Raw genomic sequence first — 57,671 nt, 5'->3', positions numbered from 1 at the left:
TGATAAACGTATATTCGAACTAGCATTAAATAAGCTAAAAGTACAATCAGAAGATGTACTATTTGTTGGAGATGACTTAGAAAAGGATATTGCTGGTTGTCAAAATGCAAATATAAAGGGCATATGGTTCAATCCTAATATGATTAAGAATAATACCGACACTAAACCATATGCCGAGATTACTTCTTTTGATAATTTATTAAGTTATTGTGGAGAGATAAATTTTCAAAAATAGTAAAAAGATAGATTACCCTTAATTTCATTGACCGTATGAGAAGTTTTAAAACAATATTTATTTACGAGGATATAAAGGATATTGGGCCAGGGGCAAATCATTTATGTGTGTTAATGAAGAGCTACACAGCGTGTTTAATATATACTTTATAAATTATAGAGGGGTGAGACTATGGAAATAAAGAAAGTAGTAATTGGCGGAATAAATATTGCCGTCGTCAGAAACGATACAGTATTAATATCCGACGTTCAATCTGCATTAGATCTCATGGCAACAGTTCAATATGAAGTGGATTGCTATCAATAAATCATTAATAAGTGAAAGCTTCTTTGACTTAAAAACACGGCTTGCGGGTGATATTCTTCAAAAGTTTATAAACTACAGAGTAAAGATTGCTATTATTGGAGATTTCTCTATGTATACGAGTAAAAGCTTAAAGGATTTTATTTATGAATGTAATAAAGGTAAGGATATTTTTTTATTAGCAACTGAGCAACAAGCAATTGAAAAATTAAGCTCATTGAAATAAAGATATAAAATGTAATTCGAAAGAGGCATCCGTGAAGGTGCCTCTTATTTGTATTTTTATATAAATATGTTTTTCAAATTTAAATTTTGTACCGGTACAGTAACTGCAAATGTACATTGTTACTATATCCCTTCAAATTTACAATCAGCATATATTATTTTAATTTATAACTTATTAAGGGGTGCTGAATATGACAAAGTTACAAGATCAACTCTTTACAAGATTAAACCTTGAAAAACGTACTGAAATAAAATTTGAAGAATTAAGTACAATACTCTTTGCATTTGCCCACACAATCCCGTTTGAGAATTTAAATGTAATAGCAAGTAATGCGAATACAATTTCTATGAAAAACTTACAAGAGAAAATTTTAACTAGTTCTCGAGGTGGGCTTTGTTATGAATTAAATACTCTTTTTTACTATTTTTTAAAAGATAGTGGTTATGATGTACAACTCGCACTAGGTACCGTATATAAAAATGATATAAACGATTGGGCACTTGAAGATGGGCATATAACAATTATTTTAAATTACGAAAACGTAAGGTACTTAATTGATGTAGGTATTGCTTCATTAGTACCTCTTGTACCAGTACCGTTTACTGGCGAACTTGTTTCTTCTAAAAACGGTTCGTATCGAGTAAGACAAAAAGATACGAGTAAAGGAAACTATGTTCTAGAAAGAATAGATGTTGATGGAGAATGGAAAGTTTGTCATGCTTTTTATAAACATATTATTGATGAGACAGTAGTAAACGATGTTCAAAGAAGAGTGATAAAAGATGAGAAATCTATTTTCAATAAAGGACCCATTGCAGTAAAATTGACGAACTTTGGCCATGTCTCATTAACGAATACTAGTTTAACTGAAATTATTTATGGAGAAAAAACGAAGCGTAAAATTACAGAAAATAAATATAAAGAGCTTTTATATACTTTATTTGCTATTGAGTTGTGAATATAAAAATAGCCGGTTCTTATTCAGAATCGGCTATTTTTATTATTTTTGGTTTAAATGGTTTTCGTCTAATATGTTTCGGAAACTGCGGTATAGTTAACGTTTTTAACGTTTCCTCAGCTTTTTCATATGTATGAAAGACTGGCTCTTTTCCATTATCTCCTTGCAAAACTAGCCCTTCATCCCGGATTACATACGGCATAAAACCACTCCTTATAGTAAAAAATTATGGTCTATTGAAACAGAATGATACGATTTCAAGTTTAATTTTCTTAATAGATATAATACACTAGAACAGTATAAAGAAGTATATAAAATGAATATTGGATGCAAAGGAAGATTATAATGTCAGTTATTGATAAATTGAAACTAAATAAGTATACAAATATGGTCGTAATTAACGAACCAAGTGAGTATGACATTTTCACAGGTAAAGAAACCTCATTTTCAAAAGAACATGATGCTATTTTTATTTTTGTTGAAACACTTGATGAAATGGTGAAACAAACGAATTTTATTATTAGTAATGAAGAATTACTAATTGAAAAAGGTTACGTGTTTTTCGCATATCCGAAAAAAGGCAATGCTCGTTACAGTACGTTTATTCACCGTGATGAGATGTTTCCGGCATTAAACGTTGGAGATGATGGATATGTGGGGGAAAGCGAAATTAAATTTGCGCGAATGGTAAGTATGGATGATGTCTTTACAGTTGTAGGTTTAAAACGTGAAAAGAAAAAAGCGAAGAAAACACCTGCAGTGAGTCAATGTGTTGCTGATTATGCAGACCGTATTCAAGATGTTGAAGCATTATTGGCTAATCATCCAGCTGAACTTAAGTTTTATCAAAGTTTAACTCCTGGTTATCAAAAAGATTGGGCACGTAATTTATTTTCTGTGAAACAAGAAAAAACACGCGATAAACGTCTTGAGAAAATGATTGAAATCCTTTCACAAGGCTATAAAACAATTGAATTATTCCGTAAGAAGAAAAAATAATGATTAGGAACGTCACAATGATGCAACAATTAATTACGTTGAGCACATTGAAAAAAGGATTCCTTTCAGTATACTAAAGTATGTTCTTATATTTAAATAATTAGCAAAAGAGAAAAGGTGTTTGAAATGAAATCGTATATTGTAGTTGGATCTGGAATTTTAGGGGCATCTACTGCCTATCATCTTGCTAAGGCTGGTGCGAAGGTTACTATTGTAGATCGTCAAGATTTAGGTCAAGCAACTGATGCAGCAGCAGGTATTGTCTGTCCGTGGCTGTCGCAACGTCGTAATAAAGCATGGTATAAAATCGTTAAAGGCGGTGCACGTTACTATTCTTCGTTAATTCAGCAATTAGAAGAAGACGGTGAAACGGATACAGGTTACAACCGTGTAGGTGCAATTAGTTTACATACTGATGAGAAAAAACTAGATCAAATGGAAGAGCGAGCGTATAAACGCCGTGAAGATGCACCGGAGATTGGTGAAATCACTCGCTTATCAGCTGAAGAAACGAAAAAGTTATTCCCAGCATTATCGGAAGAATATAGTTCTGTTCATATTAGTGGCGCTGCACGAGTAAATGGAAGATTATTACGCAACGCATTAATAAGCGCTGCGAAAAAACATGGTGCAACTTTCATTAAAGGTGATGCAGTATTAGTCCGTGAAGGGAATCATATTACGGGAGTTAAAGTAAATGACGAAACAATTGTAGCGGAAAAGGTAATGGTAACTGCAGGCGCATGGGCGAACGAAATCTTGAATCCATTAGGAATTAATTTCTTAGTTACGTTCCAAAAAGGACAAATTGTTCATTTGCAAATGGAAAATACAGCAACAGAAAATATGCCAGTTGTTATGCCGCCGAACGATCAATATATTTTAACATTTGACAATGGCCATGTTGTAATTGGTGCAACGCATGAGAATGATACTGGTTTCGATCACCGTGTAACAGCTGGTGGTTTACATGAAGTATTCCATAAAGCGTTAACAGTAGCGCCTGGTTTAGAAGATGGTACAATGCTTGAAACTAGAGTTGGCTTCAGGCCATTTACGCCAGGATTCTTACCTGTTATTGGCCCACTCCCTAATTTTGAAGGCATACTCATTGCAAACGGATTAGGTGCTTCAGGATTAACAGCAGGGCCATACTTAGGATCAGAACTTGCGAAACTTGCGTTAGGGCAACCGATTGAATTAGATTTAAATGATTATGATGTTGCTGGGGCAATGGAATAGTAATAAACAAAAAGATTAGGAGTGATTTCCTAATCTTTTTGTTATGTTATTTGGGCGTAACTAAGTATTTTGAGAGGTAGGAGTTCTTTTAAACAAGCGGGATCACCACATCGCTATCAAGCTAAGAAAATAGATAACCTACAAAACGAAAATTTTTTGCCCTTTATAGCAACGAAGTGCATTTTTATCGTTTGAGGTATTAGAGAAGAAAGATTGATTCGTTCAATATAGAGGCGAAAATACATATCAGAAATATAAACAATAGCCCCAAAAACTGGAGGCTATTCAATTTCACAATCTATTATGAGTACAATAGGTAAGCTCTTTAAAGTCTGTCCCATCGCTGCATTCGTAAAATGATGAATAACATCAAAACCCTCAACTTGATGGATATTAGCGAACCGTTCCACAAATGAAATTAAAGCGATAGACGGGATCCCAATTAAAGTTTTTTAAACCTAATTGGACTTACCATTAAGAGAGCGAGGATTAATGTAATCCATGCATTGCTATATGAAAACAATCCCATACCGGCCAATGGTAATCCAGCAGCTGGAATAGGTAATCCCTTAAAATATCCAATGGTTGGTTTTACACTAAATTTAGCTAATCTTAAAGCACCCATCGTTGGGAAAAGGATAAATGCCAAAGAAGTTAAAATAGATGGTGTTGCTATCGAATGAAATAAAAGTGCAGGAGCAACTCCGAAACTAACAATATCAGCTAAAGAATCCAATTGTACACCAAACTCACTGTTCACTTTTAATTTTCTCGCAATTCTTCCATCAAGGAGATCTAAAACAGCTGAAAAGAAAATAAAAATGGAGGCTACTTCCAAATAGTCACTCATATTCATGGTAATTGAAAAAACACCGCACAATAAATTTCCAATCGTAAATAAATTGGGTACAGCTTTTACTATTTGATTGAACAAAGTTGTCCCCCCTAAGTTGATCAAACTTCACGTTTATGTAGCATTTTCTATATATTCTTCCGTTATTCTTGAAAAAATATGACCACTGTATGCTAAGTAAATTTCGACAAGAGAAAAGTCAATTTCCTGTACGTTATGTTGGTTTATAAACATGTTTGATCAAAGATAAGTCTATTACTGCTAATTTACCTAATATAAAAACCCCGTTTTTGAAAAAAAGAGTTATCAAAATAGGCTTTAAACATATTTTATAGAATCACTTTTTATAAAATATGTTTGATTATTTTCGGTGCATCATATCTTCATATAGTCATAAAATTAATCTGTAGTCGAAAATACGTAAAGAGCTGCTAGAATGAATTACTGAGAATACGAAGAATAAAGGAGAGAAGCAGGGTAAAAACTAAAAAAATTAGACAAAGAAAATGGAGAGATGAACTAAATGTTAAAGATCATCAAACATTTAAAACCATTTATTGCTTCTATCATTGCAGTTGTATGTCTTTTAACTGTACAGGCAGTATGCGATCTATCACTGCCAGACTACATGTCTAACATTGTCAATGTAGGGATTCAACAAAAAGGTGTAGAAAATGCAGTACCTGAGGTTATTCGTAAAAGTGAAATGGATAAACTTACGCTCTTTATGAATGAAAATGAGAAGAAAAAAGTTGCTGACAACTATGTGCTTTTAGATAAGAACAACCTCTCTCAAAGTGAACTAAAAAATGACTTAAAAGATTATCCGCAGCTTGATAAAGAGCCACTTTATAAGTTACATACAGAAGATAAAAAAATAATTAACGAACTTAACGATATCTTTGGGAAACCAATGTTAATTACACAAGGAATTGAAAAAGGTGGCTCATCTGCTTTCTCTCCTGCTGCGACAGGTGACAACAACACACCAGCGAAACTTCCGCCAAATTCAGATCCTTTTGCAATCATTGCGAAACTTCCTCAAGATCAAATCAATGCAATGAAAGAAAAGGCAGATGAAAAGTTTAAGAATATGCCAGGCAGCATGGTAACACAATCAGCTGTTTCATACATTGAGAATGAGTATAAGAAAATCGGTATCAATACTGATAAACTTCAATCTAATTTTATTCTTACTTCCGGCGGGAAAATGCTACTTTTATCCTTAGTAAGTATGGCAGCTACCGTTATCGTGAGTTTACTTGCTGCAAAAGTAGCTGCAGGACTCGGCAGAGACCTTAGAAAGAAAGTATTCCGGAAAGTTACAAACTTCTCGAATGCGGAGTTTGATAAGTTTTCCACTGCATCTCTAATCACAAGAAGTACAAATGATATCCAGCAAGTTCAAACACTTATGGTTATGATGCTTCGCATTGTATTCTATGCACCAATTTTAGGTATCGGCGGCATTATTAAAGTACTTACTACAGACCTTTCAATGGGATGGATTATCGCAGTTGCGGTAATTGCGATTTTAAGCCTAGTCATTGGTTTATTTAGCATCGCGATTCCTAAGTTTAAGCGTATCCAAAAGTTAGTAGATAAAATTAACTTAATCACTCGTGAATCTTTAACCGGTATGCTCGTTATTCGTGCTTTTAATACTCAAAAACATGAAGAAAAGAAATTTGAAAAAGGAAATCAAGATTTAACAAAAACAAATTTATTTGTAAGCCGTTTAATGTCATTTATGATGCCAATGATGATGTTTATCATGAATGCCGTTACTGTACTTATTATTTGGGTTGGATCACACCAAGTGGATATGGGACATATGCAAGTTGGTGATTTGATGGCATTTATGCAATATACAATGCAAATCATCATGGCCTTCTTAATGATTTCAATGGTATCTATTATGGTTCCACGTGCTTCAGTTTCCGCACAACGTATCGCAGAAGTTTTAGATACTGACATTACCATTAGTGATGTAAAAGAGCCGAAAACATTTGCTTCAGACAAGAAAGGTTACGTTGAATTTAAAAATGTTGGCTTTAGATACCCAGGTGCAGAAGAAGATGTGCTTTCCAATATCGCCTTTACTGCAAAACCTGGTGAAACGACAGCTTTCATCGGAAGTACAGGTAGTGGTAAATCAACATTAATCAACTTAATTCCACGCTTTTACGATGTCACAAGCGGCCAAATATTAATAGATGGCACGGATATTAGAGAAGTATCTCAGAAGGAATTAAGAGAGAAAATTGGTTATGTACCGCAAAAAGGAGTTCTCTTCTCAGGTACAATCGAGAGTAATTTGAAATACGGTAAAAAAGAAGCAACTGAAGAAGAACTCGAAAAAGCGGCGGAAATCGCGCAAGCTATGGAGTTTATTAACGCGAAGCCTGAAAGCTTCCGCACAGAAATATCACAAGGTGGTATGAACGTTTCCGGTGGTCAAAAACAAAGACTTTCTATTGCGCGTGCTCTTACGAAAAAATCGGAAATCTTCATATTCGATGATAGTTTCTCAGCTCTTGACTTTAAGACAGACGCAGCATTGCGCAGAGCTTTAAACAATGAGATTACAGGAAGTACTATTTTACTTATTGCCCAAAGAATCAGTACAATCATGAATGCCGATAAGATTATTGTACTTGACGAAGGAAAAATAATTGGAACTGGTACTCATGAAGAGCTTATGGAAAACTGTGAAGTTTATAAGCAAATTGCTTTATCACAACTTTCAAGAGAGGAGTTGTCATCATGAGTGATAGAAAAATAGAAAATAGAAAACAAAGCGGCCCTGGTCCTGGCGGTGGCGGTCCTATGGGCGGCGGCATGAGAAAGATTGAGAAAGCAAAAAACTTCAAAGGAACGATGAATAAACTCCTTCAATACTTGAAGCCCTATAAATTATCAATCTTAATCGTTATCCTTTTCGCAATCGGCAGTGCAGCCTTTACAATCGTTGGTCCAAAAATTTTAGGAAACGCGACAACAAAACTTTTCGAAGGACTCGTAAGCAAAGTATCAGGAGCACCCGGTGCGGCCATTGACTTTACCTATATCGGAAACATTGTCATTTTACTCCTTGGATTATATATACTGAGCACTGTGTTTGGTATTATCCAGGGGTACATTATTTCTGGAGTAGCTCAAAAAGTATCTTATAATTTCAGAAAAGAAATCGATGAAAAAATTAACCGTATGCCGCTGAAATACTTTGATAAAACAACGCACGGCGAAGTATTATCGAGAATTACAAATGACGTAGATACGGTGAGCCAAACTTTAAACCAAAGTATGTCGCAAATCATCACATCCGTTATTACAATCATCGGTGTACTTATCATGATGTTATCAATCAGCTGGCAAATGACATTAGTGGCGCTTTTAATATTGCCAGTATCGATGATTCTCATCATGGCAGTCGTAAAACGATCACAAAAATACTTCAAATCCCAGCAAGAATATTTAGGACACGTAAACGGTCAGGTCGAAGAAATTTATAGTGGTCACAATATCGTAAAAGCCTTCAACAAAGAAGAAGAAGAAGTGAAAAAATTCGAAAAGGTAAATGATACCCTTTACCATTCCGCATGGAAATCTCAATTTTTATCTGGAATGATGATGCCGATTATGACATTTATCGGTAATATCGGTTACGTCGCTGTATCTATTTTAGGTGGATGGCTTGCGGTAAAGAGAACCATCGCAGTTGGAGACATTTTAGCCTTTGTGCAATATGTTAGAAGCTTTACGCAACCAATCGCTCAAGTAGCACAAATCGCGAACGTACTTCAATCTACTGCAGCTGCTGCAGAAAGAGTCTTCGAATTTTTAGAAGAAGAAGAGGAAGTGCCAGAAGCAGAAAATCCAGTGAAGCTGCAAAAAGTTCAAGGAGAAGTTACCTTCCAAGATGTTCAATTTGGATACAATCCAGATAAGATCATCATCAATGATTTCTCATCTAACATTAAACCTGGACAAAAGGTAGCAATCGTCGGACCAACCGGAGCTGGTAAAACAACGATTGTAAAACTGTTAATGCGTTTCTATGACATAAACAGCGGTGCAATATGTATCGACGGTCACGATATAAAAGACTTCACGCGAGAAGACCTGCGCAACATGTTTGGTATGGTACTTCAAGACACTTGGCTATTTAACGGCTCCATCATGGAAAATATACGTTACGGTAGACTCGATGCTACAGACGAAGAAGTAATTGAAGCAGCGAAAGCAGCTCACGTTCACAACTTCGTAAAAACATTACCAAATAAATATCAAATGGAACTAAACGAAGAAGCAAGCAACGTATCCCAAGGACAAAAGCAACTACTAACAATTGCACGTGCCCTTATAGCGGATCCGAAAATATTAATACTCGATGAAGCAACAAGCTCCATTGACACTCGTACAGAAGTACTGATTCAAAAAGCGATGGAAAACCTTATGGAAGGTAGAACAAGCTTCATTATCGCTCATAGATTATCAACAATACGTGATGCAGATTTAATCCTTGTCATGAAAGACGGAGATATTGTAGAACAAGGTAATCATGAAGAGTTATTGAAAGCTGATGGTTTCTATGCTTCGCTTTATAATAGTCAGTTTGAAGGTGCGGATGCTTCTTGAGTTAGTAGGTGAAAGTCCATTTAAATAACTAAACCCACGAAGAAAATGCATTTTCTTCGTGGGTTTTTATTATTTTTAAGGTTCTGTTACAAAGTTTTTAAAAGTAAGCTAGACTTTTGCAAAACAGAGTGAGGAGCATGATAAATGGGATGTTTTAAAGGGAAACAATTTAAAAAGAACATTAGAAGATTAATTAATACATTCTTGTAATGTTTTAGTGTTTCTCCTCCTTCTCTTGTTTTATGAATATCTCCAAAGATAAGGAGCATTTCTTCCCGATTAATTGTTGCACAACGGATAACCGGTTTAATTAAAGGGAATTATCAAAAAGGGTACTATAAAATAGAACAAGCCAAAGAAATAGATAAGGAGTGAGCAAGCGATGGACAACATGATTAATACGGGCAGCTTTGGTTTACAAAGGGGACCTGATCCAAAAACGGTTGGCCAGTATTTGTTCGATTGCCTGAAACTCGAGGGCATTACCGAAATTTTTGGTGTCGCAGGGGACTATAATTTTACACTTCTTGATACTTTGGAGTGTTATAACGGCATCCGTTTTATAGAAGGACGAAATGAACTAAACTCGGGCTACGCTGCAGATGGCTATGCAAGAATCAAAGGAATATCGGCTCTTATTACGACATTTGGGGTCGGGGAGCTCAGTGCATGCAATGCGATAGCGGGAGCCAACAGCGAGCATGTGCCAATTATACACATTGTGGGTGCGCCTCCTGAGAAGGATCAAAAAGAGCATAAGCTTATGCATCACACCTTAATGGATGGGAATTTTGACGTTTTCCGCAAGGTGTATGAGCAGATTACGGCATATACCGCGGTGCTTACGCCGGAAAATGCCAAGATTGAAATTCAGACTGCGATTCGCATTGCTAAGGAAAAGAAAAAGCCGGTATACCTGGTTGTGGCTAATGATTTAGTGACCAAGCCGATTAAAGTCTGGGTAGAACCGGTACCACCACGTCCAACATCCAATCCGAATACCCTTCAGGCTGCAGTGAATCATGTCCGTCCGCTTTTGGAACGTTCCCACCGACCAGTTATCTTGGTGGATGTGAAAACGATGCGATTCGGCCTTCAGACAGCGACTCGGCAGCTAGCCGATGCAATGAATGTGCCTGTTGTAACGATGATGTACGGGAAGGGAGGATTCGACGAGAACCATCCAAATTATATCGGAATGTATCAAGGCTCTTTCGGGAGGACTGAAGTCCAAAGTACGGTAGAGAATGCAGATTGTATCATTGCGATTGGCATGGTATGGGCGGACACAAACACCGCAAGTTTTACCGCAAAGCTGAATCCGCTGATAACTGTCAATATTCAACCGGATATAGTTAAAATCGCTGAGGCGGAATATCCGAATGTTCTTGCAGCCGACATGCTACTTGCCGTTCAGAAGGTGAATTATAAGGGCAAAGGTTTGACAAAAAAATTGTCATTCCCTTATGAGCAATTCACAACTACTGCCGACGGACCTCTAATGGCTGACGGCTATTATCCGCGTTTTCAGCGCATGCTGAAAGAGGAGGATATTGTAATCGCCGAGACCGGAACGCTTTATTACGGAATGGGAGAGATAAGACTGCCGGGCAATGTAACATATATTGGACAAGGTGGATGGCAGTCCATCGGTTACGCAATCCCTTCGGCGTTTGGTGCTATTATGGCCGCGCCGGAACGCCGAGTATTGGTGTTTACAGGTGACGGTGCCCTGCAGCTAACGGTACAGGAAATCAGTTCTATGCTCTATTACGGCTGCAAGCCCATAATCTTTGTCTTGAACAACGATGGTTATACAATTGAGAAATATTTAAATGTCAAAACAGAGGATCAAAAGTACAACCAAATCCCTCGATGGTCTTACACCAAGCTGGCCGAAGTTTTTGGAGGTAACGCGTTTACCGTTACGGTCCGGACCTATGGAGAGCTTGATCAGGCTATAATCCATGCTGAAAAGGAAAGCGCCGAAAGACTCTGTATAATTGAAATGATCGCAGGGAATCGAATGGACGCACCTGAATATATGCGACGGATGCGTAGTTATATGGAGAAGCAGGAAAAGCAGCGCAGTCAGAAATAGTATCCAATTCTCTAGTCCCTAATTGGATACTAATTGAACAGTTCTAATCATATTCTTTTAATAAAGCGCAATTAAAGGGGTGTAAAGTGAGTTGACAAAAGTTAAGGTTAGTTTACGGCCCATTGCAAGTAAGTTCAATTTACCTACTGTTTTGAAAACAACTATACTACCAGGTGACTCAATTGAAAGGTTATTTATTGCAACCCAGGTAGGAGAAATCTTTTACATAGGAGACGGAGTTATAAGGACTTTTTTAGATATTCGCCCGCGAATTATCAAATTAGGCACGTTTGAAGAAGGTGTCTCTAGTAGCGGTTATGATGAACGCGGATTGCTAGGACTAGCGTTTCATCCACAATTTTATCAAAACGGTTTATTTTACCTTCATTATTCAGTAGCTGGCACTCAAGGTCCGGGTGCCCTTTCTGAACCTTTTAAACCTAATCCGTGTGATCCGAAAACTTTAAACTTAAAGTGGGTAAATAGAGATACTCAATATGATCATATTGATACGGTTGAGGAATGGATTTTACAATCACATAGTCAACCTCAAAAACGACGGACATTACTTAACATAAGAAGGCCCTTTTTTAATCATAACGGAGTCAATAGTTTAAACTTTTCACCTGAGAGTGGAAAACTTGTTTTTACAAATGGAGATGGTGGATCGGGTTATGATCCATTTAATTTAAGCCAGGATGATTTAGAAATAGCGGGTAAAATAATTGAAATTGATGTAAGTAAAAATACATTCATAAATAACCCTCCAGTAGTTACACGCTTTAATGAGTTTCCTTTATCTATACAAGAAACACTTACAGTAATTGCGAAAGGAGTTCGGAATATAACAGGTATTTCATTTCAAAGGTTTTATAATCAGTATATCAAATATGCTGGAAATGTCGGGCAGGATATTGTAGAGTCTGTTTTTTCGTTTGTTCATTATAAACCCATACCGGTTACCGAACTTGTTCAAACGCATTTAATGAGATCCACTCCCAATCAAGATGGATTTATTAATTTTGGTTGGCGAGGATGGGAAGGAGAATTTCCTACTTCTTTTATAAGGCACTGTTCTGAGAACCCTACTTTGGATGAGAGAACAATGGCTTATTATAATGAAACAATAGAAACATCAGTGAGGCGCATACAGCCCCTAATTAGTTATTTTCATAAAGATTCCAGAGCAGATAAGTTTGGAGGAACCTCACTTACAGGAGTACAACCATATATGGGAACTACAATTCCTAGTTTAACTGGTAGTATCGTGTTTACTGATCTTGCTAAGAAAGAAGAATTTCAATCTCCAGTAAAGGGAGTGTTAGCTTTTACTAGAACAGCTCTAGACGGGAAATGTAATGATTTTCATGTTATTGAAACCAATTATGATTTTGGTTCTCAAGCAGCTTATTATATGAGCTTGGGAACAAACGGGGATCAAACTAGATTATATTTAGGGGTTTATGGATCTATGAAAGTAACGGATTTTAACAAAGGTACTATTTTTGAAATTGTTCCATGATACGGTATAAACTCTCAGTCTAAAAATATATCGAATTCATACTTTTTCAAACGCACGACTTAGCGCCTCTTAAAAAACCTTCTATGGATAAACATCTATTGTATAGTGATTCCTAACAAGCAGAAAGTAAAACATAACCAATAAGTATTTGAATAAAAATAGAAAGTGGTGAATTAAGTCTCTTTAGGGGGGGATTTGATGAATCGCTTTAGAAGCTATTGGTATCAATGGATGATAGAGCAGGATGCGAATTTTGTTCATAAAAGAAAGGTGACGCCTGCAAGTAGGTTAGTCATTACAGCATTACTCGGTTCATTTGCTGCTATTTTTCAATCTGCGGGGAACTTAATCCCTGGAATTGGGTTATTTATTAGTCCTTTCGCGACGCTACCGATTTTTCTGGCTATTTGTTATTCTATTCGTGAGGGAGTACTTTCTTATATTCTTACTATTTTCCTACTATTCATTATTGAGCCAAGTGAACTAATTGTCTTTCCCTTTACTACAGGCTTATTAGGTATAGCGTTAGGAGTATCCTTGTTACAATTCAAGAGGAGGATTTGGGTAATTTCCTTTTCAGCGATATGTCTACTTATAGGAATTATGATCATTCTCGATATATTCCGTTTTCCTGTACTTGGTCCTAGTATTCATACGACTATGGATATAAAAGTTATTACATTAATATTTATACTGAGTTTTTTATACTGCTGGATCTATGCAGAGTTGTGTAGAATAATAATGAATAGAGTATATAAAGTATGGTCTTAGCAATTGCATAAAATCTTTTTGAACAAATACACTTTCTCATATATTTTTAAAAATTGGAGATGTAAGCCATGTATAACATTGAAATTAGAAGGCCGAATTCGAATGATTTAGATGAATTACATTTGTTTTTTCGTCTTGTTATTACTAATACATTTAAAAACGAAGGGTTATCACATCTATTAGATGACATAGAAAATGAAATTAACTCGAAAAAGAAATATTTAAAAAATGATTTTGATAGTAATGGAGAAAATCGTTACTTTTTATTAGCGATAGATACAAGTAACGATAAAATCATTGGAACGATTGAAATCGGTCCAGCAAGTGCATTGATTAATAGTTGTACAGACGGTGTACTTAAGGATTTGTATGAAATAGGAACTGTATTTATACTTCCGGAGTATCAAAGAAAAGGTATAGGGAGTTTACTACTAAATACAATGTATCTTACATTACTTAGCAGAGGAATAACCGAATGCTGTTTAGATAGTGGATACAAAAAAGCACAAAGTATATGGACAAAAAAGTTTGGAAAACCTAGTTATGTGCTGAAGGATTATTGGGGCGAATCAAACGATCATATGATTTGGAAAAAAAGTTTACATGATATACCTATAATATTTGAATTATAAAATGAAATATCTCTCTTAACATAGCTTTTCTTACATACTTATGCTATTATTTATCTTTATAATAAAAGAGGACGTGAATGAACTTGATTAAAATTAATATTCCTGAAGCTGATGTTTCCATTACTGAACGTAACCAAGTTATTAAAGGAGACGAGCCATTAATTACTCCAATTAACGGTTTTATCGATTTCCACTTGTTCCCTAGAGATAAAGGCGGCATTTTTATGTTTTACAATATTAATGACGAACTTCTTTTCGTAGGTAAAGCTCGTAAAATTAGACAACGTATTAAAAAGCATTTTGAAGATAATGTTTCACCAATCAAAAATAATCGTGATGAAGTATACCGTATCGATGCATGTATCGTAGAAGATCCAACTGAAAGAGAAATTTACGAAACATACATCATTAATAAGTACAAAGCGAAATATAACGTTGATAAAGTGTTTTATAAATAAACAACATTAGCGAAATGAAACAATCCTAGTACATACACTAGGATTGTTTTTATTTATATAGCTTTGTAATTTTTGTCCGTAATGATTTTCCTCGCATTTGTTCCTCCTTATAAGGGAATAGATTATTTAATCGGCAGAATTTTTTCGTATTTTAAAGTAATGAGCGGCAATTAAACAAAGTACCCCTATAAATAACATAATAATTCCAAAAGTTTTATGCTTTCCTTCGAAGAAAGGTATGTCTGTAATTACATTTGTCATACATAAGCCTAAGAACACAAGAATTGGTCCAATCCAAAGTAATATGTTGCCTAATTTTGTATGTTTCTCCATGTAAACCCTCCTTTTTTACATATATATCCATCTTTATCGCAATCCATAACTTCTAAATAAAGGTTAAAGTAAATCCCCAAGAGAAATATATTTTCTTTCATAACAAAAATTAAAGCATCATATATTGGTACAAGCAAATGAGAAAGGAGATCATCATGAATTGGCTAGAAGCTTTTATTTTAGGAATTATTCAAGGGCTGACAGAGTTTTTACCTATAAGCAGTACAGGTCACCTATATTTAGGGCGACATATTTTTCAGTTAGATGAGGCAGGTTTGTTTTTAGATACGATGCTGCATATAGGGACGTTACTTGCGGTGTTTATTTATTATAGAAAAGAATTTATTTATTTAATAAAAAATCCATTTTCAAAGCTTATGCTATTACTTATTGTCGGGACGATACCTGCGGTTGTAATCGGCTTATTATTTAAAGACTTTTTTGAAGATATTTCAAAAACAGGTATAACAATAGGTTGGGAGTTTTTAGTGACGGGTTTATTTCTTTATATGGCCGATAAACAAAAGAACGGTCGTAAAAAAATGAATGATATTACATATAAAGATGCATTCATAATTGGTTCATTTCAAGCAGTAGCTATATTTCCAGCAATTTCCCGTTCTGGAATGACAATTGTCGCTGCATTATGGAGAAAGTTAGACCGTGAAACAGCGGCGTACTTTTCCTTTTTATTATCAACACCAGCTATTGTCGGAGCTATCATCTTGCAATTTGCAGATGTTTTTCAAGGGAAAGCTGAATCTATTTCTAGTACATCATTAATTGTCGGAACATTATCAGCAGCGTTCTTTGGTTACATAGCAGTTTCATGGATGATCCAATATTTAAAACGTCATTCTTTAAAAGTATTCGCGTATTACGTATGGGGATTAGGTATTTTAATTTTAATGTTGCAATTCACACAGGTGTTTTAAATATAATTATCAAGGAATTATTAGTTAAGATCCTGTTTCATTCATACACGACAGGATCTCTTTTCATTAAGGGGGAAAAAATGTTTACTAAGGCTATTGTTATTGGTGGAAGTATCGCAGGAAAACTCGCCGCAAAGGCTTTATCAAATACGTTTGAAGAAGTAATCATTGTAGAAGCTGGTGAAGAATGGGATGGAAAAGGCCCGCGAAAAAGAGTTCCGCAAAGTAATCATCCGCATGTGTTATTAAAAGGCGGCGAAGAAGCACTTGAGGAGTTGTTTCCTAACATTACTAATGAATTAATTGAAGCAGGTAGCATCGTAAATAATTTTACTCGCGATTTAAAATGGCATCAGTTCGGCCTATGGAAGCAGCCTTTCAAAGGCGAAATAAATATGATTCAACAAAGTCGTCTTCTGTTAGAATCGCATATTCAAAAACGAATTGAACAAGTTTCAAATGTTACTTCGAAGTATGAAATGTTGGTTGAAGGATTACTAGTAGATAACAAGCTTAATAAAGTCTATGGAATAAGAGCTAAATGTTTGAAAACAGGAATGAAAGAAGAATTTCATGCAGATCTTGTTGTTGATGCGAGTGGATTTGGTTCGAAAAGTATAGATTGGTTACAAGAATACAATTTCGAAGTACAAGAAGAGAAAGTAAGAATTGATTTGTTTTACGCAACTAGAATGTTTAGGCTCAAAGAAAAAGAGAAATTAGACTGCTGTAATATGCTTATGTCTCCAAGTTTTCCTGAGAATCCTTATGGTGTTCTAATTCAAACGATTGAAGATGATCGTTATTTTGTTACTTTTAGTGGATATGCAAATGAAAAAGCACCGCAAACAGATGATGAATTTTATGATTTTGCTGAAAACCTATCAATCACTAATGTTACAGAGTTTCTAAACAAATCTGAGGCGATTACCGATATAAAAACGTACAAAATTCCATATCAAGTACGCAGGCGATTTGATCTAGTTAATAATTTGCCTGAAGGATTGTTAGTAGTTGGAGATGCGCATTGTCGTTTTGATCCAGTTTTCGGACAAGGTGTTTCAGTTGCAGCTATGGAAGCTCACCAATTACAACTAATTCTTCAAGGGAGAAAAAGGCTTGATAAAATATTAACTCGAGAGTTTTATAGGAAGACTGCTATAATTATCAAAACACCTTGGGAAATGACCACAACGGAGATAGCACGTCATCCTAAGTTACAGAAAGAATTAACTACGAAACAAAAATTTCAGCAATGGTATACGAAACAAATATATCAACTTTCTGCAAGTGATTCTGATATTTATATTCGGTTAGTCAGAGTTATGAACTTAATTCGTAGTCCATTTCATCTTTTTCATCCTAGAGTATTACTTACTGTATTACTCAGACGAAAGAAATAGCAGGAAAATTATCGTTTAAAAAAGAATGTATAACAGTTAGTAAATCAAGAAGGGGTAAACGGGATGGAAATATACATAGAACAATTAAAGAATCAAGACGCTGAAGATTTATTTAATTTTGAACTCACGAACAAATCATTTTTTGAAACAATGGTACCAAGTCGTGGCTCTAATTATTACGTGTATGAATACTTTCAAAAGCAACTTGCCGAACTATTAAAAGAACAAACTGAGGGGATTTCTTATTTTCATCTCATACGTAATACAGAAAAAGAAATTGTAGGACGTATCAATTTAGTTGATGTAGATAAGGAAAAACGAATTGGGTCGTTAGGCTACCGAGTTGGAGAGGGTTTTACAAAAAAAGGAGTTGCAGCAGCATCTGTAAAATTGATTTTGGCTCAAGCGAGAGTCTATGAAATTAATGAAATACGTGCTATGACAACAACAAATAACATAGCTTCACAAATTGTATTAGAAAAGAACGGATTTTCTCGTGAAAAGGAAGCGGAGACAACTACTGTAGATTTAAACGGGGAAAACGTAAATTTCGTACATTATATTTGGAGGACTACTAAGGGTTAAAAATAATAGGGAGGGACATGTACATGAAGGATTTACGTTATCCAATAGGTCAATTTACTTACGTAGGAACTATTACAGAAGAAATAATTGATAAATGGATTCAAGAAATAGAGGATTTACCTAATGAACTAGCAAGAGCGATAAAAGATTTAGATCAGAAGCAGTTAGATACACCGTATCGCGTCGGTGGATGGACTGTTCGCCAAGTTGTTCATCATGTTGTTGATAGTCATATGAATAGCTACATACGCTTTAAATTAGCAATGACAGAAAAGAATCCAACTATTAAACCGTACAAAGAAGAAAAATGGGCAGAGCTACCTGACTCGAAATTACCAGTAGATGTTTCACTTGTAATGCTAGATTCATTACATAAAAGATGGGTTAACTTATTATATTCTTTAGAACCGGCAGATTTAGAAAAGACATTTAATCATCCTGAATCAGGAGAAACAAAACTTGCTGCTGCAATTGGACTATATGCATGGCACGGTCGTCATCATACAGCTCATATTACTTCTTTAAGAGAGCGTTTAAATTGGTAACATTAGAGAAGGCGACAGAAATTGATGCAGCAGTTTTATTTCAAATGCAAATAGACTCATTTAGTCCTTTATTAAATAAATATAAAGACTATGAAACAAATCCAGCAAATGAATCTATTGAAAAAACTATTTTAAGAATAAATAATCCGAGCAACAACTTTTATAAGATGATAATAGATTCGAACCTTGTTGGAGCGATATGTATATCCCAAAAAGAAAGACCTTATAAATTTTGGATCAGTCCAATGTTCATTCATCCAATCTATCAAGGGAAAGGAATCGCTAAGAAGGTACTTATTTTAATTGAAGAGATGTTTCCAGAAGCACGGAGTTTTGAACTTGCTACGATTTTAGAAGAAGAAAGAAATTGTTTTCTATACGAAAAAATGGGATATAAAAGAACAGAAGTAATAAAGAAATTAAATGATAAAACTACACTTATTTATTACAAAAAAGAAAGGTAAAGCATTTGAAATACGCTTTACCTTTTTATGTTTTTTGGATTAAATATACAAAAATAACGCATATTCTTCCAAAATACTCGGGTTAGTAATTTCGATAATGAATAAATATACGGAAAGGCGTTATTTCGTCGTATATGTTACTAACGCTTTTTGAATGCTTAAAATACTATCGTCACCTTTAAATTCTTTCGTAATTGGATCATCCATACTAGATACCCAAATTTTAAGCTCTGCATCTAAATCAAAATGCCCAGCTGTTTCAATGCTAAATTGTGTAATACTTTTATAAGGAATAGAATGATACTCTGTTTTTTTACCTGATATCCCTTGTTTATCAACTAAAATAAGACGACGATTTGTAAATACGATTAAATCACGAATTAATTTATAAGCATGCTCAACTTTTTCATCATCTAGCATAATCTTTTCTAAATCACGTTCAACGCTTTCTGTACTCGCACTTGATGCATTTCCTAAAATACCACTAAATAAACCCATATGAAATTCCTCCTTTATAATATGTGGAATGAGTTTCTTATATTGTACCATGCGAATGACTAATAGATTATGACATTGCTTCAATAGTTTTTTGTTATTATTGCAACTAATTTATATAACCTCATCCTAAAATCTTATGCTAACATGTAATTAAGAAAACAGAAGCAGAGGGACTGAGCATGAAGAATATCGGTTTAGTATTAGAAGGCGGCGGAATGAAAGGATTATATACTGCAGGAGTACTCGAATATTTTATGGAAAGGGACTTATTCTTTCCGTATGTAGTCGGTGTATCCGCTGGAGCATGTATGGGAGCGACCTATTTATCACGTCAAAAAGGAAGAAATAAGAAAGTGAATACAGAGCTAGTAGGAGATCACAGGTATATATCTTATCGAAACTTAATTAGCAAACGTGAATTATTTGGAATGGATTTTTTATTTGATGAAGTACCAAACAAAATTGTACCGTTTGATTTTCAAACATTCCTAAATTCAAATGAACAGTTTGTAATCGGAACGACTGATTGTGAATCAGGACAGGCAGTTTATTATAATAAAACAGAACATGGAAATGATATTTTAAAAATTATTCGTGCATCAAGCTCTGTGCCGTTTATAGCACCTGCTGTAGAATATGATAATCGAAAATTGTTAGATGGAGGGATTATAGATCCTATTCCAGTATTAAAAGCGCAAAATGATGGTTACCAAAAGAATGTTGTTATTATGACAAAGCAGGATGGATACGAGAAGCAGCGGAATAAATTTTCTGGGCTAGCTAAAATGTTATATAGAAAATATCCGAATATCGCACAATCTTTAGTAGAACATTATCGTTTTTATAATGAGACGATAACTTATATGAATCAAATAGAACAAAAAGACAATTTTTATATCATTCAGCCTAGCGTACAGCTTCCTATAAGCGGAATAGAAAGAAATAAAGAGAAACTTGTTAACCTATATAATCTTGGCTATACAGATGCTCAACATCATTATGAAAAATTATTAAATTGGGTAAGGAAATAAAGGGGGGGAATTGCTATTAGGTAAAAAGGTTATTTTTAATGAATTGCAGAAAATGCATAGTCCGCTGCATAAACCGTTTCCGTATCGTGCTACAGGAAAATTGCAACGAGACTTAAAAAGTAAATTTACAGATGATGACTGTATAAATGCTGATTTAAATTATTATTGGATGCATACAGCAGGTACTTTAAGTTACATACTTAATAACAACGAAAAGGAGATTGTGTTTGATCAAATAAAGTGGCTAAAGAAATCGTTTTTTGAATGGTTTCCGCAATATCGTTTTATAGAAACAGAAATTGTGAAGTATCCCATTTTGTATAGAGATTTCATGAATTATGAGAAGGCCCGGAAACTATTACTGTATTATATTACTGAATAAAAATAAAAACGTACAAGTTATGCTGCTTGTGCGTTTTTTTGTTCATAAAAAATACAATTTTAATACCTTGTTTATATAGGGATTCTAATACGAAGAAAGAAGTACATATAGAATGATGTAAAGGAGGGAGAGGCGTTTAGATACCGTTTTCCTTTAATCCATTATCCAATTCGAATATAGTTAGTTATTTATGATAAAATATTTCGAGTGAAATCAAGTACTTATTATATCCAGTATTAAATAAGTTAAGCCAGGAGGAACAATAGTAACATGGAAAACGTGTCAAATATAGATAAATTGGAATCAATAAAATCTTTACAATCGACAATTCGTAAACTTGAAAATGCTTTTTCACAGATGACTCAAAAGGGAGCAAATACTACCTTAGTGAAAAAAAGGCTTAAAGCCGTTTGTATAGGGCTAGCAGTGTTAGAGAACGTGTGGAATCAAGAAAGTCATCGGTATAGCCAAGAAGAGTTAGCAGAAGCACGTAATGTCCTTGCTGGTTTGCTCCCATCAATTGAGAGAGCCTATGATAAGTCTAAGGCTGGTAGTCCTCAAAGAACACTTTTAGAAAGAAGAATAAAAGCGTTGGAACTTTCTATTCAGGCAATTGATAAACCTTCTAATAAATAACTCATCTAAATACATAACATACTAATCTTAAATTTTATAAAAGCAATCTAATGAAAAGAAAGAAATACAAGGGAGGCAGATGGGTGACTTCAATAATTAGTCCTAAGTTAGAGGAGCTTAATAATCAATTAAAAAAGGAAACGAGAAAGCAATTTATACTTTTTTGCATGAAATAAAGTCAAATAATACGCCACTAATAGAACAATGTCCTGTAGAAAATCAGTATAAGCTTATAACGTATATATGGTTAGGGGATCAAAAAACTGAAAACGTCTATGTATTCGGTAGTTTTCCTGGTTGGGATCTGTCTGTAAATCAACTACAACGGTTGTTACAGACAGATATTTGGTATGTAACGTTTAGGACGGATGAGAGTTTTATTTCAACGTACTATTTTTCAGTAAACGATTTTTCCGAAAATGATTGGATAAAGCGCAGTGAAAATTACCAACTAGACCGATTTAATAAAAATACATTTGGAGAAGATGCCAATAAAGCGTCTGTGTTAAACATAGGAATGGAAGTACAGTATAGCAGTCGTTTTCCTTCAGATCATTATCCATCTGGAAAAATTGAAACATATTCTTTTCATAGTACGATTTTAAATGACACACGTAAAATTTATATTTATACGCCTCATGACTATTCTCACACTTCACATCTTCAAGAACTTCTCATTGTGTTTGATGGGAATTCATTCATTAATAACCTTTCAATCGCAAGAACACTCAATTATTTAATATACGAAAAAGAAATCCCATCTTGTATTGCTGTTGCAATAGAACCCGTTGATCGACTAGAAGAGCTAACTTATAACGATAAAATGAATACATTTTTAACGGAGGAACTACTTCCATGGATTCAAGCTAGGTATCACGTATATCAAGAAAAGAATCATACAACAATTGCTGGTTTCAGTCTTGGTGGCTTAGCAGCTTTTTATGCAGCGCTTCAAAATCCACATGTTTTCGGAAACGTGTTGTCAATGTCTGGATCCGTGCATTGGAAAAAGGATGGTTATGAAAATCAAATTCCTTGGATTGAAAATCAAATTTCATCTATAGATTCTAATACGAGTCAACCTCATTTTTACATAGCAGCAGGAGAACTTGAAAACAAACCTCTTTTAACGGCTAATAGACGCCTGTATAAAGCTTTAAAAGAAAAAGGATACCAAATTACTTATGAAGAGTTTCAAGGCGGTCATGACGGTGTTTGGTGGCGAGAAAAGTTATTTGATGGGTTGAAAGCATTAAAACATACAAAAACCACACTATAAAATAAAAAGGAGAGAGAATTTATGAATCAAGATGAGCTAGATAAAAAACTTAAAAACAAGAAATTTTAGTTAAAGATGAAAAAGTTTGGTCGTTCACGTATGAGGATCATATTAGCTCTATCGTTAAAGAAGCAGAAAAGAAAGGGTCTTTTGATAATTTGCCAGGTAAAGGGAAACCTCTAAATCTAGATAAAGATCTTTCGTATAATCCTGAAAAACAACTGTATAGAACTTTAAAAAATAATCATGTTTTACCTAGGTGGATTGAGCTTTCAAAGGAAATTGATGATTTAAAAGAAAGGCTAAAAGAAACTACAAATACTGCAGAAGCAGCGGATTTAATTCGAACTATTAATAAAAAGGTTTTAGAACATAATTTACTTTGTCCACCAAGTGCGCAAAAAACGAGGGTGAAAACGGATATTTAACGATTTTCAATGAAGTTATCTTTTGCTATATAATTAAGTAAGGCATTTTCAATTCATTATTAAGGGGAGGCAAATGTAATGAAGAATACGTATCAACTTCAAATTCCGAAAGAACTAGAGCAGTATCGTAGTATTTTAGAAGAAAGTGTGCAACCGTATATTAAAGTGTCTGGAACGCAAGCAGAAACAACTCTTTTTGAAAGTAAGTTTGGTGGCTATCCGTATGTACCTATAGATCAAGAGCATCCTAAAGATTCAAATGGACAACCTATGATGTTACTTGCGCAGCTAAACTTTGAAGAAATGCCGCATGTTGAATATATGCCTCAAAAGGGTATGCTGCAGTTTTTCGTAAGTGCTGAAGATGAGCTTTACGGAGCAGATTTTGATCATCCAACAATCCAAAAAGACTTTCGAATTATTTATCATTCTACAATTATAGAAGATTTAAATAAGGTTATTACTGATTTTAGTTATTTAAACACTTCAGAATTAGAGGACTTTATCATACCTGAAGCAGCGAAATTACAGTTTGAATTGGGTTATCAACCCGTAACATCAAGGGATTATCGATTTGAAAAGATGTTTAGTGAGGAAATTGATTGGGAAGAAATTGTTGATGAAGAAAATAATACAGAATTAGGCGAACTGTATGATGATTTATGTAAAGATCAAGGGCATAAAATTGGTGGTTATCCATTTTTCACACAGACAGATCCAAGGGAATGGGAAGAAAAATACCAGCAACATGATATATTATTGCTGCAAATCGATACAGATGATTCATTAAATATTATGTGGGGAGATTCTGGTGTTGCTAATTTCTTTATAAAGAAAGATGATTTATTAAATCTAGATTTTTCCAATGTTATTTACAATTGGGATTGTTACTAAAAATAGATAAATGGATTACTAGCTAGCAAAAGAAATCTTCCTGAAGGTGAGGAGGATTTTTTTACGTTAAAAATAAACGTTATGTTAACTAGAATGAAGAATACAATGAAAGTCAAGCGTAAATAAAAGAAATAACAACAAAAATATAAAATAATAAAACATATGTAATTAGCAATAAATCTATAAAGCAAAACATAAAATGAAATTTATCATTTGTATAGAAAAATTTATTTCGCATAAAAAAATTCCGTGCTAATCAAAATTATTTTTGACTCGTTAAACGATAATTAATCGATTAAGATTTGCTGTGATTAATTTATAGCAAAATAAACGATAAAAACTGTAGAAATTCATTTAGATAAGATTTTATGTGAATCTCATTAAAAATACCTATTCCGTCTCATTAAGTATAGTTTACTTGGTTTTTGATACAGATAAACACTTACTCTATACAACTTCGTATAATATATATTATGTTAACTAGAAAAAAGTAATAAACTTATTACACATTGGTCTCGGTTGTTACACTTCCCTTTTCTTTGTTTGTTCATGATTGGTTGTGTGTTATATGAATTGATACAACTTAATAGCTTAGATAAATTGTTCTAATATATTTTTGTTGTTTATTTTCATAAATAATGCCGCAAACAAATTTTAGTTAAAACAAAAAAGCAATTTGTTTAATCGTTAACTTTAAACAAATTGCTTCGATGTTAATTTAATTGATGATAAGTTTTTAAATTAGTTTGCTACAGCAATTGCTTCGATTTCAATTAATAAGTTATCGTTAATTAACTTTCTAACTTCTACAGCTGAACTTGCTGGTGGATTCTTAGTATCAATGTATTGATCTCGAACATCTCTAACAATGGCCATTTGAGAAATATCTGTTAAGAAAAATGTTAATTTTACTACATCATTAAATTTTAATTCCAAAGTTTCTAATGCGCTTTTAATATTTTCGAATACTTGTCGCGTTTGTGTAGCTAAATCATCAATGCCAACTATTTGACCATCAGTATTGATCGCTACTTGTCCAGATATGTAAATTGTTCGTTTAGCGTTACTAACTTCAACTACATGTGAGTATCCAAAAGTTACTGGCATTGTTTCTGGATTGATAAATTTCTTTTGCATGGCTCTTCTCTCCTTTTGATATCTTATTTTCTTTATATTAGGTTTTAATTTCGGATTATCCTCTATTTACTAATTATTGTCTATACATCATTCAGCTGCTACATATGCAAAAGGATATTAGTCACTTTAATTTAAAGTTTTTAATAGATTATGTACGTTTGATTTTTTTGAGCGCTTGTTATAATTACGCCTTTTTGTATTAATTCTTCAGTTATTTTTGTATAGAAAAAGTGATACCACCAAATAAAAAATTCTTCGTAAGTTATTTCTTTTGAGTATCTGCTGCTTGCAAAGTATTCTTTTAAAGGTTTCTCATTTTCTTTACATAATAAAATCAAATCTGCACTGATCGTGTTCGCGATTTCGTTAAGTATAGATAAATCTAGGGCTGTAAACACTGGGATAACAGGTTGTGAATTTTTATACAAGCCTAATTTTTCGTATAATAAATTTAAATTTAAGTCTAATTGTCTATCTGCCGCTACAAAATTTTTAACTAATTGTTTTTTGTATAATTAATATCAGTAATAGCATCGTGAAAATACTCTTCAAACGTTTCTTTATTCGCAGTTATTAAATTCAAAGTTGTATATCGAGTGTTTCCATAAAGACCAATTTGATATTCCCCTAAATCCAAATACGTATTACCATACATTCCAAAGGACTCTTTGTCTGTTTGTTCTTGTTCTAGAATCGCATAATAATATCTTTTATTGTTTCTCAAAGGCCGTTCTATTTCTAAATAGTTTTCTTCAATGTTAATTATTTGTCCAAAATCTAATAACACACCACTATATAGTAAAAGACTGTACGATTCTTTAGGTAAATGATTAAATGTCTCGATTCTTTTAGACATAGCATCAATTTGATCGGAATATTTTTCAATAATTTTAAGTGCAGTTTTAATTAGAGGCTCACAGAGGCTATACAGTTTTTCTCCTTCATTAGCTGTTATAACCATACACGTTGGATAGTAACTCCCTCCTGTCTTTTTCAATAAACCTTCTAGTTCTAATGTATGCATTTGTTTTTCGAATTCCTCGTTAGTCCAATTTAGCTTCGTTTTTATAGCATTGGATCCTATACCAAGATGCAGCATCACAAGTAAATATTGAAGATTTGTTCCACTTATTTTTATAGATGGCGAATTATCTCCAGATGAAATCATTTTAGTCTCATAAGCTTTTTGTAGTATTTTCTCTGGAGTATTATTAGCAAGCATCATTACATCCCTCCTTTTTAAATAAGTTAATTGTAAAATCTATGTATTTACTATGTTCTATAAATAAAAATAAGTATCCTTTAATGATTTCAAATAAAAAACCTTAGTATAGCTATGTTAATACCTATACTAAGGTTATCTAGAATTCTATATTTAGTTATTGCTATTTAATAGTTTGCATTTAGACTTCTTTTTTCTTTCTTCTAGCATTTATAGACTCTCCTTCCTGTGGATAATTAGTTACCTATCTGCTTCTATAACATACAACGAAACGTACGTTCTTTGTTGTTTATGAGAAAGAATTTACTTAAGCAAAAAAATTTACAAATACATAATATTAGTTTTAGCTGCTGCTAAATGAATTCTGTTTTATATATATAAATAATAAATTTGAAGAATTTATGAAATGTACTGCATTTAAGATGAAAGGTAAAATGATTTCGTTTAAACTACAATTAGCTACAATAACAACATACGTATATTGTTAAACGTAAAAAGGAGAACTAATGAAAAAGAAATATATGAATCAAATTCCGACTGATGTAAGTTTTAATCCGAAAGATATTATCGGTTTAATGACTGATTACTTTAAAATGAAAACAAAGCTACGTCCTGTAAAGAATTTACCTATTGTTTTATCGAATAAAAATAATGAATCTTTAGAGAGTGTGACATGGTTTGGGCACTCTGCTTCTCTTTTGAAAATAGAAGGTAAAAAGCTGTTATTAGATCCTATGTTTGGCGACGCCTCTTCCCCGTTCCCTGTTTTTAATAGTAAACGTTATAGTGGTGCTTTTTCTTTAGAACGTGAAGATTTCAAGGAAATTGATGCGATTATCATTTCTCATAATCACTATGATCATTTAAATTACAAAAGTATTATGCGGTTAAAAGATCGTGCGAAGCATTTTTATGTCCCGATTGGAGTTGCACGTTATCTTATTAAATGGGGTGTTTCACCTAATAAAATTAGTGAACATAATTGGTGGGATGAAATTACGTTTGATAATATTAAGTTAGTTTGCGCTCCTGCAAGGCATTTCTCTGGACGAAGTATGACTGATAAAGATCGTTCTTTATGGTGTTCATGGCTTATTCTTGGTCAAGAAACGAAAGTTTTCTTTAGCGGTGATAGTGGCTATGCTCCGCACTTTAAGGAGATTGGTAATAAATATGGTCCATTCGATCTTACTTTAATGGAATGCGGGCAATACGATACGAGTCGGAATTCCCTATCTTCTTTAATGTTAGTTATGTAGTAAGTACAGGGACAAAATTAGATTATTTGAATGGCATCCATTGTTTATACATTATGCTGTAATGAAAAAGAGCCCTAGCATAAGGACTCTTTCTTAGCATTAAGCTATTTTTCGATTTAACTGTTTTATTTCCTTCTTCTTTTCTGCATTTGGAGGGCGGATTACTATAGAGATAACGAAAGATATAACACATAGAACACCGATTGTAATGAAGGTTGGTTGAAATCCGCCAAGTAGTGCTCCAATGAATGATCCTGCAAGTGCACCAAATCCGAAACCTTGGTAAACAATCCCGTAGTTTGTACTATGGTTTTTTAATCCGAAGAAGTCTCCCACAATGGCTGGGAATATGGTGATATTACCACCAAAGCAAAAGGCGACACTTGCTACACAAGCAAAATAAATCCCGTAATTTAGTGGAATAAAACTTAAAGTGAAGACGGATAATCCAATAATAATAAATGTAGCCGAGACGATTTTTAATCGACCTATTTTATCTGATAACGTTCCAAGAATAATTCTACCTATTGTATTAAAGATTGCGATCATTGCGACGGCATTTGCGGCAGTCGCTGCACTAAGACCAACGAGCTGCACCCCGATGTCTTTTACCATACCGATTAAATACAGTCCGCCCATACATGATGTGAATAACATGAAAAATAAGAGATATACTTGTTTCGTTTTCATCATTTCACGCGGCGTATAATCATTGTGTAATGTTTCAGTTGCAGTGTTACTTACAATTGCTTCACGTAAGAAGAATGATCCTATCAACACTAATAGTAAGACGATAATACCCCAATATAAAAATGCTTGTGATACTCCAAGACTGTTGATAAGATTTCCGTTTATATATCTAAAGATTAAGCTTCCCATTCCATATGCCGAAACAGATATACCAGAAATAAGTCCTTTACGGTTTGGAAACCATTTAATTAAATTAGATAGTGATGTAATATATGCTGTTCCATCAGCGTATCCAACGACAACACCGGCTAATAAATAAAGTAATGGTAATGAGGAAACTTGTGAACTAAGTATTAAACCGAGTCCTAAAACAATTCCTGCAGTAGCGATAAGTTTACGAAGCCCAAATTTTTGTTGTAGCTTTCCTGCAAATAGAGTTGAGAATGATAAAGAAAAACTCGTAATTGAGAACGTGATCGCGACTGAATTGAGGTTCCATCCAAACTTACTTACAAGGGGTTGATTAAATAAACTCCATGTGTAAATTGTTCCTAGGCCAATTTGAACAATGATTGTACCTAGAACAATTAGCAATGGATTTATAGATGTTTGTTTCATGCTAACTGTCCCCTTCTTTTATCATGACATGAATTTTCACAGTTAGTATATCCATGATAAATTGCAAGATACTGTACGGAAAATGGAAATTGAGTTAGCTTACACAAAAAAGACACTTCATCAAGAAGTGCCTTTTTGTAGGTTATATACAGCATTTAAAGAAAGCTTTGTTAAGATAAGACATTTTCGAATGCTTATGTATATATGTTATCAAATAATTTGCTGAAAGTGATGAGACTTAAGACGTATTTTTCTTTCATAAATAAGTCGGAGAGAAAATTAATATTCAATTTCCTCAAAGTCTTTCGGCTGCGGTACAGTTTGCATATTAGCTGCATCTTTCGGATCGCTATAAATCGCGTTTTGTTCTGTGTTTACATCCTTTATATTTTGCTTTTTATTTTTATTCACTTCATTTTTCATTAAAGTTCACTCCTTTTTATTATAGGAGTAGTTATACCCTAACCATAGTATTTTTACTGCTACTAAATGTATCAGCGACTAAATTGCTAAATTCACGTAAATAATATAAATAATTATCCCCACCATAGTTGTATCTTTTATTGTACATTTTAGCAACGACGACATTATATTCTGGAATGACTAATATCGTTGGTCCTGTAATTCCTAATATTTGATAGGAACCTTTAGGAACTCGCTCACCAAGTTCGCTAAATAAAGCAGGTTCATTTTGAACGAACCAAAACAACCCGTTTTGAGGTAGTTCTTTATTTGTATACTCTGGACTTTGTAAGCTCGTAGCAAGTGCTATAACTTCTTTTGGCACAATTTGTTTACCATTTAAAAACCCTTTATTTAAATGCAGGTTACCCCAAAATGCAAATTCTCTCGCAGAGACAAAAAGATTTTTCTCGGAGCCGTCATCTACTGCACCAACACTACTTATTGCATCTTCATCTGGATTTACAACAACCTTAACTAAATTATCATCTTGTTTTATTCTCCATCCAGTTTCCTTGAAGTCAGCAGGTATGAATACACGCTCCTTTAATAGTTCAGGAAAACTTTTGTTATACAAGTGATAAATAAGCTGCGTCACCATTCTTACATTAATATCTCTGTACGCCCAAGCTTGTCCCGGCTCAAATTCACGAAAAGCTGTCCCATCATCGGTTTCATTTAAACCGTGTGAATGAGTTACTAAATGTCTTATCGTTGTCTTTCCAAGTAATGAAGGATCATATTCTTTAAAATAATTTACAGCCTCGTCATCAAGAGATTTTATTTTCCCCTCATAAACTGCATAAGCTACCATTAATCCTAAATAGCTTTTTCTTGCGGAAGCGACATTGAATTGTGAAGATAAAGTTACTTTTTTACTAGTAGGAATATTTGAATGCGTTCCACTATAATGCTCTAGCACAATCTTATTATCTTTCATAATACAAAGTGCTGCCGTAGAACTTTGATTTGTCTCTTTAATGTTTTCTACCCATGAAATTAATTTTTTATATTTGTACAAATAAATATCCCCCTAAAACATATAAAAATAACAGCATGAAAGAAAAGTTTCAATACATTATAACTTTGCATCTGCACTTTTCTTTCATGTGAAATATTATTGATCTATAGTACTTAAATAATCCACCAGTTCCAGCAATTAGAACAGCTGAAACAACCAACACAGCCTACACAACCTACGCAACCGCCGCAACGTCCGCCACCACAACCACCACAGCGACCACCACAACCGCCACAACGTCCGCCGCCACCGCATCCGCCACAACGACGTGCATCGTCTTGAATGTAGTAATATGGATATTGATTTTGTTGCTGATCCCAATACACAACATTACCAGGTTGATAAGCATTAAGGTTTAACGCTTGTAGTTCTTGTTGAAACTCATTCATTATGAAACCCTCCATTTACAAATGTAAATTCCGTCCAAATTTTCGAGTTTATTTACTTTTAAAAATAAAGTAGAAATAAGGCTATAGACTAAATGCGTACATCAACAAAATATGACTTTACACTAGGTGATGTACCTTGTTTATGAGCCTATTTTCTTTATATTCTTTTAGTGGACGGAATTAATATAAATAGAGACAATTAAAAGTTGCTAATCCAGCAAGTTAATAGTTCATCACTTAATTTTCTTTCTAGTAATTCTTTTACTGAAGGTGTCGGCATTATTGTATAGGAATTTATATTTTCTTTATTAAAATCAATCCAGTGAAATGCTAAATGGGACTCTTTAGATATTGGAGTGAAATCGGATTTTAACTCATTTGAATCTATTTCAAAAATGTGGTTAATTTCATGGTGGAGGGTTTCTTTGGCTTGCCATTGATTTTCTATGACGCCTAAAAATTGTTTTATACTGCAAGTTACTCCAAGTTCTTCTCGTAACTCTCTTATTAGTGCATTCTCTGCTGATTCCCCAATTTCAACATGGCCACCGGGTAAAAAATAGTGATGGCCTATGTATTCAGCGACTAGTAGTTTTTCATCTTTTATCATGATAGCTCGTACAATATGATGGAATTTACTTTTCATTTTGTATTCCTCCTAATCATTCACTTTATACTTGCTCGAAAATTTTCATTTAAAAGCGGGATAATATAAATCATAGGTGTTTCATATGGGTGGATTTCATTGATAATTGCAAGAGTACCTTTTACAAGTTCTCGTTTATACGTTAATTAAAACTAATAATTTTGATAAATGATTCTAAAAAAGAGTATGTTTATGATGAAAATTATCAAAACATACTCTTAATATTTTTAGTTGATTCATTCTTTTACAATAAGGTTTGATTAGCCCTATTCTTTGCGGCCTCAAAATCGAATCCGTAGCTAAAGTATGCAATCACTACTATTCCCTAAGCAAATCTATTCTCTACTTCAAATTTACCTGCCTGTACAAATTTTAGACTCTTAACGAACCACGAAAGCCTCTTGCGGCATAGTAAGATTCTGCCCCATTGTGATACACAAAGACGTGTCCAAAGCGATAATCGCAAAAAAGGGCACCGCCAAGTTCTCTAATATCAGAAGGTGTTTGCACCCAACTCGATGTCTTCAAATCGAAATCCCCAAGATTTTGAAACGTACGATATTCTTCTTCCGTTAATAGTTCAATACCCATGGCAGTTGCCATATCAATAGCGTTATTTTCTGGTTTATGTTTCTTTCTTGATTCTAGCGCTTCAAGATCGTAACAAACACTTCTACGACCTTTAGGACTTTCTGCTGAACAATCATAAAAAATATATTCGCCTTTTTCTTTATCAAAATCAACAACATCAGGTTCGCCACCAGTTCGTTCCATTTCGTTGAGCGACCACAACTTCTCAGTATTAGCATCCAGCCTTTCTTGAACATTAGCCCATTCTAAACCTTTATGACGGTTCATATTATTCTCAAAACGATCTTTCAATGTTTGTAGTAATTCTTCACGTTGCTCTAGTGACAACTCTTTTTTATTGCTTTCTTTCATATTAGTTCCTCCATTGATGTTTTTATTAATGATAGTTTAAGTATATATAAATACTGTTTTATAATAAAATGTTTAAATAATTGCGTGAATTGAGTTTGCGATAATTTATATGAATTAGTACAATCAATTCTCCGCGATATGACCCTTTAACGGAACAACTTATTGTTTCAAAACAGTATATCTTTATTTCAACAACAATAAGCGATATACTTCCTCACCGTCATATACATTTCCTAATGGTTTAAAATCATAACATTCATATAGTTTCTTTGCAGAAATATTATCTTTATGGACAGTTAATCTAATTTCCTCACACTCTTTAAAGTTATTTTTTATTAAGTTAATGATTTCCTGTAATGCTGCTTTTCCATATCCTTTTCCTTGCTCTTTTTCATCAATGATAAATCCGTTAATCCAATACATAGCTGTTGACTCTCGCACAAAAGCATGCATAATAAAACCAACTATAAGGTCACCATCATATATAGCGAATGGAATATATTCGACATTTTCACCATCTGGTTTTATGTATACTTTAGCAAGTGATACTGCCACTGCCGGAACAAAGTGTATTTGGTTTTCTTTAACTTGTAACTTTAATGCGTCTTCCCAATTTTCTCTCGTAACAATTTTTAATTGGACGTTCACTATTTTAAGCTCCTTTAAAAAGAGAATTTATCTTTTATATTCAACGGAGTGAAATGATTCCCTTTTTCGACATCAACTTATAACATGATTTTCATAAAATCCTGAATAAATTTTTCCTCATCTAATTGTAACGCTATACGCGCCCCTTCAGATTTAGAGTGTGGACGAAAATCAGCAAAAGTTTGTCCCTTCGTTTCGCCACATATATCCACAGTCACTTTTCGGGATGTATAATTTAAAAATGTAGGATTCACTAAACCGCTTATAGCAAGTACATCGTGTAATAATGGCCCTTCAATATATGGATTGAGTTTTTGGTATGCTGATAAATAATAATCGTACAGAGGTTTCATAATCGGCTTAAATGGATTTTGTGTATTAACTAAAATATAAGTAAATACACTTGGGGTTAAAACCGTTTTATTTGTTACATTTAAAGGGAATAACGTTATATTTTTCGCTTGCTGAAATACAATTTGACTTGCTATAGGATCTCCGTACACGTTTGCCTCTGCTAATGGAGTAACATTCCCTGCTTCTAAAAAGACACCACCCATAAAATAAATTCCTTTTATATTTAACATCAAGTCGTTCCATAAATTAAAAGCAATCGCTAATGAGGTAGATCTTCCTACATCGACAATTGTTAAATCTTCTCCATACTTTACAAGAATCGCAGCAATACTACCAAAATTGTATATAGGAATAGATAACACACTTTCCGGTACATGGATGGGCCCTAATCCTTCTGGTCCATGAATTTCAGGGTAATACGTTGTAATTTCATTTGTAAGTGGGCCTGTTGCACCGCTAATTACAGGAATATCTTGTCTGTTTGCTAACTGTAAAATATATGCGGCATTATGAGCGGCATGTATATGTTCAACATTTCCATATCCAGTTACGATACCAACGATTTCAATTTCAGGATGCAGTAAGCCATACATAATTGCAAACGAATCATCAATACCTGGGTCTCCAAAAAATAAAACCTTCTCCAAGAAATGCACTCCTTTCATAGGTAAGATAATTATGTATATGTGGAAATAATTTAGATCTATACAGTTCTAAGCAAATATTAATGGTGAGTAATGTATTGATAAAAAAGAACTAGCATTATGCTAGTTCTTTTGCAGATAAATAATCTACCAGTTTAATTAAATCTCGTACAAATATTGGACTAGCTGATTTTAATATAGATTTTTTTCACTATATTTATAGAATGGAAAGCCTGTTATTAATCCGAAATTTTGCATTTAAATTGCAAATACTCGCAGGGATGTCTTACCATACTTTTTCACTCTCAATTTGCTTATAATTATCTTTATTAAATGTTAAATGAGCAATCACAACTCCAAGTATAGTAATTCCCCCTCCAATTATCGAAACAAAGGTTGGCACCTCACCTAACCATATCCAAGCGATAATACATGCAGTTACTGGTGTTAAATATAGAGAACTTGTTGCCTCAGAAGCACTGGCATGGGATGTAATATATGCTAATGCAATATACGGCAGTACTGTCGGGAACACACCTAAATATATAACACTCAAAGTAACTTCTATAGGAGCTGCTACAATTTCTTCATAAATCCCTGGCAAAAAAATAAGCATAAATACAGTACCAGACCAAATTGTATATATTGTAAATGGCAAGAAACCGTACTTTTTTAAGTATGGCCTTTGAAAAACGAAAAATAGACTTTCTGAAATTGCCGCCAATAAAATTAGTAATCCCCCACTATTCAATTGAATGGAATCTCCTTGACTTAACGATAAAAAAGCAATTCCTACAAAACTAATTACACCACCGATCCAACCATTTAATTTCATTTTTTCATTCAAAAAAACAGAAGCAAGAATTGCCGTTAATATAGGTGTTACTGATACAATTAAACTAGCAGGTCCAGCATTCACACTCTTTTCACCGTAGTTCAGTGCAATATGATAAATTGTAAATCCAAGAGCACCAAATATAAAAATTACTGGAATATCTTTCAAATCAGGTAAACGTAATTTATATATAAGTGAAAACAGAAAAAGAATCAAAGAAGCGATTAATAATCGTAGCAAAGTAAGGTGTTCAGGGGTGTAAGCTTCAAGCCCCATCCGAATTCCTGGAAAAGCTGTTCCCCATATAAGAATCGTAAAAGCGTGAGCACATACTATACGAAAATCCCATTTTTTATTATGCATATTTTCTCTCCCTCTCCAATAAACCAGCCATTTTCTAATTACCAATTATTTCTTTTCATCATATTTAATAGTTGATACAATGTCTTCAACCAGTTAATCCTCGAAAAAACCAACCACTTTGCATTTTTAAAATGAATGAGGGAGTTTTTAATATGTCTACTGATAAAAAACTGCCTAAATATCGGCAGATAATAGACTATATGAAAGAAAAAGTTGAATACGGAGAATGGCCGATTGGAAGTAAGGTTCCTAGCCAGCGGCAGTTAGCGAAATTATTTCATGTAAATCGTAGTACTGTAATAACCGCACTAGAAGAACTTATGGCAGATGGCTTAATTCAAGGGAAAATCGGGTCAGGAACAATTGTAACGAATAATACATGGTCATTATTAGCCACCAATCCCTCGCCCGATTGGAGTGAATATGTAAAGGCTGGTATTCATAAACCAAGCAAGTTAATGGTACGGGAAATAAATGAAGCAGAAGCAAATAAAAAATTGATTCATCTTAGTAAAGGAGAACTTGCACCTCATCTTTTCCCGTTAGAAACTATGCAATTCATTATGCGTAACGTATGTGAGGAACTAGATTATTTCGGATATGAAGAACAAAAAGGATATCTCCCTTTACGTGAAGCAATAAGTAATTATGTAAAATCATTTGGAATAAATACATCACCAAGCTCTATATTAATAGTCTCTGGTGCATTACAGGCATTACAATTAATATCAATCGGTCTTTTACATAGAGAGTCAACTGTTTTACTTGAACGACCTTCTTACTTATATTCTCTTCACGTATTTCAATCGGCTAATATTCACCTTTCTGGAATACAGATGGATCAACATGGAATTATCCCTAATGATTTGTTAAGAAAAATTAATTATAGTCAAAAGAAAAATATTTTATATTCGATTCCTTGTTTTCAAAATCCGACGAGTGTATTAATGTCCAAGGATCGACGAAAAGAAATACTAAGAATATGCGAAAAAGAACAATTGCCTATCATTGAAGATGATATTTACCGTGAGTTATGGATGGATGAACTACCGCCCCCTCCTTTAAAGTCGATGGATAAATATGGACATGTTTTATATATCGGTAGTCTATCTAAAACACTTAGCCCAGGACTTAGGATTGGTTGGATTATCGGACCAGAGCCTGTTATTGAGAGATTATCAGACATAAAAATGCAAACTGACTATGGGTCAAGTTCTTTATCTCAAAGAGTTGCTGCAGAATGGTTAAGTAAAGGGTTTTATGAGGATCACGTAGCGAATGTAAGGATTCACCTAAAAAAACGAAGACGAATAATGATACAAGCACTAAATACGTACTGCGCTGACATTACTACATGGGATATTCCTAGTGGTGGATTTTTTATATGGCTAAGGGTAGTGCCTAACATTTCGATGAAAAAACTATTTTCAGAGGCTCAATCAAAGGGAGTTCTTTTTAACCCGGGACGTATTTATGAAGAAGAATCAGATCAGTTTATACGTTTATCTTATGGCTATTCTTCCCCTGAACAAATTACTCAAGGTATTATTATATTAAGTAATTTGATTCGTAAGTTAATGGCATAATAAAAAAATCCTCTTTTTATAAAGAGGATTTTTTGTGTGCCTTTTTTACCATAATCTCATTTCCTGTCCTAATAAAATAAGTTCTTTATAGGGATCACCGTCAATGTTTAATACTTGAGCAAAAGCCGGTTCTGTTTTTAACCCTTGTTCTTTTAATTCAATTACTTCTTCTCTAATGTGTGGGTGCTGCATTAATAGCATGTGCTCCACTATCATATGTTTATATGCATTTTGGTTACGTACTGGCTTAGGCTGAGCGAATAATTCAAATTCAAAACCTTCAAATTGAAAATTCACCTTTATTGTTAAGATATTTTTAATGATTTTCTTTTTCATTTCAAATCCTTCGTATGAGCCATACAATGATCTAATTTCCTGTTCAAAAAAAGCATAATTATGTACTTCCATTACAATGTCTAAGTCAGAATGAAGGGTATCAACTCTAATAGGGATTGTCCCGCAAAGTACAGGGCTATATAAAGCTAAATCCTCTATTATGTTTAGTTTATTAATAATTTCGTAAACTTTTTGTTGCTTATCATTCCCAGATTGTAAATATGTAATAGATGTAAACATAGAAGTCTCTCCTTCATTTAACGTAATAATCGTCTCACTAAATTTGAGAAAAAATTTAATCATTCCATTTTGTTCTAGGAGTACCTTTATTTCAATATATTAAGGCGAACTAACTATATTGTTCAACTTTTCTCCTATACTGCAATACTATAAAAATAAAAAAGGAGGAACTTTTATGAGCATTTTCAACATTCTTTTGACCATACACATATTATTTGGAACCATATGTTTAATTACTGGTATTGTAGCGATGGTTGCTCAAAAAAAGAAAGGAAAACATACGGAATGGGGCGAAATATACCATGCGTCCTATGTTGTCATAACCCTTACTGCAATTATATTGTCTATTTTAAACTGGGATAAAATCGCATATTTATTTTATGTAGCAATTATCTCCTATTCATTTGCGATTTACGGATATCTCGCAAGAAAAAAACGATGGAGAAATTGGTTGCAACACCATATTAGAGGTATGTTAGGCTCTTATATTGGTGCAGTTACCGCACTTTTAGTAAACATTGGTATGTATATCCCTATTTTAAATCTACTTCCACCAATATGGTTTTGGTTCTTACCTACTATAATCGGTATTCCTCTCGTAGCCAGTGTATCAAAAAAATATAAAAAAGAAAGGAAAAATTAATTACATTTTGATTACTTTCTGACAAAACTTATGAAAAATAATAATCAATATTGTATTATATCAAGTTTGGCGTATAGAACTAAAAAAGAATCCAATATGTTTATTGGATTCTTTTTTGTTTATTACTCCCTTAAGAATAATACTTTTTAATTATGACTTTTCAAATCTAATACTGAATGTAAACGATCCGGATAATTAGTAAACATCCCGTCGATGCCCCAAGAAAGTAACTTTTTCATATCTTTTTCATTATTTACTGTAAATGGATGAACTTCTAATCCATAATTCTTTATTTTTTTTACGTAGGCTGCATCAATATATTTATAATTCATACCAAGACCTATGCAGTATGTTTTATACTTTTCTATTTCTGAGTCTGTTAATTGAACTGCTTTTTTATATGATAATAATTGTACTAACGGTATATTATCATTTAAACTGTGAATCTTTCGCAGACTTTCTTCACTAAATGATTGAATAATAACTTTATCATTTATTTGGTAGTGATTAATAATTTCTAATAGTTTTTCCTCCATTCCAGGATATTCATCTGGTGATTTTGTTTCGATATAATAATTAGCATTATGTCCAAACGTTTCAATAATCTCTTCTAATATTGGAACTTTAGTATCTTCAAATTCTTTCTTTGCTAAATTTGGATGCTTTTTATTGAAAAAAGAACCTGCATTCAGTTGTTTTATTTCATCTAATGTATGATCTTTTACAAAACCAGTACCGTTTGTTGTACGGTTTAATGTTTCATCATGCATAGCTATTAAATGTCCATCTTTTGTCATTTGGAGATCTATTTCTATATAGTCACCTTTTAATTGTTGTCCTAATGTATAAGCCACTATTGTATGTTCTGGTGCATATGCAGAAGCACCTCTATGCGCAATGTTTTTTATATGATTTGATTGATTAGTAGCTTTTATATAATTATGTTCATTTACTTGTTGAAAAACAAAGAAGCTTATTACTGTGAAGAAACAAATGATTGTAATTATAGATGTTTTTTTCATAACGGTATGTTAACTCCTATATTTAAAACAATTTGACTTGGATGATTTACTCAAATAAATGCCGATTTTCAAAAACAGTCATTTGTCCTACAACTTGAAAGCCGGATTTTTTATAAATATTTATTCCATCAGGTGAAGCTTGTAATACACAATACGTATTTTTTAATTGTTTTGCTTCTTGCAGCAGGAAATTAAACATAGTAGAGCCAAAACCTTTTCCTCTCATTTCTTCTTTAGTCGCTATATCATAAATACCGACACTATCTTTCGTACATACTAAAGAACCAACAGTTACTACATCACCTTTATAAAGACCTAAGTATAGTTTCATGTCGTCGCTATTCCATAAATCTAAAGAAGAAATTTGATTATAGTATGCTTGTACATTTTTACCTTCCTCTGATGTACCAAATAGATTAGCTAACGTTTCTCCAAACTCTTTGATTTGTCCTGAAGAAGATGCTTTTTGTATCGTAAAACCTACTGGCATGTTTATTCTTGGATGAATTGTTTTTAATTCTGCTACCATCGCGATATTCTTTTCAGCTTCTTTTAAACCAAGTTTGATTAATTCGCTTTTTATAGTCTGTTCTTGCTTATCATCCCAAAACCAAACACTCATTGGAAATTTCTTTTGATTATAGCATTCTACCTCCTTATATAATTTCTCGATTCCTTCCGTTACATTACTATTTAGTAGTGTGATAATATTAAATGTATCTGCAGGTAATCCGCAGTCGACAGTAATGTAATCCTTCGTTTCTTTTACATCCATTCCATTTACCTGCCGCGCAATATATGAGGTTTTATATGTAAAATTGTCTATTAGTAACTGTTTATAATTCATTCATTTTGCTCCTTTCATAAAAATTCGTATTCGAATCCTTCAGTATTAAATATATCATATAAGAAATGTACCTATTTCTATAAAAATATCTCTATAAATCACTCTTTGCGCCCTAAAAGAATTAAAAATGATATAACGTTGTCGGAATGAAAAAAGTGGTATATAATAAATATTAACATTACTAGTAATTATTTTAGGTATTCCTAGAATAAAGGAGCGATACATATGAAAATTACTATTTATTTCGGAAGTCATGAAGATCAAGATGTTCGTACTATGGACTGTCATTTAGATGTAGAAGATACAGAAGAGATTGTATCTGTATCTTAATATAAATAATGGGATGAAACCTCTTCCCTGCAACGTTTAAGGCACCTTTTATAGGTGTCTTTTTTATTGTTTTTTCGTCAAAAACCCTTTACTTTAGTGCGTTTTAATAGTAAAATATAAATATACGAACAAATGTTCTTTTTAATTTATTTGTACATGAAGGGATGATTTCAACAATGACTCAAGCAAAGCGCAGAGGAAGAAAAAAGCAAACACCTATTATTTCAAATACAGGCTTTATCGGCTCTGTCTTTATTGATACATTGGAGTTACAAAAGAAATCCTATTATTTCGCTCGTAAAAAACTTCAAATTGTGCATCACGTACTAGATGGTCTATCTGGAGCAACGAGTGCATTATTTAAAGAACATAATACCGCTGCATACATGTCATGTGTGTATTTACATAAACAAAAGAAAATCGGCTTCGTTCTTTCAACAAAACCTTTTGAACAAAGTGATGGTATTTCTTATTTTATAAATTATTTAATTGAAAAGAATTTTTACGGTAACGAAGAAGTAGAATATCAAGAAGTATTTAATACAGGTTTTATTGGTGTAGTATTCGCGGATTTATCTAGTATAGATCGCTTTAATTTTGAGTTTGAAATGGGTATGTTAACGAAATTAATGAAAGATATGATTATTCCGGTTAAAGAGCTCTTTTTACGCCACAATGTACCGGCTTACATCTCCACTTCTCATTTAGAGGAGCAAAATAAATTAGGTTTCGTTCTATCTGTAAAGCCATATGATGAACGTGCAGAAGCAGATTTATACTTTGAAACATACTTAAAAGAACGAGGGTTATTTATTGGTGATGAAGAGGATGATATTGATAAGATTGTTATTAGAAAGACGGCTGAATTACGATAGTTTTCCAGTACAACTTACATTAATAAATTTTTCAGTATTTAATTTGAACTTAATACCTTCCTATTGGTAATAGGAAGGTATTAATAATTTATTAGTCCTTATGCTTTTCATACATCTCTATTTTTTTATTTAGTAAATCTTTACCCCAGACTTGCATTGCTTCTAATACAGGTATAAACTTTTTCCCCTGCTCTGTTAAAGAATATTCTACCTTTGGTGGAACAACTTTATAAACTTCTCTGTGTACTAACTCGTCCTCTTCAAGCTCTCTTAATTGTCTAGTTAAGATTCCTTTTGAGATACCAGGTAACATCCTCAATAATTCATTAAACCTAATAATTTCATTTTTGCTTAAATGCCACAAAATCACGATTTTCCATCTTCCTGCAATTGCATTTTGGGTAACTGTTAATGGACAAATTTCTTGCTGTGTTTCTTCAGAAACCGATTCATCTTGATAACTAAAACGTGCCATAATAAAATCTCCTTTTTCGCTAAGTACTATTTTTATGACTATGTTATTAAATTGTGCCTACTTACATAAATCCTTCTTAAGAAATAGTATATGTAATGTATACAAAAATCAAAAATAAAGATGTATGTAACGGAGGAGATTGTATGAAAGTTTTAGTAACAGGTGCAAATGGAAATTTAGGTTCTAAAATTGTTGAGTATTTACTTACCAGATTATCAATTGAAGAAATAATTGTTGGGGTACGTGATGACAAGTCTGAAAAAGCACTTAGCTATAAGGAACAAGGCTTAGAAGTACGTGTAACGGATTTTGAAAATCAAGAAACCTTGTTTTCAGCATTCAAAGATGTTGATCGTTTATTCATCATGTCAACATTTGGTGACTTTGATACAGTTATACGTCAGCATACAAATGCAGTAGAAGCTGCCAAAGCAACAGGTGTAAAACAAATTATTTATCCAAGTGTTACAAGAGCAGAAGGAAATGACTTTTTCCTAGCGGGCATGCATAGAGCACGTGAAGTAGCAATTATTGAATCAGGTATTCCTTATGTGATTCTGCGTAACAACTGGTATGTAGAAAATGAACTTGGTACAATTCAAAGCTGTATGGCTGGTGCCCCTTGGGTGACTTCTGCAGGAGAAGGGAAAATCGGTTGGGTATATCGTCCGGATTTAGCTGAAGCAGCAGCGAATGTTTTGGTAGCTGATGGTCACAAAAATAAGATTTATGAACTTTCTGGTGAAAATTTAAAACAACAGCAATTTGTTGATACATTAAGTGAAGTATTAGGAAAAGAAATTCCTTTATTAGAAGTAGATGACTCTTCTTATGAAGGAATGTTAAAAGGTGCTGGAGTACCTGAAGCCTACCTTCCAATGTTAGTAATGATTCAAAAAGGGATTCGTGAAGGAGGATTAGAATCAACACATACCCATTTGAATTTCTTATTAGAACGTCAGGCTACACCATTAAAGCAAGCATTAACACATTTATTAGTAAATACAAAATAGATAAATCAAATTCCACAGCCGAAATCAAATAATAAATTTTGTATTTAAAAAAGTGCCTTTACTTCGACCACCTATCACTTTAGTTAAAGAAGGATTTTTAAACAACATTATTATTTTTTAAAGGACTTTATTGCAAAATAAGCATCTTTTTTGTTACTTAACAAGTTCACTTAGCTACGCAAAACACTATAATCTTTTGAATGAATTTCTAAATTTAACTTATTTGAGTAAGCCTTATTCAAAATAAGAAATACTATCCCTCCTGTAATTGGAAGCGTGTAAGCAGGGATATAATTTAATACTAATCCTGATAATGCCAATGCTATTGGCTGCATCATTTTACCTATACTTAATCCAATACTGAGTACCCTCCCCCTATATTCATCAGGAATCTCTTTTTGCATGAAATAAATTAAAGGAATATCAATTAACGCTATTATTAGCCCTAAAAAGAACATAACGACACAATACATAATAACGTATACAAAATCATTTACTTCAAAACTTTTGAATAGAACTGGAATTCCTGAAATAATCATAAAAACTGCCAACATTGAACTTAGCTTTTTCAAAAGATAAGAGTAAGAAAAACGATTAGTTATCTTTTTTACTAAAATTGCACCAATTATCATCCCTACTGGAAAAGTCCCTTGAATGATACCAAATTGCTTAGAACTAAGATTGAGAACTGTGTTAATAATGTATGGCAATGGAACAGTTACAGCAAACCCTAAGAAGAAATTAAGTGAAATTAAAATTCGAAACGTATTCTTTAAGCTTTCCTTTTCAATTAAGTATGAAAACCCCTCTTTTATATCTTTAATAAAATTAATTCTCCTTTTTGGGCATTCCTCATTTATATTGAACTCGAACAGTTTAAAATGAATAAATACTATGGATATACCCGAAAGAATAAATGAAATACCGTTTATAATTATAAAAATTTTAATATCAAAGACTGCAAAAACGATGCCACCTAACATAGGACCGAGAATTAAAGATACAGAATCGATAATTTTACTTATAGAGTTAATACTCATAAGCCGCTCTTTAGAGACGATATTTGGTTTTGCGGCTTCTAATCCTATTCCAAAAAATGTTGTAAATACCGTCATAAGAAAGGTAGTAGTATAAACGATGAATAAGTTTAATCCATAATAGCTGCTTAATATATAAACAGTTATTAATAAGCATCCACTTAGTAAATCCATACAAATAACCAGTTTCTTTTTATCAACCTTATCAGCAATTACACCGGCAAATGGATTCATAACAATCATTGGAATCGTTCCTAAAATGAGCGTAATCGCAAAATTTAACGCAGATCCGGTTATTTGTAAAACATATAATCCTAATGCGAAACTATATATAGAGCTACCGAATATTGATACTGTTTTTGCAATTGAATATAAACAAATATTTCTTAGTTCTTGGTTTCTTTTTTTATTTTCTATATGTAATCGTAAACTTCCCATAACATTTCCCTCCCGCTGAACTTTGTATTACGTACAGTGTAAGTTCTCGGGTCAACCCAATATCAATATGCTAGTATTAAAAACTTTTAAAAGAAAAATTAAAAAAGATGGGGTTAACCCCATCTTTTTCCGAAAAATGAATATGTATAAATTTCTTCTCCTTGAACAAAGAAATCCTCGTATTTTCCTCCTCGTTCTATATATTCTGAAGTTCTTTCATCTATGGAATTAAACTGTAGCTTTTGGATTTCTCCCTTGACTTTTGAAGACGTAAAATTATCTCTTAATCTAGTTGTAATTTGGCTATTTATGCTAAAATTTTTAAATACAATAAATGAACTTAATAAATAACAATCAGGTTTGAATAGATAGTTTAATTCGTGCAATAAAAAATTTTCATGCTCAAAACTGTAATTACTTGTACCAGACTGATCAATTACAATATCAACAGAATGATTCTGAATAGGTATACTTAAAAAATCAGCGCAAATAAAAAGAATGTTTCTTTTGGAATTTCTTTTTTCAATTACATCTTTTAAAAATAGAAGTTTATTCAAATCTCGATCAACAGCAATATATAAACAATCTTCTGGTAGTTCTTCATAAATATTTCGTAAAAAGAACCCAAGACCCGATCCTAAATCAAGTAGTATTTTGTTATTTAAATCTAATTGCATTAGTTTCTTTTTCGCCCATTCTCCTTCTCTATGCATATTTTCCAAATATGCAGTATCAGTTTCATGAATATAATCTGAAATAGAACTTTCAAGTGAAGATCGCTCATATGCTTTAAATAAATTGCCAGCTGTTAGAATACCTGAAGTAATAATGTATTCTTCCCCACAGTTACAAATTAACTTTCCCTCTGTAATTTGATTGCAATTAATAATTCCATTTTGAAGAATTAGGTTTTTGCTACACTTAGAACATGTAAGTAAATGAAGTACGCTTAAATCTATTCCAATAATAGAATTCGGAGTTTCATTTGTTAGCGATAAATCATTTAACACTTCTTTTAATTTATCCCTTCTCTCCTCTAAAATTTGTATTTCTTGTTCAAACATTTCGTATTTCGATTTAAATAAAGATTGGTAAAGAGTATCTTTTTCGTAATTCATAGATTTTGCTAAATTTTGATAAAGAAAAAGTTCTTTAATTTCATTCAAACTAAAACCTAGCCATTTGTACTCTAATATAAGCTCTATATCTTTTTGACAATACTCATCAAAAAAATAATGGCTACCCTTCTTTTCAGGAATAATTAGTCCGAGATCCATATAATGTCTAATTGTATCTATACTTATATTGTTTTTTTCTCCAAACTTTCCGATTTTCATAATATCACTACCATTATAATATTTGTTTATACATACTTCTTTTTTTTAGTAGAAAATCCTTTTATCTATACATTATTATTTATGATACGAGAATGATGTAATGAAGCTTTTATATAATAAAAAAACCCGCGAATTATTCACGGGTTTTCCTCTTAATAACTAATTGCTATTGTTCCTTCACCTGCATGAACAGCAAATGAAATCGGCAATGGATAAAGCTTGAAATCCATTTCAGGGAATGCTTGTTTAATATCTAAAATCCATTCTTCAGCTCCATCTTTATCGTTAGCATAGAACATATGAAGTACTTTTGGTAATTCTTTTTCAAGCTCATTTTTAATGTATTCTCTACATTTTTGGATTTTACGCACTTTCTTTTCAAGTAAAAGTTCCCCGCCTTTTACTTCTAAGATTAAGTTGACACTTAATAAACTTCCAAGTAAAAATTGAACTCCCTTTACTCGACCACTTGCATATAAACCTTTTAAGCTTTTTGGAAATACATAAAAAGGCCTTCTTTTTTCATCTACTAATGTTTTATGTATATCTTGTAAAGTCATACCATCATTGTATAACGTTTTAGCTTTTCTCAAAAGTTCATCCATTGGATAACTTGTCGTTTCACTATCTAATACAGTTAAAGGGAAACCTGCCATATCAGCAGCTAACTTCATATTTTGATAGGTCCCACTTACTTTTCCGCTAATAGCAACTGCAAAGCCTTCTTCATATTCTTCTTTGCATTTAGTAAATAATTCTACCATTTCCCCTATGTTAGGTTGCGAAGTAGTAACTGTTCTTCCATCATTTAACGCTTCATAAAGATGTTTATGAACTCCTTCTTCACAATCCTTATAAGACACTCCATCAATAATAACTTCAATTGGGATAACAAAGTTATCACCATCTGTTGTAAAACTCGCAGTTGTACTATCAGTAAACCAAGCAACACGCTTCATGTTGTTCCTCCCTTATTCTGTTCCTCTTTTCTGACTTTTCTATATATTTATCTTACGAAAAGAGAATATCCCCTGTAATAGTAACAGGACTTTATTATTTTGGCTATAGTAGATGTAATAATAAATGTGAATGTTTTTTGTCTATTTATCAAAAAAAAGAAAACCACAAAATTTCCCGGCCTTCTTTTAATATTACTTAAATGTTTCGTTATCTAAAATTACAACATAATCATTCGTCAATCGGCCAGCTTCTTTCGTATAATTAACAAGCCTTTGTATGTTATCACAGCTAAGTTTTGCTCCCCATACGAGTAATGGTACGCCGATAAAGTCGATATGGAACCTTCTAGAAAACAGACCACCGAAAGTCATTGGTAAAGGAACTGTTGGTGATGTATTAGAAAAAATAATCTTTTCATGGCTGTGATAATGTTTTTGCAGAATCTCTCCTAAATGCTTCATCGCAGGTACAACGACTTTGGATGCCCCGCACCCAATTGTATATACAGGATTCCCATATTCATCTTGTCCATGAAAAATAATCTTTCCCATATCCTCTGTTTTCAATTTATTAAAGTAATCTACATTTAATATTTCTTCTTTCGTTAACTTACGATCTGTTGGTAATTTATTTAAATGATAAGCTGCAGCGAGTGCAGTTGAATGCGTTCCACCGAAATCTGTGTAAATGAATATCATATTATCATCCCTTGTTGTAAAAGTTCAATATTATTTAGTATTACCGTTCACAGCGTTGTTAAACAAGGGACGAATGTATTTACGCTTTTTGTGTTAATTCATTATATTTTTTCCAAATATAATAGCGTCTACTAATTACGGTACCTAATGTGATACATAAAAAGGCATTCGTTACAACCATTAATGTGTGGTGAGTACTGCCAGGAAACATACTTTGCTTAATCACGATTTTCGCACCTAAAATAACAAGGAGAATAATTGTATTTAACCAATTTCCTTTTCGTAATACATGACCTGTTTCACTATCTAATCGAAATGTTAAAGCTTTTCCCCTAATAACTCCAAGACCCAATCCAATTCCAAGCATTGCAACGAAGAGAAGTCCTTGCAATATATTTAATTGTCCCATATGAATAATGGACTGGATTGTTACAAAGCACAGCAAAGCCGGAATGAGCCAAATACGATTAATATTCACTTTGTATTCCTTACCTTGAATTAATACAATTATAAGAATAACAAGTAGAATAACAAATAGAATATCCATTTAGAGTCCTCCTATATACTTGTTTACCTTTGAAAATTATATTCGTCTCTGTTCATATCATACTTGAAATACGATAGCTACTTTAATTTGTATAATATGGAATGTAATTTCCCATCAGCCTTAAGCATTATTTATAAAAGTAAAAAGACGTACTTTTTACTCATACGTCTCCTACTACTTGGTCTTCATATATAGCTACTAGTTCAATTGCGGGATTTTCATATTTTTCTTTCGCTCTAAGTACATTGTCATAATATGCTGTATCTAAAAAAGATAACGCACGGCAACGTACCTAGCCTATTTCGTCTTCTTTTTTATATGCACTAATTTTTATATCCATGTAATTAAAAAGCTACTTCTATTTCTACCATTAGTTTTTCAGGTCCTGCCCCTTTATGATAGCAGTAAATAATTTGCATCTTGAGGCAATTCCAAATCTTGTTTGTAGTGTATTGTTTATACATTCACTTCGGTTAGCATATCCAAATGAATTTTCATAGATAATATCATCATCTTTTTTTATTAAGACTATCCCAGAAAAATCTATATTCTGATGTATTTCTTTTACAATTTTCTCTATTTGATCTTTTGTTTTTATCATAATAACCACCCTTGTTTATTGGTATTGTTCTTTCCCCTTATTATTTTTCCATATATAGGGTAAAGAAACCTCCTATTCACCCACCCTTTAGTTTCAAATAAAAATCAAGGTAACTATTTCGATTTTATTGATTCAGCGGAATATATCTTAGACTGCGATGGTAATAAGGTAAACACGCACAATATGATAGTAATAAGTAGCATTACCAGTACTCCTACAATGACCACAAGTTGCATAGAAGTGAATTGAGTTGCAACGCCGAACAGAATCGTTATAAAAATTGTTAAAACAGCTATAATGAGCCCGTATATACTCCCGATTCGTCCCATCATATGAACCGGAACGTTATTTTGATAAAATGTGTAAAATCCTGTATTTGCATATGCCATAGAGAAAGATAGAATAAAGAATCCGATAGCAGCTATTAAAAACTCACTTGAAAAAGCATAAATCAAATATCCGATTGCAATGAATAATGATCCTATCCCAATTAGAAATGAAGGTGCTAATTTTTTTGATAAAATTGTATTTGTTATGGCTCCTAAAATAAAACCCGCTCCAGCGATACTAACTAGGAAGCCATACTCACTATCTGTTAACAATAAAACTTCTTTCGCAAACGATAGTTCAAGTGAATCTATAGCGGTAGCTAAAACCATCATCCCTTGAAATAAGAAGTAAACACAAACAATATACATAGATTTTTTACTAAAATTTAAAACTATGTTCCAATCTTTCTTTAATACAGTTAGTGAAAATTTATCATTGGATGTATTAGAATCGTCTTTTTTATCAAGATTAGGTAAAAGTAATGTAATGAACCCTGATAACAGAAATGCTATAGCATTCATATATATAGCAAACTCTGGTGTACCAGTTATTAATAATATCCCCGCTACTGCTGGACCAATTAAAAATGCACCAGATCCTATTAAACTACGTAGTGAGTTGAAACGTTGTCTTTGCTCTACTGGAATTAATTTCGTCATATATGTCATAGCAGTTGGTTCATAAATCGCACTGGCCATGCTTATAAAAAATACTAAGAGATAGACAATCCAAAGGGATGGAACCAAGGGTAAAATAGCGATAAATACTACTCGATATATATCGAGGTGAATCATTAACTTTCGTTTATTTAAACGATCTATCATACTTCCTGACCAAGCGTTTGTAAATAAAGTGGCTAATGGTTTTATCACATATAAAGTAGCGACAGCTAAGGCTGAGCCACCCATATTATAGACAAGTACATTCAGTGCGATTAAATAAATCCATGCACCTAAATTCGCAATACCAACTCCGGACAATAGTAATAAAGGATATTTCCAATCTTTAAGTAATTTTTTCACTTTAGGCACCCACTTTCTAAATTGTTTTAAAAAAACAAAAAAATCCCACCCCCAAGACTTTTAGTCTTAGGGACGAGATTTATCATCGCGGTGCCACCCTAGTTTGTTAATATGTCGCCATATTAACCTTATCAGGTACTGCACTATTTTCATGCTTATACCTTAGCTCTATAACGGGAGCTCCCGTCACACCATCCACTTTTAAAAGGTTCCGATGTGCTGCTCAGAGGCTTGATTCAATAAAGAATTTTTGCTCCTTTTCAGCTAAATGGAGCTCTCTGTGAAAAATTCATTTTATCTACTCTTCTCTTCACTGCATTTGGTTTTTCCATATTATCACATAACTATTTAACTGTAAATAATAAATAATCAGATATTTCAAGCTATGCCAATGTTAATAGTCTTATTTATTATTTTTTCTAAAAATTACGGTGTGTGAAATTAGTTGAATCTCTAAAAAAAAGAGCCAATTATATATAGGCCCTTCAAAATTTCCAAATTAATTCGTGTTTGCCTCTACTAACGGTTGTAGCGGTGGTTCTAATTCTAGTTCTAAAGTGTCACCCTCTTGTAAATCTTGTCCTTTTTCAATACTTTGACTCGTTACATAGCCCATACCTGAAGTTTTTAAATCTAATTTTAATAGCTTGGAGAAATACATAACATCACGCATTGACCAACCTTTTAGGTTAGGCATTTTCACATTACTTCCTACTAGAAGTATGCGATCTCCTTCACTCATTACTTCGCTAGTCTGTGGATATTGTTTTATTATCTTTCCTTCTCCTAATAATACCGGCTGAAGTTTCTCTTTTTCTGCAATATTTTTTACAGTATCCATTGTTTGATTTACATAATTTTGTACTTTTATTTCAGATTGCTTTGTTGCATCTGCCATTTGCTTTTCTGTATATGGTTTCACTTTTAAATATTCTAGACTATTTTTCATAACTGGTTTAAAAATTTCAGCAAGAGGCTGAGCACCGTATTCATTCCCCTTTAATTTAGGTTGCTTAATGGCTAAATATACGACTAATTGTGGATCATCAATTGGAGCCATTCCTAAGAATGAAAAAATATAATTATCTTTCCCTTCCATATATCGTCCATTTTCAGGATTCGGAATTTGCGCTGTCCCTGTTTTACCACCAATCGGATAGCCATCAATTTTATACATCGTTCCCGTTCCTTTTGATGAAGTAATAACTCGCTCCATTAAGTTCCTTACCTCTTCTGCAGTTTCTTTTTTAATCGGATTCCCTATTTCTTTAGGTTGATTTTCCATAATAACTTGTTTATTTGTTGGATTTACAACCTTATCAACAATATAAGGTTGCATCATTTTCCCGTCATTTGCTATAGCTGTGGCCGCTTGTACGATTTGAATAGGAGTTACAGTTGAGCCTTGGCCGAAAGAAGTAGTAACTTGTTGAATTTGAGTATTTAACAATAATGTATTTTTACTTTCTCCAGGTAAATCTATCCCTGTTTTTTGATTGAAACCAAATTTATTCATATATTGCTTGAATTTATTTGGTTTCAGTAACTGGTCTTCTAAAATAGAAAAAGCAACGTTCGATGACCGTTCAAACCCTTCATCAAATGTAATTGAGCCCCATCCATAGCCGCCATTATGATCTTTAATCTCTGCTGAACCAACTGCGTATTTTCCTGATTGGAAATATTCTTTCCCGTTATATACACCTTCATTAATTGCAGAAGCTAATGTAAAAACTTTCATTGTAGACCCTGGTTCGAATGCATTCGCAATTGGATCGTTTAAAAAATATTCAATGTCTCCCTTGTTAGGATTATAACTAGGCTTACTAGACATTGCTAAAATCTTACCTGTTTTTGGATCTGCAATAATTCCTACTAACATAGAAGGGTCATAGTGTTGCGCCGCTTTATTCATCGCGTCTTCTAAAAAACTATTAATTTGTTTATCAAGCGTAAGGTATACGTTATTTCCATTTTTAGCAGGTTCTACTTTTCCTATATCATTTGTAAGTGGGATTCCTTTTCTTGAACCTACATATGAAACATTACCATTTGTAGAGCGCAAATATTTATCCAAACTTTCTTCAAGCCCAAACTTCCCCACCGCATTACCTTTATCGTCTGGTCTTGCAAAACCAAGTATATACGAGGCGAAATCTTCATTTGGGTATACTCTGGCTTTTTCTGTTGTAAAAGATACACCTGGTATTTTCAAATTATTAATCTCTTCCTTCGCTTCTCTAGATAAGTTACGTCCAATTTTACCAATTTCAACTTGCGTACGTCCTTCGTGAAAATTTTTCATGATCTCCTCTTTATCAACTTCAAGCGCATCTGCTAAACGTTGTGCGGTGTCTTCTTTATCTTTTAATTTATCTTTTCCTTTTAGGTTTACAACGATGCGATATGTCGTTGAGTCTTGGACTAATACTTTACCGTTTTGATCATAAATTGTCCCGCGATTTGCCTCTAAAACTCCATTTTTGTTTTGTTGTTCCTTCGCAAGATCCTTTACATTAACATTATGCACGACTCCTACTGCTTGAATATAAAATATACGTAAAAGCATAGTAAGAAACAAAACAATAAAAGCAATCATCATATATCGAGCGCCTTTATTCGTTTGAAGTTTATGCATACTAATCTCCTTTCCTTTACAGTGCATTAATGCGAAGATGCGCTACTAAATATGTTCTTTAATATAGTAGATACTATATTTTTCGAAGTTTTTTTACTAATTCCTCTATAACAATAAGAAAACCAGTTCTGTTGCTATTTATTTTTTATTAATTTTGTATTTTTTAATATAAAATACGGTGAGTGAAATTTTTCGAATCTTCAAATAAAAAGAACCTACTTTTTGGTAGGTTCTTAAGTTTACGCTATGTGGTTATATTTCGCTAAAAAAGGAACTCGTTTTGCTACTAGTGCATACATTTTGAAAATAAAACTTGCTAACGGTTCAAATATACGTGCGCTTTGCATCACTAATCCACTTGTAATAAATGTTAAGAACGCAGCACCAAGTATATCTAGAGGATAATGAACGCCTACGTACATGCGTGATACACCGACTAATATTGCCCATATTAACGCGATATATTTAAGTTTTTCTCCTCTTAGAATAAATACGAAAGCAATCGAAAATACGAGTACAGAATGATCACTTACAAATGATGAATCTGCTGCATGCGGTACTAATTGATTTACATGATGTGTTATAAAAGGACGCGGATGGTAATATACCGCATGTATAAGAACATTTACTAATAATGCAATACTAACTGAAAGTGTCGTATATAACACTGTATATTGTTTTCTAATTGCATTCTCTTTCTTTCCATTATTGAACCATAGGATAAGCATAAATAGTATTGCTACATATGCAGCACTATTTGTAATAGCGATCATTAGCGTATCTAATAGCTTGGATGATCCAGCAAAGTTATTAATCCATTGAAATACTGTGTAATTCATATTACTCTCTCCTTATTATTACTCATTGTACTTTAAATAAAGATACAAGTGTTCTTGATTTACACAGTATACAACATCAATATGAAAATGGACTTAAACTTTTCTCATCTAATTCTCATTTTGCTACTATTCATTTGACAATGGCGTAACTATTTACACGAGCTAAATATGTATAAAGGTTGTAAACCATTTTAAATAGTATGGTGAACACTCTATGCATGAATATAATACATAACATATTCATTTAAATATATTAGTTACGAAATCATATTCTTATTCCATACGAAGGGCAATATTACCGAATTGTTCTCCTTGCTGCATTCGATTTAAAGCTTGGATTGCTTCTTCTAATGGATATACTTTATCAATAATTGGTTTAATATTATGTTTCTCTATAAAATGAACCATCTCATTAAATTCTTCACGGCTTCCCATTGATGTTCCCATAATATCAATTTGATTATAAAATAATGCTCGTAACGGTAATTCGATTTTATCTCCTGAACTTGCACCAAAGTTAACGATTCTTCCATTTGGTTTTAATATATCAAAATATTTTAAGAAAGTCGCCGGACCTATACTATCTATAATTAAATCCACTTTCTCTCCATGTAGGCACTCTTCCCAATTACCAGAACTATTAAAAGAAAAGTCTGCACCATATTTTTCAGCAGCCTTTCTTTTTCCCTCTATCCTTGAAGTAACACTCACCTTTGCTCCAATTGCTTTAGCAAATAACATAGCATAAGTAGCTACACCACCGCCGATTCCCGGAATTAGGACATGTTCTTCAGGTTTTAATCTACCTTTTGTAAAAAGCGCTCTATATGCAGTTAATGCCGATAAAGATAAAACGCCAGATTCTTCCCACGTAAGATATGATGGCTTTTCCACTACATTTTCTGCTGGTACAATAACATATTCAGCAAACGTTCCATCGGCTGGTCCACCTAGTACTTCAGGTAACTCTGGTATTTCATGAGTATTATTCCATCCAATACTAGGGTTAATAATAACCTCGGTATGTAGTGAAATATTTGAAACTCCTTCTCCTAGTTCTATAACAATACCTGCACCATCTGACCCTAAAACTAATGGTAGTTCCATTTCTTTTCTATTATTCATTATAAATAAATCACGATGATTTAAACCTGCTGCTCTTAATTTCACTTTAACTTCCCCCACATTAGGAGTTATCTCCGGTGATAATTTATATTCTAAACCTTCTAACCCTTTTTTATGTTGATGTACAATAGCTTTCATTAATTATTCCCCCTTAATCCTTTCAATGTACTTTAAATATCGAAATAAATAAAATAATTTGATTACTAAGCATCAAAAAAGGAGGAAATACAAAATGTATTCCTCCTTTTAAAGAGTATTTTCAAAAAGAATTTTTTACCTTTAACTATTCATGTGTAGTATCAGGAAATGTAATTGTAACAATTGTTCCTTCGTTTTCTTTACTCTCTAATTGAATAGCTCCGTTATATTTTTCTACAAGCCTTTTTGCAATTGATAAACCTAGCCCATTTCCACCTTGTTTTCGGCTTCTCGCTTTATCAACTCTATAAAAACGGTTAAGAACAAATGGTAAATCTGCTTCAGGTATTCCTGCCCCATGATCTATTATGCGGATTTTAATTTTGCCTGACCGCATACTTGATTCAATGCAAATATACTTATTAGCTTCTTTTGTATATTTCACTGCATTATCCATTACAATAATAATTATTTGTTCTAAGTAAGATGATGGTATTGAAACATACGCTTCATCTGCATCCAATTTCATATCAAATTGAAAGTCAGTTTGCAGTATTGCAAAGTTTTGTGTAACTTGTTTTAATACGCTATTAACATGGACTCGTTCAGCTGCTATTGGATGTATCTGTTCTGATTCAGCCCTTGATAGCTCTAGCAATTCTGAAACTAATTTATTTAATCGATCTACTTCTTTTAAACTGGATTGAAGAGATTTATCCAATATAGCTGGATCATTTTTCCCCCATCGATTCAGCATTGATAAGTGCCCTTGAATAATTGTTAATGGTGTTCTTAATTCATGCGATGCGTCTTCTACAAACTGTTTTTGCTGTGTAAAAGAAGTTTCCACTTCATCCATCATTTCATTAAAAAGAATCGATAATTTTGCGAGTTCATCATTATTTTCTCGTACTGGAACTCTTTCATTTAGTCCGTTTTTCTTAATACGCTTCATCGTATCCGTTATGTTTTGAACACTTGATAAAAGCTTTTTCGTTATAAGTATTCCGCCTAAAAAACTAAACACTAATCCACATATCCCTGCAAAGACCATTACCACTAAGATAATTTTTAATAAATGATCAAATGTCTCTAAGTTTTTCGTAAGTTCAATAGTTCCCGTGAATTTTTTTGTTTGAATTGGTATGCGCTCAACTAATATTCGATCTTCTATATGTCTTTTTATTAAGGATTCATCTTGGGTAACCTGTTTTGGTTTTATCCAAGCTTCATTAAAATCTCGAGAAACAGTAACAATGGGCTTTCCATCATTTCCGATAATACGAATCATTTGATGTTTATCAATCATATTATTTAGAAATTCTTTACTATTTTCAAATGTTTTGCTCGAGAGCATTTCGTTTTTATCTTGAAAATATGCCGCTATTTCTGTCAATTGTCTGTTTATTTGTTTCTGTTCATAATCTATAGTCCACTTATTAATTACAATGAATTGTAACGTGCTATACAAAATAAACAAAATGAATACTAGTGTAGTGGACCAAAGTGTTAATTTCCACTTTATAGGTAAATTTCGAATTCGGTGCACAATGTTTTTTATCATTTCATTATATATCCAGCACCGCGGACTGTTTGGATATACTCCTCCTTATCCACACTATGTAACTTATTACGTAAATAACGAACATATACATCGACTATATTCGTCTCAACCATTGCATCATAACCCCATACTTGGTCCAGTAAAATATCACGGGTAAGAACTCGATTAATATTTTTCATAAACATAAGCAGTAGCTCGAATTCTTTATTTGTAAGTTCAATTTCTTCATTTCCTTTAGTTATAGTTCGAGATTCAATCTGAAGCTGTAGATCTTTAAACGAAAGAAATGATGCGTGCTTTTGCTCTGTATTTTCTTCTCTCCTAAAAATCACTCTCATACGTGCTAAAAGTTCTTCAATTGCAAACGGTTTTGGAAGATAATCATCAGCTCCACTATCTAACCCTGTCACACGGTCCATAATACTATCACGAGCAGTCAACATAATAATAGGTGTACTTTTAGTTGCTCTTAGTCGACGACATACTTCCAGTCCGTTTAATCCTGGTAACATTAAATCAAGTAATATGAGATCGTAATTCTTTTCAAGTGCTGCTTCTAATCCCTTTCTTCCATCAAGTTGTATATCTACTATATATCCTTCATACTTTAATTCTAATTCTAAAAAATCTGCTAAGCTTTCCTCATCCTCAATAATTAGTATTTGTTGCAACGATACTTCCTCCTATACGATTAAATGAATAAGTAATTCTATTCCGAATATAATTGCAACGATTTGATGTGTTTTTCGATACATTATCAATTTCGTTTTCTTATTAGTTTGTTGTAAAACAAATCCCGCAATCCCTAATGCTATTAAGGTTAAAAGAGAAAATATACCACTGTATACTAGCATAATATGCCGACTTCCTTTTATTAAAAAGTAAACACCGTGAGTAGTCGCAACAGCTATTACAGCGTATCCAATTAATACGTGAAAATGTTTTATAAAAAGATATAGCTCTTTAATTATTTTAAATCTGTGAATATGTTTCTTCTTTAAAAATAACCATATATGACGTAAGAACCATAATGATGCAGCTATAATTACCCCGTATTCACCTAAAGAACCTAATTTCTTATTTAGCCATTGTACATTTAATACATTCCCGTACAAAACATTAATAAATAGCAATTCTACACTACAAACAATAAAAGTAATACCGATTATTTTAACATATATATGGAAACATTTATTTCTAAGTATTTTCTTCATTTTATATAATCTCCTTTTGACTCAAAAGCTCTATAATCAGCAGTGTATCAAGTAAAAGAGAGAATAACATGAGAGAAAGATTAAAATAAAATGAGAATCTGCAAACTACTTATATTTTATTTATCTCTTTTTTGGCCAATTCTAATATGTTGCAAATAAACGGTGCTTTTGCATTTGTATATGAAACACGATCAAAAGGATATTCAGCAGCAAGCATCTCTTTTAATACTCT

57 protein-coding genes, 6 pseudogenes and 1 other annotated feature (2 of these 64 running past the window's edge) are annotated in these 57,671 nt (G+C 32.9%); of the genes and pseudogenes, 28 read left to right on the top strand and 35 right to left on the bottom strand.

Going from position 1 to position 57,671, the window contains the following annotated elements; translation table 11 throughout:
- The 3 genes and pseudogenes from MKX66_RS06935 to MKX66_RS06925 all read left to right on the top strand — a co-directional run.
- Positions 1 to 235, top strand: partial view of an HAD family hydrolase gene (locus MKX66_RS06935; RefSeq protein ID WP_341085829.1) — the 3' portion only. 440 nt of this gene lie to the left of the window's left edge; 235 of the gene's 675 nt are visible here — the last part of the coding sequence; its start codon lies off the left edge, out of view; it ends in the stop codon at positions 233 to 235.
- A 171-nt stretch (positions 236 to 406) separates the two neighbouring features.
- A pseudogene (locus MKX66_RS06930) lies at positions 407 to 764 on the top strand (DUF4180 domain-containing protein).
- A 190-nt stretch (positions 765 to 954) separates the two neighbouring features.
- Entirely contained in the window at positions 955 to 1,722 is a 768-nt protein-coding gene (locus MKX66_RS06925; protein ID WP_341085828.1) for an arylamine N-acetyltransferase family protein, read from the top strand.
- 19 nt (positions 1,723 to 1,741) lie between these two features.
- Here MKX66_RS06925 and MKX66_RS06920 read toward each other — a convergent pair whose 3' ends face one another.
- Positions 1,742 to 1,924, bottom strand: coding sequence for a hypothetical protein (locus MKX66_RS06920; RefSeq protein ID WP_002141911.1), 183 nt, complete (start codon positions 1,922 to 1,924; stop codon positions 1,742 to 1,744).
- 143 nt (positions 1,925 to 2,067) lie between these two features.
- Between MKX66_RS06920 and MKX66_RS06915 the strand changes: the two genes are divergently transcribed.
- Together MKX66_RS06915 and MKX66_RS06910 are read left to right on the top strand one after the other, a co-directional pair.
- Complete coding sequence (locus MKX66_RS06915; RefSeq protein WP_341085827.1) at positions 2,068 to 2,721, top strand: YdeI/OmpD-associated family protein; 654 nt, start codon at positions 2,068 to 2,070, stop codon at positions 2,719 to 2,721.
- A 126-nt stretch (positions 2,722 to 2,847) separates the two neighbouring features.
- Positions 2,848 to 3,963, top strand: a complete 1,116-nt coding sequence (locus MKX66_RS06910) for an NAD(P)/FAD-dependent oxidoreductase (protein WP_002085346.1) — start codon at positions 2,848 to 2,850, stop codon at positions 3,961 to 3,963.
- 281 nt (positions 3,964 to 4,244) lie between these two features.
- Here the strand turns inward: MKX66_RS06910 and MKX66_RS06905 are convergent, their stop codons facing one another.
- Both MKX66_RS06905 and pssA read right to left on the bottom strand, forming a co-directional pair.
- The gene (locus MKX66_RS06905) at positions 4,245 to 4,373 is read right to left on the bottom strand and encodes a hypothetical protein (RefSeq protein WP_341085826.1); all 129 of its coding nucleotides are present in this window, start codon (positions 4,371 to 4,373) and stop codon (positions 4,245 to 4,247) included.
- Between the two features lie 32 nt (positions 4,374 to 4,405).
- Positions 4,406 to 4,897, bottom strand: a complete 492-nt coding sequence (pssA, locus tag MKX66_RS06900; RefSeq protein ID WP_002085344.1) for a CDP-diacylglycerol--serine O-phosphatidyltransferase — start codon at positions 4,895 to 4,897, stop codon at positions 4,406 to 4,408.
- Positions 4,898 to 5,339: 442 nt separating this feature from the next.
- On the opposite strand from pssA, the gene MKX66_RS06895 reads away from it, so the two are divergent.
- From MKX66_RS06895 to MKX66_RS06865, 7 genes are all read left to right on the top strand, one after another.
- Complete coding sequence (locus MKX66_RS06895) at positions 5,340 to 7,586, top strand: ABC transporter ATP-binding protein (protein WP_341085825.1); 2,247 nt, start codon at positions 5,340 to 5,342, stop codon at positions 7,584 to 7,586.
- Positions 7,583 to 9,457: an ABC transporter ATP-binding protein gene (locus MKX66_RS06890; RefSeq protein ID WP_002189721.1), complete on the top strand. Its 1,875-nt coding sequence runs from the start codon at positions 7,583 to 7,585 to the stop codon at positions 9,455 to 9,457. Before MKX66_RS06895 ends, MKX66_RS06890 begins: the two co-directional genes overlap by 4 nt.
- Before the next feature lie 382 nt (positions 9,458 to 9,839).
- Positions 9,840 to 11,558: an alpha-keto acid decarboxylase family protein gene (locus tag MKX66_RS06885; RefSeq protein ID WP_341085822.1), complete on the top strand. Its 1,719-nt coding sequence runs from the start codon at positions 9,840 to 9,842 to the stop codon at positions 11,556 to 11,558.
- A 91-nt stretch (positions 11,559 to 11,649) separates the two neighbouring features.
- The gene (locus tag MKX66_RS06880) at positions 11,650 to 13,080 is read left to right on the top strand and encodes a PQQ-dependent sugar dehydrogenase (RefSeq protein WP_341085821.1); all 1,431 of its coding nucleotides are present in this window, start codon (positions 11,650 to 11,652) and stop codon (positions 13,078 to 13,080) included.
- A gap of 198 nt (positions 13,081 to 13,278) precedes the next feature.
- Complete coding sequence (locus MKX66_RS06875; protein WP_341085820.1) at positions 13,279 to 13,851, top strand: hypothetical protein; 573 nt, start codon at positions 13,279 to 13,281, stop codon at positions 13,849 to 13,851.
- Positions 13,852 to 13,919: 68 nt separating this feature from the next.
- Positions 13,920 to 14,483 carry a GNAT family N-acetyltransferase gene (locus tag MKX66_RS06870; RefSeq protein ID WP_002141923.1) on the top strand — a complete coding sequence of 188 codons (564 nt, stop codon included), beginning with the start codon at positions 13,920 to 13,922 and terminating at the stop codon, positions 14,481 to 14,483.
- A 77-nt stretch (positions 14,484 to 14,560) separates the two neighbouring features.
- Positions 14,561 to 14,941, top strand: coding sequence for a nucleotide excision repair endonuclease (locus MKX66_RS06865; RefSeq protein ID WP_002013261.1), 381 nt, complete (start codon positions 14,561 to 14,563; stop codon positions 14,939 to 14,941).
- 126 nt (positions 14,942 to 15,067) lie between these two features.
- Here the strand turns inward: MKX66_RS06865 and MKX66_RS06860 are convergent, their stop codons facing one another.
- Positions 15,068 to 15,274: a hypothetical protein gene (locus MKX66_RS06860; protein ID WP_002127593.1), complete on the bottom strand. Its 207-nt coding sequence runs from the start codon at positions 15,272 to 15,274 to the stop codon at positions 15,068 to 15,070.
- Between the two features lie 155 nt (positions 15,275 to 15,429).
- Here MKX66_RS06860 and MKX66_RS06855 point away from each other — a divergent pair, with 155 nt between their 5' ends.
- The 5 genes from MKX66_RS06855 to MKX66_RS06835 all read left to right on the top strand — a co-directional run bounded on the left by MKX66_RS06855 (position 15,430) and on the right by MKX66_RS06835 (position 19,206).
- Positions 15,430 to 16,209, top strand: a complete 780-nt coding sequence (locus MKX66_RS06855) for an undecaprenyl-diphosphate phosphatase (protein WP_002013258.1) — start codon at positions 15,430 to 15,432, stop codon at positions 16,207 to 16,209.
- 80 nt (positions 16,210 to 16,289) lie between these two features.
- Entirely contained in the window at positions 16,290 to 17,612 is a 1,323-nt protein-coding gene (locus MKX66_RS06850; protein WP_341085819.1) for an FAD-dependent oxidoreductase, read from the top strand.
- Between the two features lie 63 nt (positions 17,613 to 17,675).
- Entirely contained in the window at positions 17,676 to 18,197 is a 522-nt protein-coding gene (locus MKX66_RS06845) for a GNAT family N-acetyltransferase (protein WP_002032360.1), read from the top strand.
- A gap of 23 nt (positions 18,198 to 18,220) precedes the next feature.
- On the top strand, positions 18,221 to 18,742 hold the full coding sequence (locus MKX66_RS06840; protein ID WP_002085329.1) for a YfiT family bacillithiol transferase: 522 nt from the start codon (positions 18,221 to 18,223) through the stop codon (positions 18,740 to 18,742).
- Complete coding sequence (locus tag MKX66_RS06835; protein WP_002085328.1) at positions 18,682 to 19,206, top strand: GNAT family N-acetyltransferase; 525 nt, start codon at positions 18,682 to 18,684, stop codon at positions 19,204 to 19,206. Before MKX66_RS06840 ends, MKX66_RS06835 begins: the two co-directional genes overlap by 61 nt.
- Before the next feature lie 120 nt (positions 19,207 to 19,326).
- On the opposite strand, the gene MKX66_RS06830 is transcribed toward MKX66_RS06835, so the two are convergent.
- Positions 19,327 to 19,704 (bottom strand): PH domain-containing protein, encoded by a 378-nt coding sequence (locus tag MKX66_RS06830; protein WP_002065713.1) that lies wholly within the window; start codon positions 19,702 to 19,704, stop codon positions 19,327 to 19,329.
- 179 nt (positions 19,705 to 19,883) lie between these two features.
- Between MKX66_RS06830 and MKX66_RS06825 the strand changes: the two genes are divergently transcribed.
- The 6 genes and pseudogenes from MKX66_RS06825 (at position 19,884) to MKX66_RS06800 (ending at position 24,354) form a co-directional block, all read left to right on the top strand.
- Positions 19,884 to 20,735, top strand: coding sequence for a patatin-like phospholipase family protein (locus MKX66_RS06825; RefSeq protein WP_193653711.1), 852 nt, complete (start codon positions 19,884 to 19,886; stop codon positions 20,733 to 20,735).
- 10 nt (positions 20,736 to 20,745) lie between these two features.
- Positions 20,746 to 21,117, top strand: a complete 372-nt coding sequence (locus tag MKX66_RS06820; RefSeq protein WP_341085818.1) for a YxiJ-like family protein — start codon at positions 20,746 to 20,748, stop codon at positions 21,115 to 21,117.
- A 270-nt stretch (positions 21,118 to 21,387) separates the two neighbouring features.
- Positions 21,388 to 21,753 carry a hypothetical protein gene (locus tag MKX66_RS06815; RefSeq protein WP_085311357.1) on the top strand — a complete coding sequence of 122 codons (366 nt, stop codon included), beginning with the start codon at positions 21,388 to 21,390 and terminating at the stop codon, positions 21,751 to 21,753.
- Between the two features lie 83 nt (positions 21,754 to 21,836).
- Positions 21,837 to 23,032, top strand: a pseudogene (locus MKX66_RS06810) (alpha/beta hydrolase-fold protein).
- Positions 23,033 to 23,190: 158 nt separating this feature from the next.
- Positions 23,191 to 23,460 (top strand): DnaJ family domain-containing protein, encoded by a 270-nt coding sequence (locus MKX66_RS06805; protein ID WP_341085817.1) that lies wholly within the window; start codon positions 23,191 to 23,193, stop codon positions 23,458 to 23,460.
- A 78-nt stretch (positions 23,461 to 23,538) separates the two neighbouring features.
- On the top strand, positions 23,539 to 24,354 hold the full coding sequence (locus MKX66_RS06800) for a YwqG family protein (RefSeq protein ID WP_341085816.1): 816 nt from the start codon (positions 23,539 to 23,541) through the stop codon (positions 24,352 to 24,354).
- 741 nt (positions 24,355 to 25,095) lie between these two features.
- Here MKX66_RS06800 and MKX66_RS06795 read toward each other — a convergent pair.
- Together MKX66_RS06795 and MKX66_RS06790 are read right to left on the bottom strand one after the other, a co-directional pair.
- On the bottom strand, positions 25,096 to 25,491 hold the full coding sequence (locus tag MKX66_RS06795) for a RidA family protein (RefSeq protein ID WP_326997887.1): 396 nt from the start codon (positions 25,489 to 25,491) through the stop codon (positions 25,096 to 25,098).
- A 140-nt stretch (positions 25,492 to 25,631) separates the two neighbouring features.
- Positions 25,632 to 26,713: pseudogene (locus MKX66_RS06790) on the bottom strand (hypothetical protein).
- Between the two features lie 506 nt (positions 26,714 to 27,219).
- On the opposite strand from MKX66_RS06790, the pseudogene MKX66_RS06785 reads away from it, so the two are divergent.
- A pseudogene (locus MKX66_RS06785) lies at positions 27,220 to 27,957 on the top strand (MBL fold metallo-hydrolase); the annotation flags it as partial.
- Between the two features lie 114 nt (positions 27,958 to 28,071).
- On the opposite strand, the gene MKX66_RS06780 reads toward MKX66_RS06785, so the two are convergent.
- From MKX66_RS06780 to MKX66_RS06740, 9 genes are all read right to left on the bottom strand, one after another.
- Positions 28,072 to 29,280 (bottom strand): L-lactate MFS transporter, encoded by a 1,209-nt coding sequence (locus MKX66_RS06780; RefSeq protein ID WP_002013226.1) that lies wholly within the window; start codon positions 29,278 to 29,280, stop codon positions 28,072 to 28,074.
- 279 nt (positions 29,281 to 29,559) lie between these two features.
- Complete coding sequence (locus tag MKX66_RS06775) at positions 29,560 to 29,703, bottom strand: hypothetical protein (RefSeq protein WP_002013225.1); 144 nt, start codon at positions 29,701 to 29,703, stop codon at positions 29,560 to 29,562.
- A gap of 31 nt (positions 29,704 to 29,734) precedes the next feature.
- Entirely contained in the window at positions 29,735 to 30,763 is a 1,029-nt protein-coding gene (locus MKX66_RS06770; protein ID WP_341085815.1) for a serine hydrolase domain-containing protein, read from the bottom strand.
- A gap of 113 nt (positions 30,764 to 30,876) precedes the next feature.
- Positions 30,877 to 31,152, bottom strand: a complete 276-nt coding sequence (locus tag MKX66_RS06765; protein WP_002032388.1) for a heterocycloanthracin/sonorensin family bacteriocin — start codon at positions 31,150 to 31,152, stop codon at positions 30,877 to 30,879.
- 199 nt (positions 31,153 to 31,351) lie between these two features.
- On the bottom strand, positions 31,352 to 31,798 hold the full coding sequence (locus tag MKX66_RS06760) for an NUDIX domain-containing protein (protein WP_002032390.1): 447 nt from the start codon (positions 31,796 to 31,798) through the stop codon (positions 31,352 to 31,354).
- A gap of 372 nt (positions 31,799 to 32,170) precedes the next feature.
- Complete coding sequence (locus tag MKX66_RS06755; RefSeq protein ID WP_215591263.1) at positions 32,171 to 32,740, bottom strand: DUF4256 domain-containing protein; 570 nt, start codon at positions 32,738 to 32,740, stop codon at positions 32,171 to 32,173.
- Between the two features lie 183 nt (positions 32,741 to 32,923).
- Positions 32,924 to 33,388 carry a GNAT family N-acetyltransferase gene (locus tag MKX66_RS06750; protein WP_341085814.1) on the bottom strand — a complete coding sequence of 155 codons (465 nt, stop codon included), beginning with the start codon at positions 33,386 to 33,388 and terminating at the stop codon, positions 32,924 to 32,926.
- Positions 33,389 to 33,465: 77 nt separating this feature from the next.
- On the bottom strand, positions 33,466 to 34,389 hold the full coding sequence (locus tag MKX66_RS06745) for a nucleoside hydrolase (protein WP_002189748.1): 924 nt from the start codon (positions 34,387 to 34,389) through the stop codon (positions 33,466 to 33,468).
- Positions 34,390 to 34,672: 283 nt separating this feature from the next.
- The gene (locus tag MKX66_RS06740; RefSeq protein ID WP_061690150.1) at positions 34,673 to 35,584 is read right to left on the bottom strand and encodes a DMT family transporter; all 912 of its coding nucleotides are present in this window, start codon (positions 35,582 to 35,584) and stop codon (positions 34,673 to 34,675) included.
- Positions 35,585 to 35,736: 152 nt separating this feature from the next.
- Between MKX66_RS06740 and pdxR the strand changes: the two genes are divergently transcribed.
- Complete coding sequence (gene pdxR / locus MKX66_RS06735; RefSeq protein WP_341085813.1) at positions 35,737 to 37,170, top strand: MocR-like pyridoxine biosynthesis transcription factor PdxR; 1,434 nt, start codon at positions 35,737 to 35,739, stop codon at positions 37,168 to 37,170.
- Positions 37,171 to 37,215: 45 nt separating this feature from the next.
- On the opposite strand, the gene MKX66_RS06730 is transcribed toward pdxR, so the two are convergent.
- Entirely contained in the window at positions 37,216 to 37,746 is a 531-nt protein-coding gene (locus MKX66_RS06730; protein ID WP_215591265.1) for a DUF4269 domain-containing protein, read from the bottom strand.
- Positions 37,747 to 37,921: 175 nt separating this feature from the next.
- Between MKX66_RS06730 and MKX66_RS06725 the strand changes: the two genes are divergently transcribed.
- Complete coding sequence (locus tag MKX66_RS06725) at positions 37,922 to 38,389, top strand: DUF2306 domain-containing protein (RefSeq protein WP_098168263.1); 468 nt, start codon at positions 37,922 to 37,924, stop codon at positions 38,387 to 38,389.
- Between the two features lie 146 nt (positions 38,390 to 38,535).
- Here MKX66_RS06725 and MKX66_RS06720 read toward each other — a convergent pair whose 3' ends face one another.
- Together MKX66_RS06720 and MKX66_RS06715 are read right to left on the bottom strand one after the other, a co-directional pair.
- Positions 38,536 to 39,411, bottom strand: coding sequence for a glycerophosphodiester phosphodiesterase (locus tag MKX66_RS06720; protein WP_113769507.1), 876 nt, complete (start codon positions 39,409 to 39,411; stop codon positions 38,536 to 38,538).
- Between the two features lie 46 nt (positions 39,412 to 39,457).
- Complete coding sequence (locus MKX66_RS06715; RefSeq protein WP_341085811.1) at positions 39,458 to 40,258, bottom strand: GNAT family N-acetyltransferase; 801 nt, start codon at positions 40,256 to 40,258, stop codon at positions 39,458 to 39,460.
- A gap of 506 nt (positions 40,259 to 40,764) precedes the next feature.
- Here MKX66_RS06715 and MKX66_RS06710 point away from each other — a divergent pair.
- Positions 40,765 to 41,463: a hypothetical protein gene (locus MKX66_RS06710; RefSeq protein WP_341085810.1), complete on the top strand. Its 699-nt coding sequence runs from the start codon at positions 40,765 to 40,767 to the stop codon at positions 41,461 to 41,463.
- 91 nt (positions 41,464 to 41,554) lie between these two features.
- Here the strand turns inward: MKX66_RS06710 and MKX66_RS06705 are convergent, their stop codons facing one another.
- On the bottom strand, positions 41,555 to 41,938 hold the full coding sequence (locus MKX66_RS06705; protein ID WP_002032407.1) for a winged helix-turn-helix transcriptional regulator: 384 nt from the start codon (positions 41,936 to 41,938) through the stop codon (positions 41,555 to 41,557).
- A gap of 143 nt (positions 41,939 to 42,081) precedes the next feature.
- On the opposite strand from MKX66_RS06705, the gene MKX66_RS06700 reads away from it, so the two are divergent.
- On the top strand, positions 42,082 to 42,951 hold the full coding sequence (locus MKX66_RS06700) for an SDR family oxidoreductase (RefSeq protein ID WP_002189755.1): 870 nt from the start codon (positions 42,082 to 42,084) through the stop codon (positions 42,949 to 42,951).
- Between the two features lie 170 nt (positions 42,952 to 43,121).
- Here the strand turns inward: MKX66_RS06700 and MKX66_RS06695 are convergent, their stop codons facing one another.
- The 15 genes and pseudogenes from MKX66_RS06695 to MKX66_RS06625 all read right to left on the bottom strand — a co-directional run.
- Complete coding sequence (locus MKX66_RS06695; RefSeq protein WP_002032410.1) at positions 43,122 to 44,426, bottom strand: MFS transporter; 1,305 nt, start codon at positions 44,424 to 44,426, stop codon at positions 43,122 to 43,124.
- 113 nt (positions 44,427 to 44,539) lie between these two features.
- Positions 44,540 to 45,763, bottom strand: a complete 1,224-nt coding sequence (locus tag MKX66_RS06690) for a methyltransferase domain-containing protein (protein ID WP_341085809.1) — start codon at positions 45,761 to 45,763, stop codon at positions 44,540 to 44,542.
- A 152-nt stretch (positions 45,764 to 45,915) separates the two neighbouring features.
- The gene (locus MKX66_RS06685) at positions 45,916 to 46,722 is read right to left on the bottom strand and encodes a DegV family protein (protein WP_002032412.1); all 807 of its coding nucleotides are present in this window, start codon (positions 46,720 to 46,722) and stop codon (positions 45,916 to 45,918) included.
- A 192-nt stretch (positions 46,723 to 46,914) separates the two neighbouring features.
- Positions 46,915 to 47,421 (bottom strand): DUF3189 family protein, encoded by a 507-nt coding sequence (locus MKX66_RS06680; RefSeq protein WP_002013190.1) that lies wholly within the window; start codon positions 47,419 to 47,421, stop codon positions 46,915 to 46,917.
- Between the two features lie 79 nt (positions 47,422 to 47,500).
- Positions 47,501 to 47,968, bottom strand: a complete 468-nt coding sequence (locus MKX66_RS06675) for a DUF1453 domain-containing protein (RefSeq protein WP_341085808.1) — start codon at positions 47,966 to 47,968, stop codon at positions 47,501 to 47,503.
- A gap of 169 nt (positions 47,969 to 48,137) precedes the next feature.
- Positions 48,138 to 48,308: pseudogene (locus MKX66_RS06670) on the bottom strand (GNAT family N-acetyltransferase); the annotation flags it as partial.
- Positions 48,309 to 48,365: 57 nt separating this feature from the next.
- Positions 48,366 to 48,569, bottom strand: a pseudogene (locus MKX66_RS06665) (penicillin-binding protein); the annotation flags it as partial.
- 113 nt (positions 48,570 to 48,682) lie between these two features.
- On the bottom strand, positions 48,683 to 49,921 hold the full coding sequence (locus tag MKX66_RS06660; RefSeq protein ID WP_002189759.1) for an MFS transporter: 1,239 nt from the start codon (positions 49,919 to 49,921) through the stop codon (positions 48,683 to 48,685).
- Between the two features lie 65 nt (positions 49,922 to 49,986).
- Positions 49,987 to 50,244: a binding site (T-box leader), on the bottom strand.
- A gap of 176 nt (positions 50,245 to 50,420) precedes the next feature.
- Complete coding sequence (locus tag MKX66_RS06655; RefSeq protein WP_002189760.1) at positions 50,421 to 52,559, bottom strand: penicillin-binding protein; 2,139 nt, start codon at positions 52,557 to 52,559, stop codon at positions 50,421 to 50,423.
- Positions 52,560 to 52,798: 239 nt separating this feature from the next.
- Complete coding sequence (locus MKX66_RS06650; RefSeq protein ID WP_002141978.1) at positions 52,799 to 53,398, bottom strand: undecaprenyl-diphosphatase; 600 nt, start codon at positions 53,396 to 53,398, stop codon at positions 52,799 to 52,801.
- Positions 53,399 to 53,671: 273 nt separating this feature from the next.
- Positions 53,672 to 54,661 (bottom strand): zinc-binding dehydrogenase, encoded by a 990-nt coding sequence (locus MKX66_RS06645; protein WP_002032421.1) that lies wholly within the window; start codon positions 54,659 to 54,661, stop codon positions 53,672 to 53,674.
- 145 nt (positions 54,662 to 54,806) lie between these two features.
- Entirely contained in the window at positions 54,807 to 56,225 is a 1,419-nt protein-coding gene (locus MKX66_RS06640) for a HAMP domain-containing histidine kinase (protein WP_002189762.1), read from the bottom strand.
- Positions 56,222 to 56,896, bottom strand: coding sequence for a response regulator transcription factor (locus MKX66_RS06635; protein WP_215589718.1), 675 nt, complete (start codon positions 56,894 to 56,896; stop codon positions 56,222 to 56,224). Before MKX66_RS06635 ends, MKX66_RS06640 begins: the two co-directional genes overlap by 4 nt.
- 12 nt (positions 56,897 to 56,908) lie before the next feature.
- Complete coding sequence (locus MKX66_RS06630) at positions 56,909 to 57,439, bottom strand: hypothetical protein (RefSeq protein WP_002032426.1); 531 nt, start codon at positions 57,437 to 57,439, stop codon at positions 56,909 to 56,911.
- Between the two features lie 109 nt (positions 57,440 to 57,548).
- Positions 57,549 to 57,671 carry the final stretch of a GrpB family protein gene (locus MKX66_RS06625; protein WP_341085807.1) on the bottom strand. It continues 396 nt past the right edge of the window, so 123 of the gene's 519 nt are visible here — the last part of the coding sequence; its start codon lies off the right edge, out of view; the stop codon is at positions 57,549 to 57,551.

The organism is Bacillus sp. FSL R9-9530 (genome assembly GCF_038008145.1).
Lineage (GTDB): Bacteria > Bacillota > Bacilli > Bacillales > Bacillaceae_G > Bacillus_A > Bacillus_A mycoides.
This window is presented reverse-complemented; position numbering and strand designations above follow the sequence as displayed.

What these genes read in the sequence shown, in the direction of transcription:
- MKX66_RS06925 (WP_341085828.1), top strand. Translation starts at nt 955, where the DNA reads ATGACAAAGTTACAAGATCAACTCTTTACAAGATTAAACCTTGAAAAA.
- MKX66_RS06920 (WP_002141911.1), bottom strand. Translation starts at nt 1,924, where the DNA reads ATGCCGTATGTAATCCGGGATGAAGGGCTAGTTTTGCAAGGAGATAAT.
- MKX66_RS06915 (WP_341085827.1), top strand. Translation starts at nt 2,068, where the DNA reads ATGTCAGTTATTGATAAATTGAAACTAAATAAGTATACAAATATGGTC.
- MKX66_RS06910 (WP_002085346.1), top strand. Translation starts at nt 2,848, where the DNA reads ATGAAATCGTATATTGTAGTTGGATCTGGAATTTTAGGGGCATCTACT.
- MKX66_RS06895 (WP_341085825.1), top strand. Translation starts at nt 5,340, where the DNA reads ATGTTAAAGATCATCAAACATTTAAAACCATTTATTGCTTCTATCATT.
- MKX66_RS06890 (WP_002189721.1), top strand. Translation starts at nt 7,583, where the DNA reads ATGAGTGATAGAAAAATAGAAAATAGAAAACAAAGCGGCCCTGGTCCT.
- MKX66_RS06885 (WP_341085822.1), top strand. Translation starts at nt 9,840, where the DNA reads ATGGACAACATGATTAATACGGGCAGCTTTGGTTTACAAAGGGGACCT.
- MKX66_RS06875 (WP_341085820.1), top strand. Translation starts at nt 13,279, where the DNA reads ATGAATCGCTTTAGAAGCTATTGGTATCAATGGATGATAGAGCAGGAT.
- MKX66_RS06870 (WP_002141923.1), top strand. Translation starts at nt 13,920, where the DNA reads ATGTATAACATTGAAATTAGAAGGCCGAATTCGAATGATTTAGATGAA.
- MKX66_RS06865 (WP_002013261.1), top strand. Translation starts at nt 14,561, where the DNA reads ATGAACTTGATTAAAATTAATATTCCTGAAGCTGATGTTTCCATTACT.
- MKX66_RS06860 (WP_002127593.1), bottom strand. Translation starts at nt 15,274, where the DNA reads ATGGAGAAACATACAAAATTAGGCAACATATTACTTTGGATTGGACCA.
- MKX66_RS06855 (WP_002013258.1), top strand. Translation starts at nt 15,430, where the DNA reads ATGAATTGGCTAGAAGCTTTTATTTTAGGAATTATTCAAGGGCTGACA.
- MKX66_RS06850 (WP_341085819.1), top strand. Translation starts at nt 16,290, where the DNA reads ATGTTTACTAAGGCTATTGTTATTGGTGGAAGTATCGCAGGAAAACTC.
- MKX66_RS06845 (WP_002032360.1), top strand. Translation starts at nt 17,676, where the DNA reads ATGGAAATATACATAGAACAATTAAAGAATCAAGACGCTGAAGATTTA.
- MKX66_RS06840 (WP_002085329.1), top strand. Translation starts at nt 18,221, where the DNA reads ATGAAGGATTTACGTTATCCAATAGGTCAATTTACTTACGTAGGAACT.
- MKX66_RS06835 (WP_002085328.1), top strand. Translation starts at nt 18,682, where the DNA reads ATGGCACGGTCGTCATCATACAGCTCATATTACTTCTTTAAGAGAGCG.
- MKX66_RS06830 (WP_002065713.1), bottom strand. Translation starts at nt 19,704, where the DNA reads ATGGGTTTATTTAGTGGTATTTTAGGAAATGCATCAAGTGCGAGTACA.
- MKX66_RS06825 (WP_193653711.1), top strand. Translation starts at nt 19,884, where the DNA reads ATGAAGAATATCGGTTTAGTATTAGAAGGCGGCGGAATGAAAGGATTA.
- MKX66_RS06815 (WP_085311357.1), top strand. Translation starts at nt 21,388, where the DNA reads ATGGAAAACGTGTCAAATATAGATAAATTGGAATCAATAAAATCTTTA.
- MKX66_RS06800 (WP_341085816.1), top strand. Translation starts at nt 23,539, where the DNA reads ATGAAGAATACGTATCAACTTCAAATTCCGAAAGAACTAGAGCAGTAT.
- MKX66_RS06795 (WP_326997887.1), bottom strand. Translation starts at nt 25,491, where the DNA reads ATGCAAAAGAAATTTATCAATCCAGAAACAATGCCAGTAACTTTTGGA.
- MKX66_RS06780 (WP_002013226.1), bottom strand. Translation starts at nt 29,280, where the DNA reads ATGAAACAAACATCTATAAATCCATTGCTAATTGTTCTAGGTACAATC.
- MKX66_RS06775 (WP_002013225.1), bottom strand. Translation starts at nt 29,703, where the DNA reads ATGAAAAATGAAGTGAATAAAAATAAAAAGCAAAATATAAAGGATGTA.
- MKX66_RS06765 (WP_002032388.1), bottom strand. Translation starts at nt 31,152, where the DNA reads ATGAATGAGTTTCAACAAGAACTACAAGCGTTAAACCTTAATGCTTAT.
- MKX66_RS06760 (WP_002032390.1), bottom strand. Translation starts at nt 31,798, where the DNA reads ATGAAAAGTAAATTCCATCATATTGTACGAGCTATCATGATAAAAGAT.
- MKX66_RS06755 (WP_215591263.1), bottom strand. Translation starts at nt 32,740, where the DNA reads ATGAAAGAAAGCAATAAAAAAGAGTTGTCACTAGAGCAACGTGAAGAA.
- MKX66_RS06740 (WP_061690150.1), bottom strand. Translation starts at nt 35,584, where the DNA reads ATGCATAATAAAAAATGGGATTTTCGTATAGTATGTGCTCACGCTTTT.
- pdxR (WP_341085813.1), top strand. Translation starts at nt 35,737, where the DNA reads ATGTCTACTGATAAAAAACTGCCTAAATATCGGCAGATAATAGACTAT.
- MKX66_RS06730 (WP_215591265.1), bottom strand. Translation starts at nt 37,746, where the DNA reads ATGTTTACATCTATTACATATTTACAATCTGGGAATGATAAGCAACAA.
- MKX66_RS06725 (WP_098168263.1), top strand. Translation starts at nt 37,922, where the DNA reads ATGAGCATTTTCAACATTCTTTTGACCATACACATATTATTTGGAACC.
- MKX66_RS06720 (WP_113769507.1), bottom strand. Translation starts at nt 39,411, where the DNA reads ATGAAAAAAACATCTATAATTACAATCATTTGTTTCTTCACAGTAATA.
- MKX66_RS06715 (WP_341085811.1), bottom strand. Translation starts at nt 40,258, where the DNA reads ATGAATTATAAACAGTTACTAATAGACAATTTTACATATAAAACCTCA.
- MKX66_RS06710 (WP_341085810.1), top strand. Translation starts at nt 40,765, where the DNA reads ATGACTCAAGCAAAGCGCAGAGGAAGAAAAAAGCAAACACCTATTATT.
- MKX66_RS06705 (WP_002032407.1), bottom strand. Translation starts at nt 41,938, where the DNA reads ATGGCACGTTTTAGTTATCAAGATGAATCGGTTTCTGAAGAAACACAG.
- MKX66_RS06700 (WP_002189755.1), top strand. Translation starts at nt 42,082, where the DNA reads ATGAAAGTTTTAGTAACAGGTGCAAATGGAAATTTAGGTTCTAAAATT.
- MKX66_RS06695 (WP_002032410.1), bottom strand. Translation starts at nt 44,426, where the DNA reads ATGGGAAGTTTACGATTACATATAGAAAATAAAAAAAGAAACCAAGAA.
- MKX66_RS06690 (WP_341085809.1), bottom strand. Translation starts at nt 45,763, where the DNA reads ATGAAAATCGGAAAGTTTGGAGAAAAAAACAATATAAGTATAGATACA.
- MKX66_RS06685 (WP_002032412.1), bottom strand. Translation starts at nt 46,722, where the DNA reads ATGAAGCGTGTTGCTTGGTTTACTGATAGTACAACTGCGAGTTTTACA.
- MKX66_RS06680 (WP_002013190.1), bottom strand. Translation starts at nt 47,421, where the DNA reads ATGATATTCATTTACACAGATTTCGGTGGAACGCATTCAACTGCACTC.
- MKX66_RS06675 (WP_341085808.1), bottom strand. Translation starts at nt 47,968, where the DNA reads ATGGATATTCTATTTGTTATTCTACTTGTTATTCTTATAATTGTATTA.
- MKX66_RS06655 (WP_002189760.1), bottom strand. Translation starts at nt 52,559, where the DNA reads ATGCATAAACTTCAAACGAATAAAGGCGCTCGATATATGATGATTGCT.
- MKX66_RS06650 (WP_002141978.1), bottom strand. Translation starts at nt 53,398, where the DNA reads ATGAATTACACAGTATTTCAATGGATTAATAACTTTGCTGGATCATCC.
- MKX66_RS06645 (WP_002032421.1), bottom strand. Translation starts at nt 54,661, where the DNA reads ATGAAAGCTATTGTACATCAACATAAAAAAGGGTTAGAAGGTTTAGAA.
- MKX66_RS06640 (WP_002189762.1), bottom strand. Translation starts at nt 56,225, where the DNA reads ATGATAAAAAACATTGTGCACCGAATTCGAAATTTACCTATAAAGTGG.
- MKX66_RS06630 (WP_002032426.1), bottom strand. Translation starts at nt 57,439, where the DNA reads ATGAAGAAAATACTTAGAAATAAATGTTTCCATATATATGTTAAAATA.